The sequence below is a fragment of the Rossellomorea sp. QJM3NY_18 genome (assembly GCF_056173145.1).
In genome coordinates this window covers 3,373,052-3,430,722 of the sequence record NZ_CM149659.1, presented here as the reverse complement: position 1 = coordinate 3,430,722, position 57,671 = coordinate 3,373,052, and the positions used below count along the sequence as shown (strand labels likewise).

Here is a 57,671-nt window from a genome sequence, read left to right as displayed (position 1 = left end):
CTCGGAAGCTGAAGGCGGACGATTGGGCTTGAACATGCGTTATCCGGTGACGTTTGATATGGATAAAGGAAAGAGCATCATCGAGAACGTTAAGGGATATTCCATCGAGAATTTCACGGACAGCAAGCCACATCATGTTTCCAAGGATGATGAACTCGTACAGACCCTGAAAAAAGTATATGAAGATCAAACAGGCGAAAGAGGCGAGTTATTAAGTATTGGTGGAGGGACATATGCGAGAAGTCTGGAAGCCGGTGTAGCCTTCGGGGCATTATTCCCGGGCCGCGAAGATATTGCCCATCAGAAGGATGAATATATGTATATAGAGGATCTTCTTAAAGCGACGGCCATTTACGCCCAGGCGATTTATGAATTAGCGTGTGAAGCATAAGAGAGAGAGTGGGGGAGAGGCTAGGATGAACACAGTATTTGTAAACGGGGAACTGATCGATCGCGACAAGGCGAAGGTCGATATCGAGGACCGTGGTTATCAATTCGGTGACGGCATCTATGAAGTGATCCGGGTGTACGGTGGAAACACATTCACCATGAAAGAGCATATGGAAAGACTATATCAAAGCGCAGAAAAAATGAAGCTTTCCATCCCGTATGAAGAAGGGGATTTCACATCAAAACTCCTTCATTTGATTGACCTCAATGGGGTCGGGGACGGAATCGTATATGTACAAGTGACACGAGGTGTATCAGCACGTCAGCATCATTTTCCTCGAGAAGATGTAGTGGGAAGTGTCGTTGCGTATACGAAGGACTTCCCTGTTCCGGTCCTCCAGATGCAACAAGGGGTAACAGCCAAGCTCGTGGAAGATATCAGATGGCTGCGCTGTGACATAAAGAGCCTTAATCTGCTTGGAAACCTTCTGGCAAAAGAGGAGGCGGCGTCATTGGGCCACTTCGAAGCGATTTTGCATCGCGGCGACACGGTAACCGAAGGCTCCTCTTCCAATGCCTTTTTGGTGAAAAACGGGGTGATTTACACGCATCCCGTTACAAACCTGATCCTGAATGGAATCACAAGAAGAGTCATTGAAGATCTATGCAGAAAAAATGGGATTTCTTTTCAAGAAGAGACGTTTTCCGTTTCTGAATTGATGACATCGGATGAAGTATTCATTGCCAGTACCACTTCAGAAGTGATGCCTGTAGTCGAAATTGATGGACAGGAAATCGGAGAAGGAACACCAGGTGCTGTCACGAAAAGGCTTCAGGAGCTGTTCAATGAAAGAAAAGGAATGGAAGCCCGTTAAACAAGTTGGAGGCCATACATGTTGATTTGTTCACAACCATTTATGAAGACCGAACGAAGAATAGAAGACAACCAGCAATTCACGGTAGAGACGGAGGAGCATCTTTATTTGTACAGTGACCGGATCGTCACTCCGACAAAAAGCTTCACCATTAAGGATGTGATGGATGTGTCAAGTAAGCCCCTGTCCGCTTACTATACATTTTTGTATCTTCACACCATCGAAGGGGTCTGGACGTTCGTCGTAAAATCTTCTCCCGAACAATTCATCTCACATTATCATAGCGTTAAATGAACATAAGAAAGAGGCTGCCCCATTTTGGGCAGCCTCTTGGCATTTTATTAAAATCTGAATAAGTCACTTGATAGATAACGTTCTCCCGTATCGCAGGCGATGCAGACGACGACATCTTCAGGCGATAATTTTTTCGCCACTTCGATAGCGGCGTAACAAGCGGCCCCTGATGATGGTCCGACTAAAATTCCTTCTTCCCTTGCCATTCTGCGGGCGATGTCATAGGCCTGTTCGTCTTCGATTTTATGAATTTCATCATATACATCCGTATTCAGGATGTCGGGAACGAAGCCTGGACTTGTACCGACCAATTTATGCTTGCCTGGTTTCCCACCTGATAGGACGGGCGACCCCGCCGGCTCCACTACATGGACAGCGAGCTCGGGATAGTGCTCTTTCAACACTTCACCTGTTCCGGTGATCGTTCCCCCTGTACCCGCTGTAGCAACGAATGCCGATAATGGCTTGCCGATTTCCTTCATGGCTTCGACGATTTCAAGGGCCGTTGTCTTCCGGTGGGCATCCGGATTCGCATCGTTTTCAAACTGCATGGGCATGAAGCTGTTAGGGATTTTCTCCGTCAATTCTTTCGCTTTCTCGATGGCACCGGGCATTTTCTCATCCCCCGGTGTCAATACCACTTCAGCTCCATAGGCTTTCAAGAGGTTGATGCGCTCTTGAGTCATCGTATCCGGCATCACAAGGATGGCACGATAGCCCCGTGCCGCTGCATTCATGGCAAGGCCGATCCCCGTGTTTCCACTGGTAGGCTCGATGATGGTCGAACCTTCTTTCAAGAAGCCTTCCTTTTCCGCTTCCACGATCATTTGATAGGCGGCTCTGTCCTTGACGCTTTTACTCGGATTGTAGAATTCTAATTTCACATATACATCAGCGCCGTCAGCAGGGTTTAACCGATTTAATTTTACAAGGGGGGTGTCCCCGATTAATTCTGCGATATTTTGTACAACTTTCATATTCATCTTCCTTTCAGAAAACTTTCTTCTTCTATCGTACTAATTCAGACAAATCTTATCAAATAAATTAGCTTTGTATTTCATTTTTGTTGCATTTCCTTCTAGTCATTCTCTCTCATGACACATTTTGCTAAAATGAAAGTAATAACAGAAAGGACGGGTGATATGTTGAAACCTCACTATTTCTTTGCACTTTCCCTGCCTGAGGGAACGAAAGAATATATTAACGCGTGCATGGAGCCGATGAGGCTTGGGGGCTCGTTCAAGAAATGGGTCCACCCGGAGGATTATCACCTGACTCTGGCCTTTTTAGGGAGTGCGGATGAACTCGGGCCGGTCATGGATAAAGTGGGGAGGTTGAGGTATCCTTCTTTTCCGTTGACCTTGAGCGGGTTTGGTATGTTCGGTAAGAGTGATGCCCCGAGGATCCTGTGGATGGGGGTCGAACCTTCCGACATGCTGCACCGTCTCAGGGACCTTGTGTATGGTTCATGTGAAGAAGCGGGCTTTCAATTGGATCAGCGACCATTTTCACCGCATATCACAGTGGGGCGCAAATGGAATGAGGAATATCCCTTTACCCAAGAGTGGCTGAATGGATTCCAGCCTGCAGAGCGTCATACGTTTACAGCAACAGAATTGGCATTATATCAAACCCACACGGACCGGCTGCCTAAGTACGAAGCCATCCACACCATACCTTTACAGGCAAATTGACCTACACGAAAGGAGTGATTCCTATGGCACAGCTGATTAAACTTCAAGATTATGTTTCACGATACGAAACGGATTTATATAGATATCCTTCCCAATTTGTCCGATTAAAAAAGCAGCAATGGGAAAAAATGAAACAACATTGGGAGGATGGTGATCTGCCAAAGCCCTCACCACCAGTACAGGAATTGGCTGACGAAGAGAAGAACTCCATGAAAGACAAGCTCTTTTCCCTTTTTAAGAAGAAAGAGGATGAAGAAGAAGTAACGATTCCAGAGCCGAGTGATGAAGACCTTCATTTTGACATGGATGCAGGTCAGGATATCCATTCGGAAGAGGAATTGAAGGCGTCCTTCTTGAACCTTGTATTTGATTTTCAGCTGAGATGGGCGAGTTCCACGATCACGGAGAAATCCTATGTGGATAACAGTTACCATTATGACGAACGATTACGGTATCTTCTTCAACGCTTCCCGGATAATATTTTTGTCATGTACAACCCCGTCCTGAAAATTAAAAATGCACCTGTGGAACTGGAAACGGTCCTGATCACCCCTACAGGCATATGGTGTTTGACCTTTCTCGAGTTTGAAGAGGGAACAGCCTATATCGGTTCAGGGGAGCGTTTTTGGGTGAAAAAATGGGGGGATAGGGAGGAAAAAGTGTTAAATCCTCTCATCGGGTTGAAAAGGATGGAGAGAATCGTCCATCAGATCATCCGTTATGCCGGGGTGGAACTTCCCATTTATCAAGCCGTCATAAGTAGGAATGGTTACATAGATTATCCTCAATCCCCAGTCGGGATTCAGTTATTGGATAAACGGATCCACCATGAATGGTTCCAGCAGCAGCGTTCAAGTTCTTCACCAGTTAAGAGTGTCCAGCTGAAAGCGGCACAGGCCATTATGGAGTATTGTCAAACGACATCCTTCAAGAGGCTGCAGTGGGAAGAAACGGCGTCAGAGGAGTAGCCGTCGGTTTTGAGAAGACTCGTATAGGGTATATTCTTTCAAATAGCGGTTGATTGACTACTTCATAAAAAACAGGCATATATCTTAATAAAAGATTAAAGATAGAGATGGGAAATGAAACCGTGAGCAGCGGAGCAAATAGAATTGTAGTGAATAATATAAGGTAGCGGTCATTCTAACGAATACAATTCTTAAAGATGGCAGAGAGTCGGAAAATGTTAAACAAAAGTGGGTGGCAGAAGTGTTAGTCATTAGCAGGCATTATGACGCGTTTTTAGATACATTCAATGTAATTACCATGATCCTTCCATACGATTATCATGAAGGGAACTCGAATCACTTCACTCTGATCAAGGATGATGAAAAGATCTCTCTTCATATCGAAGAGAAGATTCCCCTGAATGATGCGATGAAATATGTGACGACCATTCAGAGTGAAAAGATCATTTTAGGTGACACGTATGAAATCGTCGACGAATATGGAACAAAGACAGACCTTCAGATCGGGGCGGTCATTCGGACCGAAGAATTTGATCAAAGGTACTATTACAATGGAAATGACCTCGGGGTAACGTATCAGGATGGATGCACCGTATTCAAGGTATGGGCCCCGACTGCGACAGAGGTTCGGTTGAAGCTCAAATCACCGGATGATGAAGAAATCCAATACCCGTATATGAGAATGGAAAACGGTGTATGGGAATGCCGGGTCGATACCGATATAGAAGGCTATTTCTATTCAATCCTCCCGTGCATCAATCTCGTTTGGGATGAGCTGATCGATCCTTATGCGAAAGCGGTCTCATTGAATAGTGAATGGGGCTGTGTCATCAATCCGGGGGAAAAGATTGCTCCCCTCGCACCATTGGCCTCTCCGACGGATAGCGTGATTTACGAATTGAATATCAGGGATTTCTCTGCCCAGAAAGAGAGCGGGATGAAGTATCGGGGGAAGTACAGCGCCTTTACGGAAAAAGGAACGAAGACACCGAAAGGATTCTCAAGCGGGATTGAGTACTTGAAGGAGCTCGGCGTCACACATGTGGAGCTGCTTCCCGTAAATGACTTCGACGGTGTGACGGATATCCCTTCAGACACCACCTATAATTGGGGATACAATCCCTTATTTTTCAATGCACCTGAAGGGAGTTACAGCTTAAAGCCTGAAGATCCATATGAGCGGATCAGAGAATTAAAAGCTGTGATCCGAAGCCTTCACGATGAGAATATCAGGGTCATTCAGGACGTGGTCTACAACCACGTGTTCATCCGTGAACATTCATCTTTTGAAAAACTCGTGCCCGGCTATTTTTTCCGACATGATGAAAATGGCTTACCGTCAAACGGGACGGGGGTAGGGAATGACTTCGCCTCAGAACGTCTCATGGCAAGAAAGTTCATTGTCGATTCGATTCTTTATTGGATAAATGAATACGGTGTGGACGGTTTCCGTTTTGATTTGATGGGGATCCTGGACGTCAAGACGATGACCGTGATCCGTGAAGAAGTGGATAAGGTGCTCCCCGGAGCGATTTTGATAGGAGAAGGCTGGGATCTGAATACGCCACTCCCACCCCACCAAAAAGCCAATCTTCGGAATGCTCATCATCTTCAGGGAATCGGACAATTCAATGATTGGTTCAGGGACACCATTAAAGGAAGTACATTTAATTTGTATGACAAAGGCTTTGCCCTCGGTCACGGACACCTCGAACAGAAGGTGGAGCTGGTCCTCACCGGCAGCATCGGGATGAAGAGCGGGGAACGGAGACTATTTAAAGAACCCGCTCAATCCGTCAACTATGTAGAGTCCCATGATAACCATACCTTGTGGGATAAAATGAAGGCATGCATGAATGAAGAGGAAGAAACTCTTAAGGCCAGGCACAAATTAGCGACCACGATGGTGCTCTTGTCTCAAGGGATCCCCTTTCTCCATGCAGGGCAGGAATTCTTCAGAACGAAAAAGGGAATCGAGAACAGCTATAACTCACCCGTAGAGATCAATCAGCTGGACTGGGTCCGAAGAGAAGAGTACGATGAAGTGGTCCAGTATGTGAAAGCCCTGATCCAGATACGGAAAAGTCACGGGGCCTTCCGGTTTCAAAAGGGTGATTTGATCCGGGAGCATGTAAAAGTGTCTCACAGCAAGGCGAATCTCGTGGATGTCACCTATCAGAATGTCCATCCATATGGTCCATGGGATGAGATCCTCATGGTCTTTCACTCGGATACAAAACCATGCGAATATACCCTGGCAGAAGGGAAACAATGGATCTGTTTGTCGGATGGCCACCAGGCAGGCGTAAGCGGCCTGTATGATGTGGAGGGGACTTCCATCACCCTCCGGCCGGTGTCTTCCTATGTATTTGTAAGGTGACCATTCATTCCTGTGCTTGACGAAAACGCAAGATGACGATAAAATCGTAAACAGATGGCTATTGATTTGTATTGCCCAATAGCTGTCTTTTTTATTTTATTAGACTTTTTCAATAAGTAATCAACATGATAAAAAAGAACCTATAAACGTGAACATATAAACATGACAAAGGACCAATAGAAGGTGAATATATTGGAACACTTATTTGACCAAGATTGGGAAATAGTCCCCGCAGGCGGTGCGACGGGAGAAGCGTTCTTTGCTCAGTATCAGGAGCAGAGGTTATTTCTGAAGCGTAATTCTTCCCCTTTTGTGGCAGTTTTATCAGCAGAAGGAATCGTACCCAAGCTTGTTTGGACAAAACGAATGGAAAACGGGGACGTCATCACGGCACAACACTGGTTAAATGGGAGAGAGTTAAAGCCCGAAGAGATGAAGGATGAACGGGTGGCGAGGCTGTTGAACAAGATCCACTCCTCGAAACCTCTTTCAACCATGCTCGAGCGGCTTGGTAAAGAACCGTTTCAACCGGAGCATATGCTGACGGAAGTGGAGACGGGACTCGAGTTCGATCTTCTTTCATTGCCTGTCATCAGAGAGGCGCTTTCATTTCTTCAAAAGGAGCTTATGGAAGTACAACAGGATGAATATGTGGTCTGTCACGGAGACGTCAACCATAACAACTGGCTGCTGTCAGATTACAACCAGTTGTATTTAATCGACTGGGACGGAGCGATGATCGCAGATCCGGCTTTTGATGTAGGCTTGCTGTTATACTGGTATATCCCTGAGGATCAGTGGGAAAGCTGGCTGACCCAGTATGGTGCGGAGCTTACGGATAATTTGAAGCTGCGCATGAAATGGTATGTGGTGGCTCAGACGATCCTATCCATCCAATGGCATAAGGGTAAGGCGCGTTTCCACGAAATGAATCACTGGATTCAATATTTACACAAGGTGATATGAATCAGGAATAGCTGTTCATATCCGTGACCCATTGGGACAGGTTTTGTTTATTAGTCGTAATATGGTTCGTTAAGTCAGATGATGAAATCCCGCTTTGACTGTACTGATAAATTTCCTGCAAAACGGGTTTGACGTTTTCATGAATATCGGCATTGACCATCAAGGACTTGACCAACCGTTCAACCTGCTCACATTCCGAAACCGAACCGCAGCAATCCGTCGAATGATTGCTTAATATATCTGATAATAACTGCATTTGATTCTGTGAATTTAAAGGCATCGAGTACACCCTTTCATTTTTCGTATGGTGGAATGAACCACGTACATTCTAAGGTCCCTTCAAATGAACAGACCCAAAAAGGAATTCACTACTAGTGTGTGAATTCCTTTTTCAATTATGCGCCCTTTTTTGAGGGACGGACCTCCACTCGGGCGCTCCATTCCATTTTTGGCTCTTGCATAGGACGGGGAGTCATGGTATGTTTTTTTCGATAATAAAAAATGAGGTGTCTACATGCGTTTACGTCATAAACCATGGGCTTCTGAGAAAATCAGTGATCATCCACAGTATGTTGTGGCAGAACCCCAGGAGAAAAAAGGTCAATGGAACAAAGAGTTTGAGAACGATAACCCGATCCATATCGAGGTAGGGACAGGAAAAGGTCAATTCGTCACGGAAATGGCAAGGGCCAATCCAGACGTTAATTATATAGGAATCGAGTTATATGAAAGTGTCATCGTGACGGCTCTTGATCGCCTGATCGAAGCGGAACTTCCGAACGTCAAGCTGTTGAGTGTCGATGCGAGGAATCTCACGGAATACTTCGAAGCGGGGGAAGTGGACAGAGTGTATCTGAACTTCTCTGATCCATGGCCGAAAAACCGCCATGAAAAACGCCGCCTGACATACAAGGACTTCTTATCCATGTATGAACAAATCCTGATCAAGGGCGGGGAAATCCACTTCAAGACAGATAATCAAGCATTATTCGAGTACTCCTTAAAAAGTTTCTCATGGTACGGACTTCATCTGAATTTCTTAAGCCTCGACCTTCATAACAGTGAATTCGAAGGCAATATCATGACAGAATACGAAGAAAAATTCTCAGCAAAAGGGCAAAGAATCTACCGCGTCGAAGCCCAGTTTCAAAATTAATCATAAGATAGAGGCCGCCCTGTGAATTCGCGAGGGCGGTTTTTGGTTGCCGAGGCATCCGCCTACAAGTTGTCCATGTATTCTGATAAAATGAAAGGGTATGAACAAAGGAGGAATCAGGATGGAAACGTTGAAGGTTGGAGATCTGACGATACACTGGCTTAATGGCGGCGTGACCCATATGGATGGGGGAGCGATGTTTGGTGTCGTACCAAAGCCTCTTTGGTCAAAGAAATACCCCGTAAATGAACTGAATCAGATTGAATTGCGAACGGACCCGCTATTCTTCCAGTGGGAAGGGAAAAATGTATTAATCGAATCAGGTATCGGCAAAGGGAAACTGAATGATAAACAAAAGCGCAATTACGGTGTGCATGAAGAATCGGATATTGAAGCATCCCTTGCATCCCTTGGCCTTACGCCAAACGATATTGATATGGTCTTGATGACGCACATGCACTTTGACCATGCATGCGGATTGACGAGGTTTGAGGGAGAGGAACTGGTTCCTGTCTTCCCGAATGCCGTCATCTACACCTCTCAGGTGGAGTGGGATGAGATGAGGAACCCGAATGTGCGCTCCCGCAATACATACTGGAAGGAAAATTGGGAAAGCATTCAATCCCAAGTGGAAACGTTCAAAGACGAGATGGAAGTCCTTCCAGGGATCAAGATGGTTCACACCGGCGGTCACAGTGACGGCCATTCGATCATTCTCATGGAGCATGGCGGAGATACATTCATTCATATGGCAGATATCATGCCGACCCACGCGCACAAGAATCCATTATGGGTACTCGCTTATGATGACTATCCGATGACGTCCATCGGGGCAAAAGAAAAATGGATAGGGAAAGCGATTGAAGGAGAGTACTGGTTCCTTTTCTATCATGATGCGGTATATAGAGGCATCAAGTGGAATAGAGACGGGGAAACGATTGATAAGGTAATGAGAGAAAAATAAGAAAAGGATGATCCCGGAGTGAATCGGGATCATCCCATTTTTTTACGCTAAAGGGTATACATCCACAACGGTGCCGGTATAAGCATCCGCTACGAACTCATACTGCTCGAGTTCGCCGTCAATTCGTCTTGATATACCGCCTTTATACACTTTGGTGCTGACGGAGTGCTTCTGATAGTCCTCGGGCTTCATCCCGATCCATGAACCATCGATGCCGCCCTCTTTTTTGAAAGAAAGCTTGACGTCCTTTAATACTTTTTCAGCAGAAATAAGGCGGGAATCATCAAGCTTTTCTTTAAGCATATAACCGCCAGCAGCTCCGATTCCGAGTCCAAATACGAAAGATTTCCAGTTCATCCTTTATTCCCTCCACAGGCTAATTTCACGTGCCGGAAGCCTGGAACCGTCTACCTTAGTCCCTGCAAGCCTTGCCGGCAATGATCGATAATTTGTCATCCTTAGGTACATTCTATCAAAGAAAACAGAAAAAAGAGAACTGCTTTTATTCTTTAATAGGTGGTAAGAGGTGCGAAAGTTCTGTAAAATAAGATTATACATACAGCAGATTTTATATAAAAGGGGCATAAGACATGAAACAAGATACGTTAGAGTTATTTAAGACATTGACTGAATTACAGGGAGCTCCCGGTAATGAGCATGCGGTCCGGGCATTTATGAAAGAACATTTATCACAATACTCTGATGAAATCGTGCAAGATCGATTAGGCGGAGTATTCGGTGTGAGAAAAGGCAGCGATGAGGATCCCGTTGTCATGGTTGCCGGGCATATGGATGAAGTGGGCTTCATGGTTACATCGATCACAGACAATGGAATGATCCGTTTTCAGACCCTCGGCGGCTGGTGGAGCCAGGTCCTGCTCGCTCAGCGGGTCCAGGTCATGACCGATAACGGACCGGTAACAGGTGTGATCGGAAGTATACCGCCTCACCTGTTAGGAGAAGAGCAGCGCCGCAAGCCGATGGACATCAAGAATATGCTCATCGATATCGGTGCGGATGACCGGGAAAATGCACGTGAAATCGGAATCAAACCAGGTCAGCAGATTGTACCGATCTGTCCGTTCACCCCGATGGCCAATGAGAAGAAAATCCTTGCCAAAGCCTGGGATAACCGCTATGGATGCGGGTTATCCATTGAACTCTTAAAAGAGCTTCAGGGCGTAACCCTGCCTAACACCCTATACTCCGGTGCGACGGTTCAGGAGGAAGTGGGACTACGCGGTGCCCAGACGGCAGCCAATATGATCAATCCGGATATTTTCTTTGCACTGGATGCGAGTCCTGCGAACGATATGTCAGGGGATAAGAATGAATTTGGTCAACTTGGAAAAGGGGCACTGCTCCGCATCCTCGACCGTTCCATGGTCACGCACAGAGGAATCAGGGAATTTGTTCTGGATACAGCGGAGTCAAACGACATTCCGTATCAGTACTTTGTCTCACAAGGCGGCACAGATGCCGGAAGGGTGCACATGTCCAATGAAGGCGTCCCGAGTGCTGTAGTGGGAATCTGTTCGAGATATATCCATACTCATGCGTCCATGATCCATGTAGATGATTATGCCGCAGCCAAAGAGTTGATCGTCAAGTTGGTGAAAGAATGTGACCGCTCGACCATCGAGACCATTAAATCCAATGGATGATCACCACTAGAAAAATTGGAAAGGGCTGTCTCAATCATATACGAGTTGAGACAGCCTTTTTATAGAGAGGAAAAAAGGCGTTTGTCAGACCTTTTTAGAAATGAGGTATGAATTTGTTAAAGATAGCAATCGGAACAACGAATCCTGCAAAGGTGCAAGCGATACAAAAGGCGTTCGGGGAGCAATACAAAGAGGTGCAATTTCAGTGCCTGAAAACCGAGTCCCATGTAAGTGAGCAGCCCCTGACCGATCAGGAGACGATCGAAGGGGCATTGAACCGCGCAAAAAATGTTCTCAAAAGCACAGATAGTGACGTAGGGATCGGCCTTGAAGGGGGAGTATCAGAATCCATGTACGGAATGCTCGTCTGTAACTGGGGTGCGCTTGTCGACCGGCAGGGGAACGAAATCATCGGCGGTGGTGCGAGGATCACCCTGCCTGCAGAGATCAGCCGGGAGTTAAAAGCAGGGAAAGAGCTCGGACCCTTAATGGATGAGTATACACGACGTACGGGAATCAGAAAGAAAGAAGGGGCCGTAGGGATATTCACCAATGGACTCGTCACAAGAGAAACAATGTTCATTCACGTCGTACGACTCCTGCTTGGTCAGTGGCAATACCGGACAAAATAATCTTACGTATAACTGTCCTTCAAAGGTACTTGGCCCATACCATATTCACCGTTCCTTCATAGGATGGAGTATATCAGACTTTCTTTTATCTGATAAATTCTTTCTAAGGAGGTTAGAATTTATGGGATGCAACTATTGCAATGACCGAGTTGGCGGACGCCGTGATGATCATCGTGATGATCGCCGGGACAATCGCTTCTGTTGCGACTGGGATAAATTCCTGTTTGGTGACAGAAGAAGATGCAACTTGTTTGGGGCGAATGAGGATCGCAGAAGATGCGGGTGCAAAAGAGACAATGTCAGAGGAGCAGAAGACCGGAACAGAGGCTGCAGAGGCAGAAGAGGCGAAGAAGACAACCGTCGGAAATGCGGATGCAAAAATAGGCACAGAAACTGCTTCTGTAATCTATTCTGGTAATAAGAATCGAACTCCGTTTCTAACGGGGTTCTTTTTGGGCAAAAAAAACCCCTCTGAAATCATTCAGAGGGGTTTATCAATTATTTTACACCTTTCATCGCCCGTTGAATCATAGGGGAGATCAGGAATAGGATAATAGCCAGTAAGATTGCCATTCCACCGATTGAACCAAAGTAAAGTGTTTCATTTTCAGGTGAATAGAAGCGGACAAGCTGTGCATTCAGAGCCTGTGCACCGGCAGAAGCCAGGAACCATAGACTCATCGTTTGAGCTGAGAACGCTTCAGGAGCAAGCTTCGTTGTAGCTGACAGACCGACCGGTGATAAGCACAATTCACCAAGAACAACGATGAAGTAACTTAGCACAAGCCATAATGGATTAACAAGTGAACCTTCTCCACCCATTTGTGCAGGTAACAGGATCACTAAGAAAGATAAACCGGCAAACAATAGACCGAATGAGAATTTCTTCGGAATGGATGGCTGACGGTCACCCAATTTCACCCACATCCATGCGAATACTGGTGCAAGCAGGATGATAAATAATGGGTTCAGTGACTGGAACCATGCAGGAGAGATGGAAATTCCCATGAAATCAAGCTGAGTACGCTTGTCTGCATATGCAGCAAGGATAGTAGATCCTTGTTCCTGGATCGACCAGAACATCACTGCTGAAATAAATAATGGAATATACGCAATGACTCTTGAACGTTCAGTTGCCGTGGTTTTTGGACTATAGTACATCACAATAAAGTAGATGGTTGGAACGACGATTCCGAAGATCCCAACGATATCGATGAATACGTCCAGTGTAAATAAACCTGCAGGAATCGTGATACCTAGAATGATGGCAAGGGCGATGACGACCGCACCTACGATTAATCCGTATTTCTTCTTCTCGCGCGTGTTAAGCGGGTTGGGAACATATGTACCCGCAAGGCCAAGATTCTTTTTCTTCGTTAACATGAATACAACAAGACCTAAGAACATACCGATTGCGGCAGCTGCGAATCCCCAGTGGAAACCTTTTGATTCCATCAGGCTACCTACGATCAGTGGAGCGATGAATGCACCTAAGTTGATACCCATGTAGAAAATACTGAATGCTGCATCACGGCGGGTATCATTTTCACTGTACATTTCACCTACGACAGTGGAAACATTCGGTTTTAATAACCCTGTTCCGATAACAATCAATACCATTGAAACAAAGAACAGAGATAAATTTCCTGGAAATGATAAAGCAATGTGACCAAACATGATGAATATTCCACCGTAGAAGACGGCTTTCGAAGTTCCGAATATCCTATCAGCCAACCAGCCCCCGATGACCCCGGACATATACACGAGTGAACCATAAATGGACATGATGGCTAAAGCTTTGCCTTCCTCTAGACCCAGTCCACCTTTTGACACCTCATAGTACATGTAGAATACGAGGATGGCTCGCATTCCATAATAGGAAAAGCGCTCCCAAAATTCCGTGAAGAATAAAGTGAATAATCCCTTCGGATGTCCAAAGAAACCTTTTTGAGGGACACTATCCACAATTTTCTGTTTATTCATTGATGACATGTAACTACCTCCCTTATTCTTTTACTATAATATTTTAATATTTTCTTAAAGTCAAAAAAAGTTTGCAAATGGTTAATTATAACATAAAAATTCTTTAGATTGCTAATATTTAATTATTTTTAAATAGTTAAAATAATTGGGTCTTTTGATTCTGCTATAATTCCGCATAAAAAAGCCTACAGGGTTGATCCTGCAGGCTTTTTTAACGAATAAGGTCATTCGGATTCGAAAACGTAAGAAAGAGTCCTTAGTGCCTGTTCGATGGACGTTACTGTGACATTCGCCTTATTTGTAAGCTCTTTCAATGGGTGATGAAGTTTTTCCGGGCGAATGAGGATCAGGGGCTTTTGTAGGGTAATGGCCGTGCTGGCGTCCATCGCCGTGTTCCATTGCTTATATTCTTCTCCGAATAAAGCAATCACCACATCGGATTTCTTCATGAGCAGTTCAGTCCGGAAATTATTGATGGCAGAAGCAGCTTCATCCCGGAAAATCTTGTTCGGCTGTTCACCGAGGATTTCTTCCCCGATGGAATCGGACCGGTCATGATTTTCCATGGGACCGACGAACTGTAGGGGGAGTCTGAGGGCTTTCGCTTTCTCTTTTAATTCGTCCCTCCAGGAGCTATGTATCTCTCCGGCTAAATACACGGTTAATTCCAAACTGATCACCTTCCTGTTTTTAGTCATCTTATCATAAATACCCTTTCGAAGGTAATTCAACCACTTTTCCCATGAAAAAGGCAGAATTCCTTATTGGAAGGGTTGAAAGGGGGACTTTGTGAGGGTATCATAAGCGTAGGTCCTAAGTATGAAAGGGAGGGAAAACGAGGATGAAAACCACAGCATCGATCATTTTCTTTATACTATTGCTTATTTTAGCAGGATGCAATACATCAATCGACCAGGAAAAAGAGGAGACGGCAAGCGTGGTGGAGGGAGCTTTGAACTCCAATGAGAAAGCCGGTGAAGACGCTGGGAACATCAGCTTTTATCTCCCGTTTGGTGCCGAGATAGAAAAAGAATCTCCTTATAATATCATTATTTCAAAGGATTCTGATACGTTTATACTTTTCACGAACCCTCAAGAAGATAAGGATAGTGAGCTTCTATATAAAATGGCCATTAATGACAAAGAGAGTCTCGTGAAGCATGGGACTTTTAAAGAAGACAACCGCTTAGGATATTATGTCATTAAGGAATTGCCGGATACAGAAGAGTACGAACTTACTGTAGGAGTGGGCGGAACGAAAGTAACAACTCAGTCAGAAATGAAAGACTTAGCGGATAACGCTGAAATGATGATGAAAATCGCAGCTTCAGTCAAACACAACTAGATAGATATAGACCGGTTTTTTCTGCGGAAGCAGGGAAGGGCCGGTCTTTTTTTATGGATTTAGAATAGATAAGTAATGGGAAAGGGAAAATATAACAAATTCGCACCTACTGTATGGTGAAAAATTATAGACAAATCAAACATGTGTCTTTACACTAGTAAAAGGAAAGGTATACAGAGGAGTGAGGGGCATGAGGGGATATTTGGAGAGGAAGGGCGTTACGCTGTCGGCGAAGACGTATTTTATAGATGCTTTAAGTTATATGGCACTGGGGTTGTTCAGTTCGTTGATCATTGGATTGATCATCAAGACGATCGGAGAGCAGCTTCCCCTTCCAGCAGGGTTAAGTGAATTCTTCATAGAGATGGGGACACTCGCCATCAGCTTGATGGGACCGGCGATCGGTGTGGCGATTGCCTTTGGTCTTGGGGCGCCGCCACTGGTCATATTTGCTGCCGTCGTGACAGGGGCTGCCGGAGCGACCCTTGGAGGACCGGCAGGAGCGTATGTAGCGGCAGTCCTATCAACAGAAATTGGAAAGCTTGTCAGTAAGACGACGAAAATAGATATTATCGTGACGCCATTTGTCACGATTTTTGCTGGATTCACGGTCGCTTACTTCATCGGTTCGGGAATCGCAGACTTTATGAGTATGTTTGGAAGCTGGATCAGCTGGGCGACGGAACAGAGGCCAATCATCATGGGAATCCTGGTTGCGGCCCTCATGGGACTTGCCCTGACCGCCCCGATTTCTAGTGCAGCGATTGCTTTGATGCTTGATTTGAACGGGGTCGCTGCCGGTGCCGCCACGATTGGCTGTGCCGCTCAAATGGTTGGATTTGCCGTCATCAGTTATCGGGAGAACCGGGTGGGAGGATTATTCGCCCAGGGGATAGGGACATCCATGTTACAAGTCCCGAATATCGTTCGAAATCCTCTTATCCTCATCCCTCCGACTGTTGCCGGTATGATTCTCGCTCCCATCGGTACGACCGTTTGGCTGATGGAAAACAATGCAGCCGGAGCCGGGATGGGGACGAGCGGATTGGTCGGACAGATCATGACGTTCAAAACGATGGGATTCAGCTGGGATGTCACAATGAAAATCCTGCTGTTGCATTTTGTTGGACCTGCATTCATAAGCCTGTTAATATCTGAATATATGCGTAAACTAGGTTGGATCAAACCTAACCAAATGACGATTGAAACAGGGGGCAAATAAAATGCGTAAACTTGAATCAGTGGAAGAATTCCACCAGTTGAAAGAAAGTGGGAAGCATGTATTCATGTTTTCAGCCGACTGGTGTCCGGATTGCCGAATCATCGAACCGATCCTTCCGGAAATCGAAAGTGAGTACGGAGAGTATACATTTTTATATGTAGATAGAGATCAATTCATCGATCTCTGCATCGAGCTTGATATCTTCGGAATCCCGAGCTTCATCGCATACGGAGACGGTCGTGAACTCGGACGCTTCGTAAGCAAAGACCGGAAATCAAAAGAACAAATCGAAGACTTCATGAACTCACTAGCTTCATAAATAACAGCAGAGGGATCTCCTTTAAAAAATGGGATCCCTTTTCTTTTTCCCTAAATCAAAAGGTTCCTTTTGTAATCTCGCCATTTTCATGTAAAATGTTATAAGTGAATCATCTAACCAGAAAGGGAAGAGGTCGATTACTTTCCATTAAAAGGACGGTCTTTTTGCTTTCAAAGATCTAGTACAAAAGAATAGTGAGTTTGGTTTTATTTAGATTGTATAATTCCTCTGCGAAGAAAGTTGATTGTAGCGGAAGGTGCTCAACTCACGCCCCGCGGAAAGCGAGCACCTGCAGCGGAAATCAACTACCACACTCTACTGTAAAATATATTTTAGAATAAAGTCTAAATATAAGAATAAAGGAGGATCAGATTTGGACATAAAAAAGCTAAAAAGTATACTCCAGGAACGATTAGAGAAACCAAATCGTACCTTTACATATGATCGGGACAAAGATTCACTACGAATTGAAAACACCACCACGAAAAAAGGCATCACCGTCGCCCTGCCGCCGATCGTATCGAAATGGAAAGAAAACAATAAATCCATCATCGATGAAGTCATCTATTACGTAGAAGAAGCCTTAAATGTGATGGGGACAGAAGCGGATCTTGGCAGTAAACAGAAGAAGGTCTTTCCTGTCATCCGTTCCACCTCTTTCGCAACCGAATCCAATGAAGGTGTGGCACTCGTGACGGACGAGCATACAGCTGAAACACGTATTTACTATGCCGTTGATTTAGGGAAAACCTACCGTCTGCTGGATGAAAACATGCTGAAGGCGGAAGGATGGACTCATGAGCAAATGAAGGAGACTGCCCTTTTCAACGTCAGAAGCCTGCCAACGGACATGAAAAAGGATGAAGTAGCAGGAAACCTATTCTATTTTCTCAATAACAATGACGGATACGATGCCAGCCGCATCTTGAATGACGCCTTCTTAAAACAAGTAAGCAAGAATGTGCAGGGGGAGATGACGGTATCGGTCCCCCATCAGGATGTATTAGTCATCGGGGATATCCGCAATGAAACGGGCTATGACGTCCTTGCCCAGATGACGATGAGTTTCTTTACGACAGGAAACGTACCCATTACAGCATTATCCTTTGTATATGAAGAAGGGGAATTGGAACCAATCTTCATTTTGGCAAAAAATCGCAAAAAGGAAAGGGAGAAAAAATGATGAACGTATTTTATAACTTGGAAGGCATTGGTGATACCCTGATCGTTACACTGGATCCGGGCTTCGAAGGAGAAGTACAACACGAAAGAAAAGAAGACGCAGCACGTTTATTCGATGAGAAAACGGGGAAAACACTCGGCTATAACCTATTCCAAGCATCCAAGTATATAAGTGTAAGTGAAGTGGGACCTGTCGAAATGAATGATGAGAAGCTCCAATTGATCAACGAAGCCATCAAGAACAACGGTTTTGATGAGGTATTGGAAGCAGACTTCTCTCCGAAATTCGTGGTAGGGTATGTGTCAGAAAAAGAAAAGCATCCTAATGCAGATAAACTGAACATCTGTACCGTCGATGTTGGGGATGAAACCCTGCAAATCGTGTGTGGTGCCCCTAACGTAGACAAAGGGCAAAAAGTCGTTGTCGCGAAAGTTGGCGCGGTCATGCCAAGCGGAATGGTCATCAAAGATGCAGAACTTCGAGGAGTCGCATCATCAGGCATGATCTGCTCTGCCAAAGAACTTGCCCTTCCCGATGCACCCCAAGAAAAAGGCATCCTCGTCCTTGAAGACACATACCAAATAGGTCAACCATTCACAGCTTAAAAACAAATACCTGGGTCCGGAGTGTGGGCTCAGGTATTTTTATTTATTGGAATATTTATTTTAAGTGTTGAGAATGATCGATAAAAAATTCAGAGGGATTTCTTATATGACGTATGAATTCTTCAAAAAGAGTCGATGAGCTCATTGGTGTGAAACGATCCTTTGTAAGTTGATTGGAGCGGAAGGTGCTCGACTCCGACGGGAATAGCGGGGAAGCCTGAAAAGCGGAGGTGGCTTGCTCAGCCCCGACAAGCATAAGATGAATGGGCTAAGAAGGCGTTCTTTTGCCTTCTTGGGCCATTTAGCTTATGACCTCGAGGGGCTAGCCACCGTAGCTGGATCTTGAGACCCCACAGGGCAAAGCCCGAGGAGGCTCAACTCCCGCCCCGCGGAAAGCGAGCACCTGCAGCGGAAATCAACCAAGCACTCACTTATGTGACAAATCTACGTATTACATTCTCTTTACGCCTATGTATATTTCGACACAATCCTTTAACAATTCTCTTATTCTATCGAAATGACTCGAATTTTTCTCTTTAACTGATAAAATAAAAAGTAAGTATGAAAGAAAGAGTGATATTTGTGAGCTGGATTAAAAAAATATTTGGTAAATTATCAGATAATGAAGAACAATTTGAAGAGTACTATGATGAAAACCACAACGATGTTCAGCAGCTCGAACCGACAAAGGCTGAACGTAAACATATAGCAGGGCCAAATCATTCACGAGATGTAGAAGCAAGGATGACCTATCAATACCCAAAAGGGAATTTCAGATTTCCCCTTATATCAGACGGGGAAAACAGAGAACGTCCGCGGAGAACACAAAGGAATCAAGAAAGAGAAAGAGAAAAGCCTAAAGAGCAGGAGCAGCGGCAGCCGAAGAATCGAAACCAATCTTCGAACAACCGGAAATGGAAAGAAGAGAATCAGTCCACACCCGTTAAGACAAAAAAAGTGACGAAGGTGGAAAAAGGAAATAGCCGGCCGTTTACGCCAACGGAGATTCCGTCGCCCATCTATGGTTTTAGAGGAAGACCGGTTAAGAAAGAAGAAAGTGTCGAATATGAGCTGAATAAGTTTTTACATAATGAAGAAGAGAGAAAAGAAGGAGTACTCGATCAAAAGGCTCTGTCAATAGTAGAGGAATCTCTTCCTTCCGTAGAAAAAGCGTCTGTCATTGCTACTGAGCCAGAGGTTAAATCCCCTGTACAGCCGCTTACTGAAGAAGCGGAAGAAAGCAGCCAACCAGTAGAACATCCGGTTCAACCTAAAGAGCTTCAAGCGAATCGGAATGATGAAACAGAACAAGGTGACGACGGAATAGTGGACATTCCGACTACATCAAGTGAGCGTATTTCACTTATAAACGAAACGGTAAACGAACCGGAGCAGGAACATGTTGAAAAAGAATCGGATATGTCAGTGCATCAAGATACCGTTCAAGAGGCAGGTCCGTCCCTTCCATTTGAAACAACGGAGTCAGCCGAACCCGTAGAAGAGATAACTGCTGACGCAACGGCTCATCCGCATCAAGAAACAGGACTCCGGGAATCGGCAGATGAAGAAGTTCCGGCTGTTTATGAGAAGCCTGTCAATGAAGAACAGCCGCTTGTTGAAGAAAGGCCCGTTGACGAAGAACCTGAAACGGGGGTACCTTCAGAACCGATCAAGAAAGAACCGGAAAGACGAAAGAGGTCACATCTTCCTTTTAACGTCTTAATGCTTAAACAAGATAAACGGCAGATGGATACCCGCAATTCGTCCGTACGTCCGGAAGGTTCCCCTTCAATGGAGAGACAAAGGACCACTGAACAAACAGCACCTCCCGTTCAAGAGGCACGTATTGAAGAACCTGCTGAAGACGTGCAGCGCCCAGAAGAAAAGCCGTCTCAACAGATGCAGGTACAAGGAGAAGAAGCGGTCAAGAGCTACAGTGAATTAAGCTCGTCATCGAAACGGACGAGAGACTATGTCTTCCCGAAAGTGGATTATTTGACGCCGCCCGTATCAAAGGAAATGAGCGAAGAGTGGCTGGATTCTCAAAGACTATTACTCGACGAGACCCTGCATAATTTCAACGTCAGGGCAAAAGTGGTGAATGTCACCCAGGGGCCGTCGGTCACACGTTTTGAAGTGCAACCTGAACCAGGGGTGAAAGTCAATAAGATTACGAATCTGACAGATGACATCAAGCTGAGCCTGGCAGCCAAGGATATCCGGATGGAAGCGCCGATTCCGGGTAAACACACTATCGGGATCGAGGTGCCGAACAGGGAGAGCCGTCCGGTATGCATCAGTGAAGTCATTGCAAGTCCTGCCTTCCAGGAGCCGTCTTCACCATTGACCGCGGCCCTCGGATTGGATATTTCCGGTCAGCCCATCGTGACGGATCTGAGCAAGATGCCCCATGGTCTCATCGCCGGAGCGACCGGTTCGGGTAAAAGTGTATGTATCAATTCGATTCTCGTCAGTCTTCTCTATAAGTCATCTCCGGATGAATTGAAGATGCTCCTCATTGATCCTAAGATGGTCGAGCTTGCACCGTATAACCGGATCCCTCACTTGGTGAGCCCGGTGATCACTGACGTCAAAGCAGCGACCGCCGCCCTTAAATGGGCTGTGGAGGAGATGGAAAGACGATACGAATTATTTGCCCACACAGGAGTAAGGGATATCAAGCGTTTCAATGAACTGGCCAAGCGGAATAAACAATACAGCGACATGCTTCCATACCTGGTGATTGTCATCGATGAGCTCGCGGATTTAATGATGATGTCTCCGGCAGATGTGGAAGAAGCCATTTGCCGTATTGCCCAGAAGGCACGTGCCTGCGGAATTCACTTGATCATTGCCACTCAGCGTCCTTCTGTGGATGTCATCACAGGCTTGATCAAGGCGAATGTTCCGACAAGGGTCGCATTTTCCGTTTCCTCAAGCGTCGACTCAAGGACGATCATCGATGGGAGCGGTGCAGAACGCCTGCTCGGTAAAGGAGATATGCTATTCCTTGAGAATGGTTCATCCAAACCGGTCCGGTTGCAGGGCACGTTCGTATCCGATGACGAGATCGATGACATCATCCGCCATGTAAGGGATCAGCGGGAACCTGATTACCTCTTCCAACAGGATGAATTGATCAAGAAAGCGCAGGTTACCGAGGAAGAGGACGACTTGTTTTTAGAGGCATGTGAGTTTGTCGTCGATCAGGGTGGGGCGTCGGCCTCAAGTCTGCAACGCCGATTCAGAATCGGTTACAACCGGGCCGCAAGATTGATGGAAATGATGGAGAGTAATGGAATCATTTCCGAGTCCAGAGGCAGTAAACCAAGGGATGTCCTCATTTCCGAAAGTGAATTGGAGACACTCGCATAGACTAGTACAAATATTTAATACATGGTATTCTGTTTATATCTGTCCAGTAAGGATATAAACAGAATACCTATTCTTTTTTTGTAGAAAGAGCCATAAGGAGCACTAGTGATGAAAGAAATCGAATTGAAACTTCAAGGGAAACTCAACAGGTTGACCAATCATACATTCAAGTTTGATGAAAGAATCAAGGATGGCTGGTTCTCAGCTGTCTATTTTTTAAAAACGAAGGAAATTGCCAAGAAACATAAACCGGATGCAGTCATCACCATGCAATTCTTTCAAAAGACACATGCCGTGATTTGTGGAACAGATGAAGTCATCGCCCTTCTGCATACATTCGCTGATAACCCGCAGAATCTTGAGATCCATTCCTTAAAGGATGGAGACCAGATCTCTCCGTTTGAAACCGTGCTGACCATCAAGGGCCGCTATCAGGACTTTGGTTATTTAGAAGGCATCATCGACGGAATCCTGGCGAGAAGGACGTCCGTTGCGACAAGCGTTTACAATGTGATGAAAGCAGCTTCCTTATCGGGTAAACAGAAGCCCGTCATCTTTATGGGAGACCGGGACGATCATTTTACCCAACAGGCGGGAGACGGGTATGCAGCCTTCATAGGAGGCTCTACCGCCCAGGCTACCCACGCCATGAATGAATGGTGGGGAAAAAAAGGGATGGGAACCATGCCTCATGCCCTCATTCAATTATTCAATGGGGATATCGTAGAGGCGACGAAAGCGTACAAGGAAACGTTCCCCGAAGACGAGCTCATCACCCTGGTCGATTACAATAATGATGTCATTACTGACTCATTGAAGGTCGCAAGAGAGTTTGGCCAGGAATTAAAAGGGGTAAGGGTAGATACATCAAGAATGATGATCGATAAATATTTCCTTCGTAATCAGCATGTGCTTGGAACCTTTGATCCGCGCGGGGTCAATATGCAGCTCATCAATGCATTGAGAGATGCTTTGGACGAAGAAGGGTACCACCACGTCAAGATTGTCGTGTCGGGCGGCTTTAATGAAGACCGCATACGCCAGTTTGAGGAAAATCAAGTTCCAGTCGATATGTACGGAGTCGGAAGCAGTCTTCTGAAGATCCATGTAGGATTTACAGGGGACAACGTCGTCATCGACGGTTCCCCGGAAGCCAAGGCAGGAAGGAAGCTTCGTCCGAACCCCCGTCTGGAAAAAGTAGAATTCGAATAGGTGAGAGCATGCAAGAGCAGGAAAGCACGTTAGATCTTGAACGGTTCAGGCAGAAAAAACAGAAAATCGCAGAAGATCATATTGAGGACCTCTACAGGAAAGCGTATGAGTACGCTTTGAAGGAAACGAATATAAGAGAAAAAGTACGGGCTAAAATGATGTTCTCCAAACGGTTTCTTCAACACGATGAGGCACGGCTAGAGGCTGGAGTGGAGGAATTGTTTCAAGAATGGTTTCTATTTGATTATAAGACGATCAAGGGTCAGACCTTATTCTTTCAATTCCTTCAGTCACATCCCCTTCAGGAATCAACCAAACTCCTTGGTGCCGTTATTTTGACGGCTGCCTGGGAACCCGTCATAGTCAAAGGGGCAGAAGGACGGACCGTACGTTGCCACACAATCGTTCAGGGAGAAGAAGTGATTGTTAAAATGAACCCTGATTGGATAGAAAAGGAAATGATTGAAGGACAGGTCTATTTCGTGAGGAAAGTCCCGCTGGTCGTTCATCAGTGGATCTTAGGTCCTGTTTTTCCCGTGAAATCAATGGACGTGATAGCAAATCTACAAACACATTATAGTCAAATGAATCAAGAAACTGGGGTATTATGGAGAACGTTCTTAAAAGAAGAAGCACCAAACTTCATCCTGCCCAGTCTTTCGTAGCTTCTACATGGTCAGGGATTTCAAAAAATGATATAATGTTTCAAGTTGATGAAAGTACGCTTTTTTCTAAACTCACATATCGAAAGCTAAAGACCGATGGCAAAGTAAATATACATTTCATATAATGCTTTTAGATAGACGATTGTTGGAGGTTCTATTATGACGATATATCATTTCGTAGGAATAAAGGGGTCGGGCATGAGTGCATTAGCCCAGATACTCCATGATATGGACTACGAGGTCCAAGGATCTGACGTAGATAAGTATTTCTTTACTCAGAAGGCTCTGGATGAATCAAATATTAAAATACTACCTTTCCAAAAAGAAAACATTGGAGGGGATATGCATGTGATCGCAGGGAATGCTTTCCCTGACACCCATGAAGAAATACAAGCAGCCGTTGAACAAGGACTGCCAGTGACCAGATATCATAAATTTCTTGGTGATTTCATGCAGAAATTCACAAGTGTGGCGGTAACGGGTGCTCACGGAAAAACGTCGACGACCGGTTTACTGGCGCATGTCATCAGTGGGGCAAAGCCGACTTCCTTCCTGATTGGGGATGGAACCGGTAAAGGCGAAGTGGATGCGAATTACTTTGTATTCGAAGCATGTGAGTACAGACGACACTTCCTTTCTTATTTCCCAGACTATGCCATCATGACGAACATTGACTTCGATCATCCCGACTACTTTGCCAATGTGGATGACGTCTTCTCTGCTTTCCAGGAGATGGCCATGCAGGTGAAAAAAGGAATCATCGCATGCGGGGATGATGAGCAGTTACAAAAAATCCAGGCACAGGTACCGGTGGTGTTTTACGGCTTTGCCGAGGAGAACGACTTCCAGGCGAGAAACGTATCACGGGACAGAACGGGGACATCATTTGATGTGTTTGTGCGCAATGAATTTTATGCCGCATTCAAAATCCCGACATTCGGTGACCATAACATCATGAACGCCTTATCCGTCATTGCCATTTGTCATTATGAAGAGCTTGATACAGCAATCGTTCAAGAACGATTAAGCACATTTAAAGGGGTCAAGCGCCGTTTCTCTGAAAAAGAAGTAGGCTCACAGATCCTGATCGATGACTACGCCCATCATCCGACTGAAATCAGGGCAACCGTTGACTCTGCAAGACAGAAATATCCGGAAAAAGAAATCATCGCTGTCTTCCAGCCTCACACATTTACACGTACGCAGACCTTCTTGACAGAGTTTGCCGAGACGCTGAGTCTTGCAGACAAAGTGTACTTATGTGAAATCTTCGGTTCCGCACGGGAAAACCACGGGAAACTTTCCATCCACGATCTTGAAAGTAAGATTGAAGGATGCGAAATTATAGACGAACAAGATACGACCGCTTTACTCAAACATGAAAACGCCGTACTGATTTTCATGGGGGCGGGAGACGTTCAAAAGTTCCAACAAGCTTATGAACAGAAGCTTGAGCAACAATTAAAAGAATAGTATTAATAGAAAAAACCGGTTCCTGTGGGAGCCGGTTTTTTATGTTTTGACAAAAGTAGCCACCGTCATAACCCTGACGGTGGCTTCAACTCTCTTACTTCAAATTCTCCGGATTCAACACTTCAAGCTCTTCAATGACAAACCTTCCATCTTTTCGAATCAATACATCATCGAAATAGATTTCGCCGCCGCCATATTCAGGACGCTGGATCATTACCATATCCCAGTGGATATTCGAGTGGTTTCCGTTATAGGCCTCTTCGTAGCATTCACCCGGTGTGAAGTGGAAGCTGCCGTCGATTTTTTCATCAAAGAGGATGTCCTGCATCGGATGCTGGATGAATGGATTCACGCCGATGGCGAATTCCCCTACATATCGTGCTCCTTCATCCGTATCAAAGATTTTGTTGATCCGGTCTGTATCGTTCGCAGTGGCTTCGACAATCTTTCCTTCTTTGAATGTCAATTTGACGTTTTCGAACGTAAATCCGTTATAGGGAGATGGCGTATTGTAGGAAATCACGCCGTTCACCGAATCTTTCACAGGTGCGCTGTACACCTCGCCATCAGGAATGTTCAGGCGTCCCGCACATTTCACAGCAGGAATGTCCTTTATGGAGAAAGTAAGGTCCGTCCCTTCTCCGACAAGGCGGACTTTATCTGTGTTGTTCATGAGTTCAACGAGGTTATCCATCGCTTTGTCCATTTTGCTGTAATCCAGGTTGCATACATCGAAGTAGAAGTCTTCGAAGCCTTCTGAGCTCATGTTGGCGAGTTGAGCCATGGATGCCGTCGGGTAGCGGAGCACGACCCACTTCTTCTTAGGAACGCGGATTTCCCTATGTACTTTCTTCCCGATCGTATTTCCATGAATCTTCATCTTTTCGTCCGGCACATCTGACTGTTCGCTGATGTTATCACCTGCACGTAAACCGATATACGCATCCATCTGCTCCATGACATTTGCTTCGAAGCTTGCGATCATATCATATTGCTCTTCCTGCGCGCCCATTAATAATGCGCGGTCGACTGCGTGATCTTTGATGGATACGAAAGGATGTCCTCCGGCTGCATACGCTTCTTTAACGAGTGCCGTCACCAGTTCACGCTGCAATCCGAAGTTTTCGATCAGCACTTTTTCTCCAGGCTGTAATTGCACAGAATATTGAATTAAATTTTTTGCCAGTTTATCAATGCGTGGATCTTTCATTTTTATTTCCCCCTTATATGTAGTCCTTATTATTGTACCCTAAAATGTGAAGGGATGAGATAACCAAAATGTGAAATGCTAAAACAAGAAAAAATTATTTTTTTATGCAGGAAAATGGTTTGGGGAGGAAGAAATACTAGTATAATGTTTATTTGTTCATCATAAGGGTAAAGAGTTCCTATACATGGAGGTGTGTCATATGGAAATCATTCTTTATCTAAGCGTAGCTGTCATAGCAGTTGCATTTTTCATTTTGGTAATGAGTTTAATGAAGACTTTGAAGTCCCTGGGCTCTACATTAGACAGCGTTTCAACGACAATGACCGGCCTTGAGAGCCAGCTTCAAGGAGTAACAAGAGAGTCTACAGAATTACTACATAAAACAAATTTATTGGCTGAGGATATCCAGAAGAAGTCTGAGGATCTGAACACAGTTGTTTATGCGGTAAGAGATGTAGGGCATTCCATCCAGAACCTTAATAACTCGGTGAAGAAGGTAAGTACTTCCATTTCAACTGAACTGGAGCGCAACCAAGGAAAGATTTCGCAGGTGGTGCAATGGGGAAATGCATTTATTGAGTTAAAGGACAAATGGAAACAAAAACAGGAAAAACAGCCAAAACAACATGATGTTGCTGTTCCAAACCAAACATCCAAAGAAGTTCGAACTCGAGAGAAATTAGTTAAAAGAGCAAGATCTTATAACAATTAGAGAGGGGAATTTTAACATGACTCAACAGTACAATCAGAACCAAAATCAGAACCAGACAAACGATAGCAGCAACATCAACTCAAAGGACTTCATGATCGGGACACTGATCGGGGGAATCGTGGGAGCTGCAGCAGCCCTTCTAATGGCCCCGAAATCCGGTAAAGACCTCCGCCATGATATCAATGAGAAAACTGTTGTCCTGAAGGAAAAGACAGGTCAGTGGAAAGACACAGCTGTAGAGAAGAGCAATGAGCTTGCAGCAGTGGCGAAAGAAAAATCTTCTACCCTAACAAAATCCGTACAAGAGCAGTCCAACAATGTGGTTGGGAAGCTGAAAACATACCGCTCTAATAACAATGAACTGGAAGAAACAAATGAAGAGGTTCCAGCAGTTTCAGTAGCGGGAACGACACCTGTTGATGAAACAGAAGATGTGAATCAGAAGCTCGAAGAAACGAAGAAAGCTTTTGACGAAACTGAAAAAACATACAATCAATAATCATTGATTCAAAGGGCGGTGAAGTGATATGATGACTTCACCGTTTTTTTGTTGAAAAGAAAAGGTCTATAAATCGCTTTGGCTACGGAACCAATACAATTGTGAAAGGAAGTATGGAATACATGAAAAAAATTGATACTGTTCAGGAATTTGAAACGCTTTCCGAGACAAACCCGCGTTTCTTCTTTATGAAACACAGCCTCACTTGCCCTGTAAGCTCGAATGCCTTTACCGAATACCAGGCATTTTTGAACAAGCATGAAGAGGAAGATGGCTACTATCTAGCCGTCCAAGAATCAAGGGAACTGTCACAGCATATCGCCGAAAAATACGGCATCCGCCACGAATCACCCCAAGCCTTCCTCTTCATAGAAGGAAAACCCGGCTGGAATGCCTCACACTGGAAAATCACCGAAAGCGAACTGGACAAACTATAAGGGAATGAGACTGGGATATAACTAATTCCATGGACTCTACTTGTTACACCGCTTTTGATTTCCGTGCAAGACTTCGCTTTCCTCGGGCGGAAGGCGAGCCTCCTCGTCACTGACGCTCCTGCGGGGTCTCACCTATTCCGCTTTTCCCGTAGGAGTCTTCGTCTTGCACTCCAATCAAAAGCTAGATACCGCTATATATACTGATTGTGCTTTAGCAATAACAATAAAAGGGTCATTCATCAAGGTTTGTGTTATTCGTAAACAGACTATAGTTTTCGAATATTCGATTATTTTGGTTCTGTCGAAGCAAAATGAGTCATTCGCATCAGGTTAGAAAGAGAATTTATATAATAAACGCATACGGTCACAGCAACTAATAGAATAAGAGTTGGGCAATGGTGAAGCAATCTCGACATCAATGTTATAGTGAAACACTTACGCTTCGAAAGTTGATTGGAGCGGAAGGTGCTCGACTCCTGCGGGAAACGCGGGAAAGTTGAGACCCCGCAGGGCAAAGCCCGAGGAGGCTCAACTCACGCCCCGCGGAAAGCGAGCACCTGCAGCGGAAATCAACCTCTACTTACTACATCCAAAAGTAACAATTACGTATACAGTCAAATAATCAATCCGAACAGTTTCGATTTTCAAAAAAGAATTTCGAATGATTGTTCGGATTTTCTTTTGTCTAAACACATTTGTCCCAGTCTCTTTTTTTATTTGAAAATATTTGGTAATTACTCCCTTTACGTTTATTTAGCTTCACACAGGGAAGGTAACTTATAAGAATAAAAAATAGATAAATGGAGGAACGATTTATGACACAGCCTGTACCTTATGAAACTGAGACTAGAAATAATGCGAAAGTGAATGGAAAAAGAAGCGGCAAGTTAGTTAAAGGAATGGTGATGGGAGCCGTAGTAGGTGGAGCTCTTGCCATGCTGGATAAAACAACGAGAAAAAATGTGACAACAAGAACATCTGACATGAAGGACTCTACAATGGGGATGGTTGCCAAGGTAAGAGAAAATCCTTCAGGAGTGGTGAATAACTGGCAGGACCGCCTGAAAACAGCGTCCAATGTGTTGAAAGAAGCCATCAACGACGCGCAGAACCTGTACGAAAAGGTGAATGACGATGTGGTGGATCAAGTCAATCAAATCAAAGATGATTCAACTGAAATGATTGCCTCGACAAAAGAAGCGGCAGAAGAATTAAAGGACATCGGCAGCAAAGTGAAAGAAGCGGGAGAAGAAGTGACTGGAGACTCCACTTCGTCACAGTCTGGGACAAGCTCTACTTCCACATCTGGAGATCAGGCAATTCATCCAACGAACCGTACAAGCAGTATTCCGGGTCAAGTTGGATCAAAATAACAAAAAAACTGGCGTAATTGCCAGTTTTTTTTGTTGTTTTAGATTTATTAACGGGAGGCTTGTGGCCAGATGATTTCCAGGTCGTCACCTTGCTCAATTTCTTCGTAAAATGTCGTTTCCACTCCATTTTTCAATAGGACAAAGCTTCCGCTTGAATGAGCGGGCATGTTGATTTCCACCGCATTAAATAAGTCCTGAAAGATAAATGAACCCGCATGCTGTTCTTCTATCAGGATGGAATCACCAGGGAATAAACGATCTTCCATTGTGAGCTTGATGCCATTCCGGGTGATGATGCTGCTTTCTTTCTGAAGATTCAATTCTTGGCCGTTAAACGTGATCGTGATTGCTTTTGCCACTGTTAACTGCTTCTTAATAAGAAGTTCATTTACCGTAGGGGAGACACCGGGTTTGTATGAGATCACATCTCCATTCTTGACTTTAGCTGAGTGTTTAACCTCCATCCCATTTATCAATAACTTTCCGGAATAGACCGGGAAGAAAGTATCCACTCCGTTGATGGAGATTCGATAAGGCTTAGTACCCCCCATCCATTCGTTGTAGCCAAAATGGGTCAGAAGGTCCTGGAGGGTATCGATCAATTCGATACGGATCGAATCACGGTCACAAATGATGTCTTCCAAACGTGCAACTTGATTATTCCTGTAGACGAGAGGGGAGAGAAGATACGGGTTCCCGTCTATGACAATCTGTTTTGATGAGGAAGGATCCACAAGGTCTCCGATCGTCACATGGGGGGATGATCCGTTTTTCCCTTTCTGAACCGAAATCCGGTCATGATTCTGAATCGTTCCGTCCAGTGCACACTGGTGGCCATTTTTTTCGATGAGGGGCGGCTCGCCGTGACCACCGGGTAACGTGATGTCCTGTCCGTTGACGGTAACAAAGAAACCATTTCCAGGTGTGCCATGCAACTTGGTTAACTTTAATCCTGCAGCAAGGAGACAGTCGCCTATTGTCAGATCTTTGACTTCGAATAAGCGGACAGGCTGGTCATTTACATACGCCGTGACATATTGGACCGGGGCCTGCTTCGCTGCAATGGCAATCCCGATCGGCGTGACAAGTTCAGGTCCCTTTGTCACTTCATCTGATACAGTCACGTTCTGAATCGCGTCCACGCCTCTTACCGCCACCCGATTGGGAGGCAACTCCAGGGAGGCAGCCAGTTGTACCGGGAGGCCGGGTGTCAGACTGCCGCCCCCTACAAGCATGACGGCCTGTGGCGGTTTTCCGTTGTTCAGGCGCAGGATTTCATTTGAAATCTCACCGGCCAGCCGATTCACAGAAGGGGAGATCTTCTCTACCACTTCATGTGAAGGGAAACTCGTTTCAAACCCGAGAATATCGGTCACCGTAATCTCTTCTGAAGACTGAAGATCCCGCTTCGCCTGTTCCGCCAAAGGGAAATCAAGCAATAATTCGTTACTGATCGCTTCAGTTATTTCGTCACCAGCTGTCGGCACCATCCCATAGGCAATGACCGTGCCCGTATTGGTGATGGCGATATCCGATGTTCCGGCCCCGATATCAACCAGCGCAACGTTCAGCCGGCGCATGGATTCAGGAATGAGAACGTTGATGGCAGCGATGGGCTCAAGTGTCAGGGCTTCCATCTCAAGTCCAGACCGTGTCAGTGCCGCAATCAGTGAGTCTACAACGACACGGGGCAGGAAGGTCGCGATGATTTCGACGCTTGCTTCATCCCCCTGTTGGTCGATCAGGCTGCCGATCTCCTCGCCATCCAGCCGGTAAAAAAGGACGGAGTACCCAACACAGTAATAATGATAGCCCTTCGAATTGTTCTCGTTTTCTGCAGCAACTGCCTGTGCCTGCTGAACGGCGCTCAGTTCCAGATGAAGGACATCGTTTTTCTGTAGAAGGGGTTTCCCCTTGATAGTTGACGTTGATAAAGCCGTTTCTGTTTTCAGTGCGCGTCCTGCAGCTGCGACACACACTTTGTAAAGGGGGCCGTGTTTCTTTTCCAATTGTTCTTTGATGGAGGAGATGACCTCCGAAACAGCGGGTACATCATGAATCTGTCCATCGAGCATGGCCCTTTTCTTATGTTCTTCTATTAATATATCTGAAACTTGAAATATTCCGTCTATTTCTTCCAAAATGATACCGACAACCGATCGGGTTCCAATATCCAATGCAAAGATTTTTTGCTTTTTTTTCAATTCGTGTTCACCCACTTTAGCCTAGTCTCATACAATACTAAAATACTTTAGTGCTTAAAAGCGTCTAATTAATAAAGAATATTATAGTGACATTTTCGATGTGTTCTATTATAATAAGTTTCAATATCAAAAATGTATCATACTTTCTTAAAACTATAACAGTTTTTACGTATGAACAGGATAAAAAAAGAGAGGGTGCTGTATTGTGAGTAATCAAGAGCTCGATCAATTACGTAAACAAGTAGACGAGATGAACTTAAAACTACTAGACACCATTAATGAACGTGCTAAACTAGTTCAGGAAATCGGTCGTGTCAAGGAGACTCAAGGAGTATACCGCTATGATCCTGTTCGTGAACGAGGAATGCTTAATCTGATTAAAGAAAATAATAATGGTCCATTCGAACATTCGACCATCGAACATATTTTTAAAGAAATCTTCAAGGCCGGTCTGGAACTTCAAAAAGATGATCACAGGAAAGCACTTCTGGTTTCCCGTAAAAAGAAACCAGAAGACACGATCGTCAATATCAATGGTGAAGCCATTGGAGATGGAAAGCCTCATTTCGTCTTCGGTCCATGTGCCGTTGAATCTTACGAGCAAGTGGCTGAAGTCGCAAAAGCCGTCAAAGCAAAAGGATTGAAAATGCTTCGTGGTGGAGCGTTTAAACCAAGAACGTCCCCTTATGACTTCCAGGGTCTTGGGATTGAAGGCTTGAAAATCCTTAAAAAAGTGGCGGATGAATATGATTTGGCTGTCGTTAGTGAAATCGTGAATCCAGCTGATATCGAACATGCACTGGAATACATTGATGTGATTCAAATCGGTGCAAGAAATATGCAAAACTTCGAACTATTAAAAGCAGCCGGAGCTGTTAAAAAGCCTGTATTGCTTAAACGCGGTTTAGCCGCGACGATCGATGAATTCATCAATGCTGCTGAATACATCATCTCTCAAGGGAACGGAGACATCATCCTTTGTGAGCGTGGAATCCGTACGTACGAGAAAGCAACAAGAAACACACTAGATATATCGGCTGTGCCAATCCTTAAGCAGGAGACACATCTACCGGTATTCGTGGATGTAACGCATTCCACAGGACGCAGAGATCTGCTGCTTCCGACTGCGAAAGCGGCACTTGCCATCGGCGCAGATGGAGTGATGGCAGAGGTTCATCCGGATCCTGCCGTTGCCTTATCCGACTCCGCTCAGCAAATGGATCTTGATCAATTCGATCATTTCTATAAAGAGCTTTTGAAAGGCAGAACGATAGAAGTATAAGAGATGAAGGGCTGAATCCTTTTTAAGAGGGATTCAGTCTTTTTTATTGATGGAGAGAAGTACTTATTATGGAGGCTGGTACGGTCTCACCACACAAAAAATAATCCAACTGCACTCACCCTCAATATGCTATAATAATCTTTTTGCATAAATAAAAAGGTGGACATTGCACGAATATCAAGACTATCGTATGATTATCTACATAATTGCAGATAAATAACCTATATAACGCTAATGTGAACATAAATATGTGCATTTTTTAACAAACTATTGTAATCGCTTTTTTCTTTAGGTTTATTTGGTGTAGAATAAGGTAAATGAGTAGAAGAGTAAAGGAGTGTAAACTATGAACGTGACAATATATGATGTAGCAAGAGAAGCCAATGTAAGTATGGCGACGGTTTCCCGAGTGGTTAACGGAAATCCGAATGTCAAACCGGCAACAAGGAAGAAGGTATTAGAGGTCATCGATCGACTCGGCTACCGTCCGAATGCTGTAGCAAGAGGGCTTGCCAGCAAGAAAACGACGACAGTCGGGGTCATCATCCCTGATATCTCAAATATTTTCTATGCAGAACTCGCACGTGGGATTGAAGATATCGCCACGATGTATAAATACAATATCATTTTAAGTAACTCGGATCAGAATATCGAGAAGGAACTTCATCTATTGAATACAATGCTTGGGAAGCAAGTGGATGGCATCCTGTTCCTGGGCGGCCATATTTCAGAAGAGCATGTGCAGGAATTCGAACGTTCTCCGGTTCCGATCGTATTGGCAGGTGCCGTTGAAGAAACGAATAAGGTTCCTTCCGTGAACATCGATTATAAAGCGGCGTCCTTTGACGCGGTTTCCAACCTCCTTGAGAAGGGACACAAGCGTATCGGTTTTGTAAGCGGTCCTTTCCACGATACGATCAACATGAAGTTCAAACTTGAAGGATACAGGGAGGCACTTGCCAAAGCAGGTGTCGAATACAGTGATGACCTGGTTGTAGAAGGTGAATACACGTATGATTCAGGGCTTGAAGCATGGCAGAAGTTCTCAGAGCTATCGGACAAGCCGACAGCCATCTTCGTCGGGAATGATGAAACGGCCCTTGGTGTCGTCCACGGTGCTCAGGATCAGAACGTTTCCATCCCTGAAGAAGTGGAAGTCATAAGCTTCGATAACACAAGACTTGCCCTGATGGTCAGACCTCAGCTGACGTCCGTTGTCCAGCCTTTATACGATATCGGAGCAGTAGCCATGCGGTTATTGACGAAATACATGAACAAGGAAACGGTTGAAGAATCTACGGTTGTTCTTCCCCATCGACTTGAACAGCGTAACTCAACAAAGTAAGAAGTTTGTCGATATAATGGATAAAGACAAACAGAACTTATTCTGTAGGGAGAGTCAAAATGAAAAAGCTTGATGTTCTTACACCAATCGGGGTTGTAGTAGGGTTTCTATTCGTTGCATTCGCGATCATTTCCAATGCGGGAGTGACCGGGTTCACTTCCTTCATCGATCTTCCGTCCATGCTCGTAGTCACCGGCGGATTGATTGCGGCCATGCTGGTCAGCTTCTCGATCAGGGAATTGAAACAGCTTGGGAAAGTGATGAGAGAATCCTTCCGTGATGTGGAATATGATCTTCATGATTTGATCCGGACGTTTGTGACCCTGTCAGAAAAAGCAAGACGTGAAGGCCTCCTCTCACTTGAGGCAGAGGTGGAAGCGGTCGAGGACCCCTTTATCCGAAAAGGTGTCCTGCTCGCAGTCGATGGAATCGAGCAGGATGTGATCGTCGATATCATGAATGCTGAAATCATTGCCTTAGAAGAGCGGCACCGTAAAAATAAGAGTTTATTGGATAAGGCAGGGGAATATGCCCCTGCCTGGGGGATGATCGGTACGCTGATCGGCCTCGTACTGATGTTAAAGAATTTAAATGATCCTGCTTCACTTGGTCCCAATATGGCGATCGCCTTACTGACGACATTGTATGGATCCCTGCTTGCGAATCTCGTATTCCTGCCAATGGCATCAAAGCTTGCGATGAAAACAGAGAAAGAAGTGTTTATGAAACAAATCGTGATCGAAGGTGTCGTCGGGGTACAATCGGGTCAGAATCCGAAAATATTGGAAGAAAAATTAAGAGTGTTCTTATCCAACGAAGAATTACAGATGTATTCAGACAGGAAACAAGAAGGGGCAGCACCAGATGAAGCGTAGAAGAAGACCGGCATCTCAGCCTCCGGGGGCTCCTAAATGGATGGTTACGTTTTCTGATCTTATTACTCTTATTCTCGTATTCTTTATTCTATTATTCTCGATGTCGCAGATTGATATTGTGAAATTCAGAACCATCGCTGATTCCTTTCAGCAGCGGCAGATCCTCGAATTCTATCCTTCTGTCATTCCCTTTGAGAACCCGTCGGCTGAACCCGATATGGAATCGGAGAAGTCAAAGCCGCAGGGAAATGAGGCAGAACAAGATCTGAACTCGTTACTTTCAACTATTCAGGGCTATTTGAAAGAAAACAAATTGAGTGACGTCGTGGTGGCGACCAGATCCGAACGGGGAGTTGTGCTCGTCCTTCAGGAACAAGCACTGTTTGCCTCAGGTGAAGCAACGGTCCTTCCGGATGCGTATCCGTTCTTGAATAAGGTCGGCGTGCTTTTATCCGAAATCCCGAACTTTGTAAAAGTGGAGGGACATACAGATAACCGCCCGATCAATACATATCGTTTCCCGTCGAACTGGGAGCTCTCATCGGCTAGGGCGAGCAGTGTGGTGCGTTACTTGATCACAACGGAAGATCTCGATCCAAAGCGGTTCATCGCCGTCGGATATGGAGACACGCGTCCGGTCGCTCCTAATGATAAAGTGGAGAACCTCCAGAAAAACAGGCGGGTCGAAGTGATCATCACCGATCCCGCTTATGAAGAACAATCGTAAATGCTTTCGGGAAAAATAGAAAACAGGCTGCCAACCTTAAAGGTCGGCAGCCTGTTTTTTTGTATTATTTCTTGTCATTTTTTATGTGGTTTTTACCGATCCCTCTTAAAATATAGATGATGATCGTAATGGTACGCTGAACTGCAGGGTCACCAAGGGCACGAAACAGTCCGAATATCCCGGTTCTTTTCGTAGATGGCCTTTCTTTTCCTATATTCAGATTCCGCGTATTCCGGACACTCAATGTTTCAATCCCTTCCAGATTCAAACTCCCGAGTAATTCAGTCATACGGGCTACGTTATTAAGGATGGCCGCGTTCTGATCTTTATTGGCTTCCTTGGAGAAGTTATACAGGATATCTTCCTGATGGTTTACCATGGCGCTGATTGTATCCAGATTTCGATTTTCATCCATGTGCTTAATGATCTCAATGACTTTTAAAAGGGAATCTTTATTATCAGCAACCGCTTCTATCAGTTCATTCAAGTTCTGCTCCTGAATCTTTTCTTTCGAAATCTCCAGTGGAATAATCTTATCAATGGATTTAGCCATTCGTATCAACCTCACTTCCCGGGAAGACGTAATCTTTTCGATCCCATTTTCTTTCTACTTCAGGGCCCATTTGCGGATTGCGTGTTGCCCAGCGGTGGTTGTTATGGGGGATGGGCGATTTCCCTTTTTTCTCGAGTACTTCCACTTTGGCAGGAACCTCTTTATAAGCAGGTGTATCCGTGTCTTTATCTACATTGCTGCTGGTCAAATAGTTCACCGCATTTTTACCGTCACTGTTTAAGGTGATGAACAATTCCTTGCCAAACACTTCCTTCGTCACATGGACCCTGCCGGTGCTCTCGCCGTTATCATTGGAAAGCTTGATGAGGGCACCTTCTTCAATTTCAAGTTCCTTAGCCATTTTCTCGGAAACTTCAAAGAATGGTTCAGGCATTTTGTTTCGAATCCCTTTCGTATGGGAAGTCATATTTCCTTCGTGGAAATGTTCAAGAACCCGCCCGTTATTTACATGATAATCATATCCTTTTTGTGCTGGATAGTTGTATTCATATTCAAGGGGATAAAATTGGGCTTTCCCGTCATCGAAATGGAATCCGTCCGTGTAAAGGAGAGGTGTATCCGTCCCATCCTCCTGCACGGGCCATTGGAGACTGTTGAACCCTTCCAGCCTGTCGTAGGAAACCCCGGCCATCAATGGTGTGAGTGAGGCGGCTTCATCCATAACTTCTGCCGGAGAAGGATAGCCCCAGTTGAATCCAAGTTTTTCAGCTATACCAGAATAAATTTCCCAGTCGGGTCTTGCTTCCCCCAAGGGCTCGAGGGCTTGATAAATACGCTGGATGCGACGCTCTGTATTCGTGAAGGTTCCTTCCTTTTCGACACTTGGTACGGCAGGAAGCACCACATCGGCATATTCGGCGGTCTTTGTAAGGAACAGATCCTGGACGACGAAGAACTCAAGCTTCTCAAATGCCCCTGTCACATAATTGATGTTAGAATCAACGATTCCCATATCCTCACCGGTGACATACAATCCTTTAAGATTTCCTTTGTGGATTTCCTCCACCATTTCGTGATTGTTCATACCGATATCTTTAGGAAGCTCTGCATCCCAGGCCTTTTCGAATTTTGCACGGATTTCTGCATCCTCCACACTCTGGTAGCCCGGGAATGTATTCGGCATGCTTCCGAAATCGCTTGCTCCCTGGACATTATTATGACCGCGGAGAGGGTATGCGCCTGCACCGGGTTTTCCATAGTTTCCTGTAACCAGCAGGAGGTTGGAGATGGCAGTGGATGTATCAGACCCGATTTGATGCTGGGTAACGCCCATCGCCCAGCAAATGGCTGTTGAACCTGCACGGTGGATATTCTCTGCGACGGTTTTAAGATGTTCTTGGGAGATACCCGTTTTTTCCTCAGCATATTCCATTGTGAAAGGAGCAAGGCTTTGGTAATATTCATTGAAATCATTCACCTTTTCATCGATGAACTCTTTATCGTGCCAATCCTGGTCAATGATGAATTTGGATAGGGCAGATAGCCATACGAGATCGGTCCCTGGATTTGGGTGTAGGAACAGATCGGCTCTCTGGGCCATTTCATGCTTTCTTAAGTCAGCCACAATCAATTTTTGGCCGAAGAGTTTGTGAGAACGTTTGATTTTAGAAGCGAGCACAGGATGGGCATCCGCTGTGTTAGTCCCGATCAGCATGACCAGGTCAGCATGTTCGATATCCTTCATGGAACCTGCATCGCCGCCGTATCCGACTGTCCTGAATAACCCTTTGGTTGCGGGAGACTGGCAATAGCGGGAACAATTATCCACGTTATTCGTTCCAATGACTTGTCTGGCCAACTTTTGCAGGAGATAGGATTCCTCATTGGTTGCTTTGGATGAGGCGATGAATCCGAGGGCATCCGGTCCATTCTTTTCTTTGATTTCCCTGAATTTCTCTGCTACATAGTGGAGGGCTTCTTCCCACTCGACTTCTTTGAAATGATCACCTTCCCGGATCAACGGACGGGTGAGGCGTTTATCGCTATTCACATGACCGTAGCCGAATTTCCCTTTTACACAGGAAGCGATCCCGTTTGCCGGGGCTTCTTCAGTAGGGGACATCTTTAACACTTCTCTTCCTTTTGTCCAGACATTGAAGCTGCAGCCCACGCCGCAATACGTACACACGGTTTTGGTTTTCTTGATTTGATCATCCCTCATCTGGGCTTCTGAATCGGACACGGCGAAAAGGGGACCGTAGCCTGTTTCCACATTTTTCGTAATATCAATCATCGAACGCAAAAGGCTCGTATTATAGCCGGTCATATAACCTGCTTTTCCGAGCATATCGTTTTCCATGAGGGCGTTGCAGGGACATACGGTCACACATTGGCCGCAGCTGACACAGGAGGACTGATCGATCGGGACATCATTGTCCCAAATGACACGGGGATTTTTACGCTCCCAGTCAATGGACAGTGTTTCGTTGACCTCGATATCCTGACATGCTTCCACGCATTTTCCGCAAAGGATGCATTGATCCGGATCATACCGGTAGAATTGGCCGGAGAAATCTTTTTCATATGGCTTCGGTTCAAACGGTTTCATCTGATGTTCGAGCCCCATCATGGCCACTGTATTATGAAGGGTACAGTCCCCATTGTTTTTCTCGCAGACCGTACAGTATAGTTCGTGGTTTTCGAGAATGGTGTCCATCGCTTTGAATCTGGCCTCTTTCACATGGGAAAGCTCTGTCTGGATATCCATTGCTTCTTGAAGCGGTGTCCCACAGGCTCTTCTCAGTTCCCCGTTAATGGAGACAATGCATGTATCACAAGTTTCGATGGCACCGAGACTCTCCTGATAACAAACTTGTGGAATTTCCACTTTCCTGAGATTAAGAAGTTCCAGTACAGACATACCGGGCTCTGCCTCATATTGAATGCCATTAATGAAAACGGTTAACTTTCCTTCCATTAAAAAATTCCTCCTCTTAAATCGATTTACGTGCTTTCCGAGATATGTAGGTCAGTACCGGTTATTCTTTTAGGGTGTGTATAGATATTCATCCTGTCACCCCTGACAAATCCAACGGCCGTAATCCCCAAGTCATCTGCGAGTTCCAATGCAAGATTGGTAGGGGCCGACTTGGATAGCAGGATGGCAATCCCCATCTTGGAAATCTTGAGAAGCACCTCAGAAGAGATCCTCCCGCTGAACGCAATGACCTTATCCTTGACTGAAATGTGATTCATGAGACAGTATCCATAGAGTTTATCCAGTGCGTTATGTCTTCCGATATCCTGATAGCATTGGATGATGCCTGTGGTGCTGCAAATCGCTGCATTGTGCATTCCACCGGTCCTGTGAAAGTCCCTGGAATGGTTCTGCAGCTCTTGCATGTGATGAATGGCCATGAGGGCGGTTAGTTCCATTTTGGACGTAACCGTTTTGGCTGTGAGCATATCGTTCGTGAAATAAAATTGTCTGCTTTTCCCACAGCAGGAACCGATAAATCGTTTCGAGGTATTCCTTGCCCGGTCTTCAGGCAGCTTATCGATTTGTACATAGGCGAACCCTTTATCCTGATCGATGGAGAGACGGGTGATTTCGTTGAAGCGCCGAATGATCCCCTCTGAAGCCAGAAAGCCAACAACCAATTCCTCCAGGTTGGAAGGGGAACAGACCATCGTCGCCCATTCTTCTCCATTTAAATGAACGGTAAGCGGGAATTCAGCAGCCACCTCGTCCACTTCCTCAAAAAAAGCACCATCTCCATATTTACGGACGGTACGGGTTAGAATACTTTTATCCTCCAACAGCTTATCCTCCCATTTATGAAACTATCATCATTTCGTGTTTTCCCTAATAAGTAAGAAAGGAAAACATGAAATCTTTAAAAAAATGAAAAAATTCTTCTTATTTTAATATAAACCCTATATACTGTGTTCTGTCGGGCATCTGAATGCGACGAAAAAGGCGCATAATGAGAGAATGATAGAAAGTTATGATTGCATACAGGAATATAAATGGATTCTTTAGGGTAAAAGATAATGTTTCTATAATTTTTGAGAATGCTCTGAAAATATAGTGTTCGAGAAAGGTAGTCCAAATCCTTCTCTTGAAACGAACAGAGGCTAAAAGGGGCGGAAGCAGGATGAGTGACAGATATTCCCGTCAAGTATTGTTTAAACCTATCGGAGAAGCCGGGCAGGGAAAAATAGCTGAGAAACATGTCGTCGTAATTGGGGCGGGGGCGTTGGGATCTGCCAATGCAGAATCTCTTGTCAGGGCGGGGATAGGTAGATTGACGATCATTGACCGTGATTATGTTGAGATGAGCAACCTTCATCGTCAGCAGCTATATTCAGAGAGCGATGCCATGGAGGGGTTACCTAAAGCCGTCGCTGCAAAAAAAAGATTGAATGAGATTAACTCAGGAGTACATATCACAGCCACCGTGGCAGAAGCTGACGTAGAATGGCTGTCGGAGGCCGCTAAGGATGCGGATCTGTTGTTGGATTGTACGGATAACTTTGATATCCGTTTTATCATAAATGACATCTCTCTTAAATATCACGTTCCGTGGATATATGGATCTTGTGTCGGGAGCACAGGGATGAGCTATACGATTCTTCCAGGAAAGACGCCGTGCTTGAATTGTCTCACGGGATCCGTCCCGATGTCAGGGGGGACTTGTGATTCTTCCGGTATCATAGCTCCTGCGGTCCAAATGGTAGCGGCCTATCAATCAACGGAAGCATTGAAGCTTTTAGTGGAAGATCACGACTCATTGAGAAGCGGGCTGATCACCTTCGATTTGTGGGGCAATCAATCCTTCACGATGAATGTATCAAAGGCCAAAAGGGATGGATGCCCTTCCTGTGGCAAAAATCCGGTTTACCCATATCTACAGTTTGAAAACCGTACCAAGACAACGGTCCTTTGTGGAAGGGATACAGTGCAGATCAGGTCGCCTCATCATCCACATTCATTAAATGAACTGGAACGAAACTTGGAAGGTCTGGGGGAAATGAAGCGGAATCCATATTTACTTTCATTTCATTATGAGCCATATAGGATCGTGTTCTTTCATGATGGCCGGACATTTATCCATGGTACGAATGATATGAACGAAGCTAAAAAGATTTATCATCGCTTAATCGGATAGGAGGGAGCAGATGTTGGAACGTCGAACGCCCATTAAGGTAGAAGAAGCCATAGAATGTCTTCTGAAGTACAAAAAGAAAGGCGCAGTCGAAACCGTGGAAATCGAAAAGGCATCCGGCAGATTCCTTGGGGAAAATCTTTTTGCCGATCATGATGTCCCGCTATTTGACCGCTCCCCATACGATGGGTTTGCGATAAGAGCCGAAGATACTACATATGCGTCGAAGGAAAACCCTGTTTCTATGGAAGTGGTTTCTGAAATAGGAGCGGGAAGTGTATACAATCAACCGATAAAAGAGAACCAGGCCGTACGGATCATGACAGGCGCACCGATTCCCGAGGGAGCGAGCGCGGTGGTCATGCTTGAATTAGTGAAGAACCATGAGGAAAACGGAAGAGCATATATCACCATAAACCGGTCATATAAGGAGGGGGACAATATTTCCTTCCGGGGAGAGGATACGAAAAAGGGGACGATCCTTGCTGAAAAAGGAACGTACATCAATCCTGGAATCGTTGCACTCCTGGCCACATTCGGCTATAAGGAAGTCCCCGTCAGCAGGAAACCGAAAGTAGGGGTCCTGGCGACTGGAAGTGAATTGCTTGAAATAGATGAACCCCTCGTACCCGGTAAAGTCAGGAATAGTAATTCCTATATGGTTCTCTCCCAGATTGAACGGGCAGGGGGCGAAGGGATATTCCTGGGACAATTGAGCGATGACTTTGACCTGTGCTTCGGGCACGTGGAAAATTCCCTTCAACAGGTGGATTTCCTGATCACGACAGGTGGTGTATCCGTAGGCGATTTTGATTACCTTCCGGATATTTATAGTAAGCTTGGGGCCAATGTGCTGTTCAATAAAGTGGGAATGCGGCCTGGAAGTGTCACAACGGTTGCTGAGAAGGATGGAAAGCTCCTATTCGGATTATCCGGAAATCCATCCGCCTGTTATGTAGGTTTTGAATTATTCGTCAGACCCGTCATTCGATTTTATTTACAGTGCCCCCATCTTTTTGTCAGAAGTGAAGAAGCTGTTCTCGGTAAAGATTTTCCTAAACCAAATCCCTTTACCCGGTTTGTCAGGGGGGAAATGACGTATTCAGGCGGAAGCGTGTATGCCGCGCCTACAGGTCTGGATAAATCAGGTGTCGTTTCCTCCCTGGCTTCTGCCAATGTCCTTATTGTCCTTCCGAGTGGGACAAGGGGGTATGAGGAGGGAATGAGGGTGCACGTATTACTGCTGGAAGACCAGCAGGGAAGCGACCTGACCGGGAATTATTTTCAGAAGAATGAATCAAGTGAAGAAAGGATGCAGCTCCGTGAATGATGATTTATTTGTGATAACAGATGCCCCTATTTCTACAGAAGAAGTTTCGGCGAAAGTGGAAAGCAGGGACGCCGGAGCCGTAACCATTTTTTGCGGCACCGTAAGAGAATGGACGAAAGGAAGAAGAACCCTTTATTTAGAGTATCAGGCCTATAAATCAATGGCTGTGAAGAAACTTGCAGAAATCGGGGTGCAGGTCCAAGAAAAGTGGCCGGCTGCCAAGGTAGCGATTACACACCGGGTGGGAAGGCTCGAAATATCCGACCTGGCAGTGGTCATTGCCGTATCATCCCCCCACCGGAAAGCGGCCTATGAGGCCAATGAATACGTAATCGAACAGATTAAAAAAATCGTCCCGATCTGGAAGAAAGAACACTGGGAAGATGGCGAACAGTGGATAGGAGATCAACTCCAGCAGGTAGAATATCGGGACGGGAAACCAATGAAAGGGAGTGGAGCGGATGATTAAGGTATTCTTTTTTGCCCATCTGCAGGAAAGGGCAGGTCGACATGAAGTGACGATAGATAAGGGGGAACTTACCGTGAGAGAGCTGAAGGAACGGCTGATGGACGAGTATCATCTTCCTTCTTTAGAAAGCGTCATGGTTGCCGTCAATGAACAATACTCCCTTGAAGATGAAGTGATTTCTCCAGGAGACGTTGTTGCCCTCATTCCTCCAGTCAGCGGGGGATGATAGGGGTACCCGCCAGACGATGAAGATATGAAAGGAGACGATCCATTGTTAGAGGAACATCGGAAGTCATCGGCTAAAATAGTGACATGTAAAGTGGTGACAGTAAGCGATACAAGAACAAAAGAAACAGATAAAAGCGGAAAGCTGCTTAAGGAGTTACTCCAACAATCAGGACATGCAGTCGCTGAATATGAGATCGTAAAAGATGATATCAGCACCATTACGGCTTCACTTGAAAAAGCGATACATAATCAAGAGATACAGGCGGTTTTATTGAATGGTGGAACCGGGATCAGCAAAAGGGATGTAACGATAGAAGCGGTAAAACCTTTATTGGATAAAGAATTGGTGGGCTTTGGTGAACTGTTCCGTTTCCTGAGTTACAGGGATGATATTGGCACAGCTGCCATCCTATCAAGGGCGATTGCAGGGGTATCGGGTGACACGATCATCTTTTCCATGCCGGGATCATCGGGAGCCGTGAAACTTGCGATGGAACAATTGATCATTCCCGAAATAGGTCATATGGCAAATGAAATGACAAAGGATTCGAGGTAGAAGGAAAACATGATGACTAAAAGGATATGGATCATCATCACCATTATACTCCTTATGACCGGCTGTTCTCCTAAAGACCGGGACAAGGTCACCCTGACCATATCGGCAGCGGCCAGTCTGAAAGATAGTATGATGGAAGTGAAAAAGGACTTCGAGAAACAGCATCCCGGCATTCAGATCGTCTTTAACTTTGGCGGAACCGGTGCGTTAAGAAAACAGGTGGAACAAGGGGCCCCGAGCGATGTGTTTCTTTCTGCATCCAAAAAAGATTACGAAAGATTGATAGACCGGGGATTGATTGACTCAACCCTGGGAGGGTCGTTCTTAACAAACCGATTAGTGATCATCGCCCCTGAATCGAGCAGTGACCCAAATCTTGATGCCCTTTCCCACTCCAAGGACAAGCTTGCCATAGGAAATCCGGCATTTGTTCCGGCGGGAAACTATGCGAAACAGGCATTGATGGGGATGAATAAGTGGGATGCGGTCAAGGATCAGCTCGTATTGGCCAAAGATGTAAGAGGGGTGCTTACGCTGGTGGAAAATCAGTCTGTTTCGTTGGGGATCGTCTATGCCAGTGATTTGACTGCAAGCAAAAAGGTGAAATCCATACAGTCGATCAGCCCTTCCCATCATTCGAAAATCGGTTACTATGCAGGAGTACTGCAAAACAGCAAGCATCCAAAAGATGCAGCCGTTTTTTACAAATTTGTCATTAGCGATAAAAGAAAAGAGACGTTTGAAAAATTTGGATTTACGAAAGGGTAATTTGTAAAGAAGTAGGTGGACATTCAAATGGAATCATTCTGGTTCCCTATCAAGCTTTCCCTTTTGGTCGCAGTGTCAGCAACCATTTTTACGTTCATTGTTTCTGTAGCACTTTCACACAGGTTCTCCCGGATCAACTTTCGGGGAAAGACCGTTTTGGAAACCCTGTTCATGCTGCCGCTCGTATTACCCCCGTCCGTCGTTGGGTTCATTCTTCTCATCATGTTTGGGATCAATAGTCCGATAGGGAGAGGAATAGAAAAACTAATGGGAGAAACGATTTTGTTTACACCATATGCCGCCATCGTTGCCGCTGTCGTGGTGGCGTTTCCATTGATGTATCAATCAGCCAAAGCAGGATTTCTCGGCATAGATGAAGATATTGAGGCAGCTTCCCGGGTGGATGGGGCTTCAGAGAGGAAGACACTTATATACGTTTCGATCCCGCTGGCAAGCAGATCCCTGCTGACCGGATCAGTACTCAGTTTCACGAGGGCATTGGGGGAATTCGGGGCCACGTTACTGTTTGCAGGGAACATCCCGGGAAAAACCCAGACCATCTCAACGGCCATTTACGTGGCCATTGAATCCGGGGAAGACGCCCTCGCGTGGAAGTATGTAGGGATAAGCATGGCGGTTTCCTTCATCTTCCTGCTGTTGGTCAATCGAATCAATGACCGGCCCTGAAAATCGAAGGCCGGTAGATTCATAGGGGTAGTGAATCAGAGAGGATCCCGGTGGAAATCACCATTTTTCCCGCCCGATTTATGCAATAAGTAGGTCTGTCCGATGATCATGCCTTTATCTACAGACTTACACATATCATACACACAAAGGGCTGTTGCCGTAGCGGCAGTCAAGGCTTCCATCTCCACCCCGGTGCTCCCCTTCGTTTTTACTTCTGCCGTTATAAGTAGCTCATAAGCGGCATCACTCATCTCTTTCCAGGTGAAAGAGATATTGACACTGCTGATGGGAATGGGATGGCACATCGGGATGATGGCAGATGTCTGTTTTGCCGCCATGATACCGGCAACCTGGGCCACTCCTAGGACATCGCCTTTTTTAAAATCATGATGGACGATTTTTTGATGAATTTCCTGATTGACTTGAATCGAAGAGTGAGCAATGGCATTCCGGACGGTTTCCTCTTTATCCGATATATCAACCATTTTCGCTCTGCCCTCTTCATTAAAATGAGTAAAGTTAGACATTATGTTCACCTCTGTTTTTAGTGTAATCGTAATTTGAAGGAAAGTAAAACATCCATTACCCACAGTGGAGCAGCTGATTCTCACCAATGAAGGTACCTAACTCTGAGTGTTATGGCTAATCTGAATTTGCAGAGTTTATTGCTTTTGATGAAGCGAGTGGTGGTTGATTTCCGCTGCAGGTGCTCGCTTTCCGCGGGGCGTGAGTTGAGCCTCCTCGGGCTAAAGCCCTGTGGGGTCTCAAGATCCAGCTACGGTGGCTAGCCCCTCGAGGTCATAAGCTAAATGCTCCAAGAAGGCAAAAGAACGCCTTCTTAGCCCATTCATCTTATGCTTGTCGGGGCTGAGCAAGCCACCTCCGCTTTTCAGGCTTTCCCGCTATTCCCGTCGGAGTCGAGCACCTTCCGCTACAATCAACTGACTATGAAGCTGTTTTTAATATTGTTAGAATATTACCCTTCAAAATTGATTATTGGTTTGAAGTCTATTAAATCATAATAGAAGAGAGGGGATTCGTGTGTTCAAGGGCATTCCGGTCATACAGGTCGTTGGATTTAAGAATAGCGGGAAGACTTCCCTGGTGTGCCGCATGATCCAACATGGGTTCAGGCATCTCTGAAAAAAGGAAGGGGGTGTTAGAGGATGCGTGATATCACATTAGCGGGCGTCATTGTGGCAGGGGGACAATCCAGGCGATTCGGAAGCGACAAAGCTTTCTCCCTTTATAAAGGAAAGCCGTTCTTTCAGCACTCGCTTCAGGCCGTTTCTTCATTTGCCGATGAGGTGATCATTGTAACAAGCCGGGCGTTATTCTCCCGATTCGATGCACTGCCCAATGTAAAGGTAGTAGAGGATGTAGAAGAATTCAAAGGCTGTGGACCTCTGGCTGGGATCTACACGGCCATGAGTGAATATCAAGCGGAATGGTACGCCGTACTTCCTGTCGATGTTCCGCTTGTGACGAGCAGCTTAGTGAACCGGCTGATAAGTAAAGTGGATGAAAGGTATGATGCGATTGTTCCGGTCATTGGTGGTAAGCTTCAACCTTTATTAGCCCTGTATCGGGAGTCTGTAAGGGAAAAGATCTATGACCAGCTCGTTAGTGAAGATTACAAAATGGGTAATATACTTAAAGGACTCTCTGTCCTATATTTGACAGAAGAGGAAGTAGGAGAAAGGAAAGCCTTTCATAATATCAATACGAAGCAAGATTACGATACTCATATTGAATGAAAATATGAAATATGTAATTGGAGGAACCCTGCATGGAACATATCATAGACAAGAGAACCCGAACCCTTCGTGATTTGAGGATTTCTGTAACGGATCGATGTAATTTCCGGTGCAGGTACTGCATGCCGAAAGAAGTTTTTGGTGCAGATTATCCATTTTTAGAAAGAGAAGAGATTCTTTCATTTGAGGAGATCACTCGTTTAGCCGGCATTTTTTCTGAATTCGGTGTGGAAAAAATCAGGCTCACGGGGGGAGAACCCCTGCTTAGAAGAAATCTGCCGGTCTTGATTGAAAGCTTATATAATGTGTCAGGTATAAAGGATATCGCCTTAACGACAAATGGAGTATTCCTGCCGAAGCATGCAAAGGCATTGAAACAAGCAGGCCTTACAAGAGTGAACGTAAGTCTGGATTCCTTGAATGATGAGGTATTTATGAAGATCAATGATGTGGGCAGGGGAGTGAAGCCCGTATTGGATGGAATTCGCGCTGCAAAAGGGGAAGGCCTTGAAGTGAAAGTGAATATGGTAGTGAAAAAAGGTCTTAGCGACAATGAAATCATGCCAATGGTTCACTATTTTAAACAAGAAGGGATCACTCTCAGGTTCATCGAGTTTATGGATGTCGGAACCACAAACGGCTGGAATTATAAAGATGTCATCAGCAAGAAGGAAATCCATGATGTCATAAACAGTCATTATCCATTGGAACCCGTCGAGCCCGGTTACCATGGAGAAGTGGCAAAAAGATATCGGTACAGCGGGACCAATACGGAGGTGGGATTCATTTCCTCCGTGACGGAAAGTTTTTGTACCAGCTGCAATCGGGCACGGATATCCACGGATGGAAAGCTGTTCACGTGTCTATTTGCCCAAAGCGGATTCGACTTGAAGGCTATGATACGGGGCAAAGCTTCTGATAAAGAACTGAAGGAAGCGATCAGGAGCGTATGGGAAAAACGGGATGATCGTTATTCTGAAATAAGGACGGAAGAAAGCCAGGCATCCCGGAAAATTGAGATGTCCTATATTGGAGGATAAATGAAAAAGCAAGGATTGCTCACCAAAGAGAAATCCTTGCTTTTTTGAACGGATTGACTCGATCACTGATAGTTGATGACTGCTGGACTTGGATCCATCTTAAGCACCTCTTCGGGTGTCAGGACAGGGAAATCCTTCTCATAGAAGACTTTGAAGGCGCCGTACTGAGTCGGTTCATCCCTGACGTATCGGCCATACAATGCCTTCTTGTCCGCAGCTGCTCCCCAGCCGTCGAAGTTGATGGCGACTTCAACGTTTTCAGTCGGCTTGATCGCATCCTTGTTCGTCAGCACGGGACCGGTGAATTGGTGGACGAGGACCAGTTTATCCGGCAGGTTATTTTTTTCCACAAGCGCTGATATATACTCGATGGCCTCCTGGATTTTGCGGCCATCGACTTCACCGAGATCCTCACCGGGCTTTTCCCCTTCGGCTACGTGGAATTCCGTATCGATCGCCAGGTGAACATTCGGACGCTTCAGCCACTTTTCAACCATTTTCACCTGATTCATCACCGTATCCGTTCCGAGTTGAATATCGAGCAATACGAGTGCATCATGCTTGTCGGCAAGCTTCACATACGTTTCGATATTTTCCTCAGAAGTCATCTGCACATAATCACCGTCTGGACCAGGGGCACTCTGGGCCATGGTGGTAATCAATTCAATCGTCGGGACCGCTGGACGATCCGGGTCGAGATTGGAATAGACCTGGGTTTGTTCTTTCAGTTTCTTTATGTATTCTTCTGGTTCGTATTTTCCGAGAATGCCCATATGTTTGGATGCTGGTGTTCCATAGTAGGTCACGAGACGATGGTTCTTCAATGGTCCGTCCGATGGGTCTTCCACACCGTTTGCAAGCGTCTCACCCAAAGGCACCGTTCGCTGAGGTTTCTCCTTCTGTCCCTCTTGATCAGTCTGAGTTTCTTCGGTCTCTGTTTCTTCAGCCAGTCTTTCCTTCAGGGACACTGCATCTTCAGCCGGTTCCAGCGGTTTGAAAGGTGGCTTACTTTCTTCCTTGCTTTCTGCGACCTTGTCTTCTTTCGGTTTCTTTTCTGCCTTATCTTGTTCCGAAGCGGCTTCTTTCTTTTCCTGTTCTTTTGTTGCAGTGGGGGAGGAACAGGCTCCCAGTGCAAGTGTTACGGTTAACATTAGCGGCAAATATTTATTCATTGCCTCACACATCCTTTTTCTTAGAAGATTATGGAGGAGTTTAACACATTTTCCTCTACAAGAAAGCTATGTAAACAAATTGATAGAAAGATTTAATCAAAAAAAGCGCCAAACCCTGGCTTATGCTTTGGGGCTTGGCACTTATTCTATCATTCTATGATCTCTACTGTATATTTGTAAGTTTTGCATTACATCGATGGCTTGTGTTTCAGTTGCTGCCGAATGGAATAAAGGGCTTTTTCAACGGTTTGTTTGTTCTTTTCCGTGATTTCCCCTTTTCTCGGTATCGGCTTATAGATATCGGGTGCATCCGTCCATTCTGTCGGTAACGTGACGCCTGCTTTTCCTTTCCAGCGTTCGACCCATTTGGAGGGAAAAGATGATGCGAGGTCCATCTGCCCTGTCATTTCCATCCAGATCATGCCCCAGGCACGTGGGACGACCCTCCAAATGTCATAGCCACCGCCGCCGACGGCAATCCATTTCCCATCGCAATACTCATGGGCAAGCTCATGGGCGATGCGGGGGATTTCCCGGTAGATGTTCATGGTTGCTGATAGATGGGTGAGTGGATCATAGTAATGGGCATCCGCCCCGTTTTGGGTCAAGATTACGTCCGGTTTGAAGAACTCAATGACTTCCCGGAAGGACGTCTCGTAGGCCTCGATCCATGATTCATCTTCCGTGAAGGCATCGAGGGGGATATTGAATGAATATCCATATCCTTTACCGTGACCGCGCTCATTGATATTGCCCGTTCCCGGGAAGAGATACCGGCCTGTTTCGTGAATCGACAGGGTGCACACGTCGGGATCATCGTAAAATGACCACTGGACCCCATCCCCATGATGGGCATCCGTATCCACGTACAAAACCCTTGCCCCGTATTTTTCCTGTAAATAGCGGATCGCCACGGAGCTGTCGTTATAAATACAGAACCCGGAAGCCTTACCCTTGAACCCGTGATGTAATCCGCCCCCCAAGTGGATAGCATGCTTCGCTTTACCCGTCATGACGCAGTCAACGGCCGTCAGCGTGCCGCCCACTAAATACGCACTTGCTTCATGCATACCTTGAAACATGGGGGTATCTTCCGTGCCGATCCCGAACCCTTCTGCCTGATTTTGAGAAAGCTGGCCATTACTCGCTTGTCTGACAGCGTTTACATAGTTGGGATCATGATTAAGGAACAACTCTTCATCAGTAGCCATCCGCGGAGGGACGATGTCATCCGGTTGAAGAGCCTTCACTTCCTTTAAGAGGTCCATCGTCAGGGTGATCCGGGTCTGATTGAAGGGATGCTCATCAGAGAACCGGTACCCCAGCAGTTCATCTGAATAAATGAAGACAGCATCCTTTGTCATGATGAGATTCCCGGCATGTTTGGCCATAACACGTCATATCCTTCTTTTTTAAGATCACTGATCACGTTCATCGGGTTCATCGTCCGTACCCGGAATACAAGGATTTTAAAGGATTCGTCTTTTTTATCCGGATAGACAAGGACACTTTGGATATTGGAATTATGACGTCTGATGATGCCGGCCACTTCATAGAGGATGCCGGCTTTATGAGGGACCTTCACTTCAATCTGTGATCCAGGCTGATGGGCACCGGTCAATTGAATGAGGGTATAAAGCAAATCGGTTTCCGTAATGATCCCCACAAGCTTCTTTTCCTTCAGTACCGGAAGGCAGCTGATATGATGCTCATAAAAGAGGGCAGCGACTTCTTCCACGAAATCCAGTGGATGCCCCGTGATCACGTCGGTCTTCATGATGAATTTAAGAGGCTTCTGCAGCTCGGAAGTAACGGACCCATCATGGAAGATGGAAGGTGTACCATCCTTCACGTCCCGGTCACTTACGATGCCGACGACTTCCATCTCGTCATTCGTGATCGGGATATGCTTGATTTTCTTTTCCCTCATTAAGTTTATGGCCGATTCAATCGTATCGTCTGCTTTCAATGTTTCGATTTTCGTTTTCATTATCTCTTCTACAATCACGCTCTCCACCCCTTTTAGAAACAGTCACGTTAATACATAAAGCGATTCATAAATCGAAGCTGATCAAATTGCTGAACAGAATCTGAATCCACTCGTTTTCCGATTCTCGCCATTAAGCAGTTGGCCGGATGGGAACTGATTTCAGGGTCATCCGTTGCGTAATATTCAAGTCCGCCGGCGTTCATCATCTTTTCCATCACTTTCCGGTATTCCCATACGTTCAGGCCTGTTCCTTTGAGGTCCCAGTGCCAATAGTATTCTGTCGTAATGACGATGTAATCTTCCATATGATCATCCATCATGGATACTTTCAATAGATTCTTCCCGACGGCCGCCCCGCGGAATTTCGGGATGACCTCGATGGCCCCGAGCTCGATCAGGTTCTCCATCTTTCCCTGAGACCACCGTTCGAGGGGATCGGGATATAAGTATGTAACGTACCCGACAATGGTATGATTGTCCCTTGCAATCAAGATGCGCCCTTCCGGTAAATCGGCAATCTCGACAAGGGCTTTGTGCTGCTGGGCCGGGGGTCTGAAAGCGACCAGGCCCTCATGGAAATCAAGGCGGGATAACTCCTCTGCCGAAATCGGACCTTCAATAATGATATTTCCTTTTGTTGTCTTTAACTCTGTTGCATTATAGGTTTTTTTCAATTTCATCTGGACACCACCTAAAGATATTCCTCCCTTCCATTATACATGAAATTAAAAACGAGAGAGCGCTTTCACAAAAAATTCAGACCTTCAGATTAGGATTGTTATTCTGAAATATCTATTAGTGACAGGGTTTTGAGGGGATATTGCATCAGAATCCAGTGGACATACTCGGTGGCAGATTTTTTAAAAAATTGAGAAAATATCTGTTTTATACTATAATAAGATTGTAATTTCTTACATAAGGGGGATACGGTATATGAAAGTGGAAGCGCTACCAGTGACTAAGGGAAACTATAATCTTGAAAACTATGAAAATACGTATGATTCATTCGATTGGAAAGAGGTCGAGAAGGAATTTTCATGGGCGGAAACAGGTCGCGTCAATCTTGCGCACGAAGCGATTGACCGGCATGCAGTGTCTTTCAGGAAGAATAAGGTCGCTCTTTATTACCGAGATGCAGAACGTGATGAAAAATATACGTACTCTGATATGAAGAAGATGTCGAACAAAGCAGGAAATGTATTGAAGAGGTTTGGGGATGTTGAAAAAGGTGACCGTGTCTTCATCTTCATGCCAAGATCACCGGAATTGTATTTCTCCGTCCTGGGTGCGATTAAGCTAGGAGCCATCGTGGGGCCATTGTTTGAAGCATTCATGGAGGGAGCAGTCCGGGATCGCCTGGAAGATAGCGAAGCTAAGGTTCTCATCACCACTCCCGAACTATTGAAAAGGGTTCCTGTAAGTGAACTGCCGAATCTGAAACATGTCTTCCTTGTTGGGGAAGATGTGGAGGAAGATGATGTGCATGTGGACTTTATGGCTAAATTCGCTGAAGCGAGCGATAAGCTTGAAGTAGAATGGGTGGACCGGAACGATGGTCTGATCCTTCACTACACGTCAGGTTCCACCGGGAAACCTAAAGGGGTCCTTCACGTCCATAACGCCATGATCCAGCACTATCAAACGTCTAAATGGGTACTGGACCTTCAAGAAGAGGATGTGTATTGGTGCACAGCGGATCCAGGCTGGGTCACAGGTACTTCATATGGAATCTTCGGTCCGTGGCTGACGGGCGCCTCCAACGTCATTGTCGGGGGACGTTTCAAGCCGGAGAACTGGTATAAAACGATTGAAGACTATGGTGTGACGGTCTGGTACAGTGCACCGACTGCCTTCCGGATGCTGATGGGTGCAGGGGATGAAGTCGTGAAGCAATTCGACCTGAGCTCCCTTCGCCATATCCTTAGCGTCGGGGAGCCGTTGAATCCCGAGGTTGTCCGTTGGGGAATGAAAGTGTTCAATCTGCGCATCCATGATACGTGGTGGATGACGGAAACAGGTGCTCAGCTGATCTGTAACTATCCAAGCCTTGAGATCAAACCGGGCTCCATGGGAAAACCATTCCCTGGTGTCAAAGCCGCGATCGTCGATGATCAAGGAAATGAAGTGCCACCTTACCGGATGGGGAACCTGGCCATCAAAAAAGGCTGGCCATCGATGATGAATCAGATCTGGAATAACCCACAGAAGTATGAATCATATTTCATGCCTGGCGATTGGTACGTTTCAGGGGATTCCGCTTACATGGATGAAGACGGATATTTCTGGTTCCAGGGACGGATCGATGATGTCATCATGACTTCAGGAGAAAGGGTAGGTCCTTTCGAGGTGGAAAGTAAGCTCGTTGAACATCCGGCTGTCGCAGAAGCTGGTGTCATCGGGAAGCCCGATCCCGTCCGTGGTGAAGTCATCAAAGCATTTATCGCCCTTCGTGACGGATACGAAGTGACAGACGAGTTGAAGGAAGAGATTCGCCAATTCGTGAAAAAAGGACTCGCTGCCCATGCGGCACCGAGGGAAATCGAATTCCGCGACAAGCTGCCGAAGACGCGAAGCGGAAAAATCATGCGCCGCGTATTGAAGGCATGGGAATTGGATTTGCCGACAGGTGATTTGAGTACGATGGAAGATTGATGGATAAGTTAGATGGACCCCTGCTCTTTGTGAGTGGGGGCTTACTTGTGAGGTGCGAATGATCGCAGACAAATTCAAAAGCATAATACACAGTTTAAATTCCAATCAAAAAGCCTTAGATATGCAAATATCTCTAAGGCTTTTTTCGAATCTTTTTCCATGTTCATTAAGGGAAGGTGATAAAGCCAGTTTGGTAAATAAGCGGAGGAATTCCGCTTATATATTAAATAGAACTGAAATTACCTTAAATAGACGGAAAGATGAGACTGTCGATTAATTAAAATGTGAAACTTTTACTTGACCTCACTGAATCTCAACTGCTATTTTAATGCACTAGAGAGTCACGATCGTTTACAAAAATCCCCTTGAGACGCATTTAAATCGATTTTCAGACAGTTAAGGCTAAAAAAGGGGTCAAGATACTCTGGGTAATACTAAATTGATCATTGAAACCTAACGAAATTTTAAATTTTTATTTGTCTAAAATATGGAGCATTTATTAAAAGTAGTTAATCGACGGTCTCAAGATTCCGGCTATTTACTCAAAAAACGTGAAAATGGTTAGTTTTTCTTTGCTTAGTCGGAATACCTCCGCTTATTCTAACTATCAGTGGTTACTCAATTAAGGATAAAACACCATTAAACAAAAAGAGGGAGACGTCGTCACAACGACGTTTCCCTCTTTACAATCAATCACTAGTTCTGGGCTGGTGGTGGATCCGGTTCTGTAGGTGGTTCGGTTCCGCCGTCGTCCCCACCGCCGTCTCCGCCTCCATTGCCGCCACCGTCATCTGCAGGCGGTGGTGGCTCCGGCTTGTCCGGTTTATCCGGTTTTGGCGGTGGATCGGCTGGTTTATCACCAGGTGGCTTCGGATCTGTACCCGGCTTTTCAGGTTTAGGATCCGGTTTTGGTGCAGGCTTTCCAATCTGTACCGTATTGGAATGTCCAGACTCTTTGCCGGCTACATCGACGGCAACCACATAGAAATCACCGTTTCCAACTGATACTGCTAAACTTGAACCGGATTTGACACTTCCGACTTTTCCACCGGATGTGCGGTATACCCTATATCCGACGACGTCGCCGCTTGCGGATGGCGTCCACGTGATTTTGTTCCCGTTTCCGCTCGCATTGACGGTTCCAGGAGCTGAGCCGTCATCGGAAATCTTGTTCTCCGCGATGAGGACATTTTTAAATCGTTCGTCCCCATCCGGGATCAGTTTGTCCGGATCTCCAGGCACTGCACCGAAGATGTTTTTCACAAAGTCAGGGTTCAGGATGACACCAGGCTGTGAAAATTCCGCCGGTGTATTCGGCAATGCCAGGTATTTCTTTCCGTTCACCATGACGTAACGGCTCATAAGTAAGCTGTCATCGGTTTTGGTAGGAACGTATTTTGCATTGAATAAATCACTTTTAACAAGTCCCGCCTGGCTGCATGCTTCAGATGGAAGTAGTCCGGATATGGAACAGAAGGACCTCCGGACGATCCCTTCCGGCTGTTGGAACGATGCATCAGGATCGATCAGATCGGGAGCCAGGTCCCTGACATCATTCAACAGATAAGACCATAAGCGGATGTTACGCAATCCGTAATGTCCGTACCTGGCACGGGAACCGGGAGTGTTCAGTGACGAAGGCGTGTCGTAACCGAACCAGGTTCCGAAGGTGATGCTCGGATTCGTTGCCACAAACCAGTGATCTTTGTAATCCTGACTCGTTCCGGATTTCCCGGCCCAGTCTGAATCAAAGTTCAGGAAGATCTTCGCGTAGCGCCCGGTACCGAGGTTATGATCCAGGGTATCTCTCATCATATCGATTGTTAAATAAGCTGTTTGCGGACTGAACACATCCACTGGGTCTGACTTATGTTCAAAGACGACCGTTCCATCCTTGTCGACGATCTTGTCAATCATGAAGGCATCGATGAATTTTCCTCCATTGGCAAAGGTGGTGTAGGCATTTACGTTCTCTTCGACCGTGACACCCGTCGTCGTCGCTCCCAGAGTAAGGGACAGGTTATTGTCATATCTGCTAGAAAGGGAGTCGAAGCCCATTTTCAACAGAAACTCTTTAAATGGATTCCGGTTGTAAATATTCGCATACGTTCTGACTGCTGGGAGATTCAATGATTCTGCCAGGGCGAACCTTGCAGGGAAAAGTCCGCGCTCCCTGAACGAATAGTTTTCAGGTTTCCAGCCATTGATGTTGACGCCCACATCAGGAATCGGTGATCCAGGTGAGATGTACCCGTATTCAAGAGCTGGTCCGTAGGCGAGCAAAGGCTTCATGGTGGATCCGTTTGATCTGTGTGATTGAGTGGCATGGTTGATTTGTTCCAATTTGAAATCCCGGCCGCCGATGAAGCTGATGATGCGGCCCGTTTTGTTCTCGATCATCACGGCGCCGACCTGAACCGGCTCTTCGATTTCTACTTCTTTCCCTGTGTCAGGGTCTTTTACCGTTCTGGTTTTGGTAGGACCGTACATCTCATACGCATCTTTTGTTTTTTGCATCTGATCATAGATCTTCTTATTGATGGTTGAATGAATTTCATACCCGCTTTGACGGACATTGCGGTCGGCAAGCGTCTGGTACTTATCTTCAAGTTCATCATTGTTTTCGAGATCCTCTTCAGAATATCCATCTTTCTTGGCAAGCACATTTTTCATGATTTCCACTGCCCTGCTTTCAAGTTCGGCAGTGAGCCATGGATATTGCTCTCGAGGTGATTGCTTTGGTTTCACGAAATCCTTTGAGAGGTCATAGGCAACGGCATCGTCGTATTGCTTTTTCGTGATGTATCCTTCCCGGTGCATTCGGTAGAGGACCGTGTTTTTTCGGCTCATCCCGGCTTCGAGATTCTCTTTGATTTCCCCATTATTCTTGAATGGCGTGTAAGAGAAGGGAGCCTGCGGAAGTCCTGCGATGAAAGCGGACTGTGGCAGGGACAAATCCTTTGCGTCCACTCCGAAAATTCCTTTGGCAGCCGATTGGACACCCGCGATGTTTTGACCGGAAGAATTCCGTCCAAGAGTCGCTACATTCAGATAGGCTTCCAGTATTTCATCTTTATCAAAAAATCTTTCCAGGCGAAGAGCGAGAAGGATTTCTTTCGCTTTTCTTTCAAATGAAACTTCATTCGTGAGGATCTGATTTTTGATCAGCTGTTGAGTGAGTGTACTCCCGCCCGATTGGGTAGCTGAATTCGTGAATTCCTGTAGGACGGCGCGCATGATCGCTTTCGGCACGACACCGTTATGTTCGTTGAAGTACTCATCTTCCGTGGCAATGACGGCATGCTGCAGAT

55 protein-coding genes (2 of these 55 running past the window's edge) are annotated in these 57,671 nt (G+C 45.6%); 38 read left to right on the top strand and 17 right to left on the bottom strand.

Annotated features, from left to right (window positions below):
• The 3 genes in view from pepV to AC0VXY_RS17710 are tightly spaced (at most 25 nt apart) and all read left to right on the top strand, a layout consistent with a single transcriptional unit that may run on beyond the window.
• Nucleotides 1–391: the 3' end of a dipeptidase PepV gene (pepV, locus tag AC0VXY_RS17720; protein ID WP_475526061.1), read on the top strand. It extends 1,016 nt beyond the left edge of the window; only the last 391 of its 1,407 coding nucleotides appear in the window; its start codon lies off the left edge, out of view; the stop codon is at nucleotides 389–391.
• A gap of 25 nt (nucleotides 392–416) precedes the next feature.
• Complete coding sequence (gene dat / locus AC0VXY_RS17715) at nucleotides 417–1,265, top strand: D-amino-acid transaminase (protein WP_475526060.1); 849 nt, start codon at nucleotides 417–419, stop codon at nucleotides 1,263–1,265.
• A gap of 18 nt (nucleotides 1,266–1,283) precedes the next feature.
• The gene (locus tag AC0VXY_RS17710) at nucleotides 1,284–1,559 is read left to right on the top strand and encodes a hypothetical protein (protein WP_060672935.1); all 276 of its coding nucleotides are present in this window, start codon (nucleotides 1,284–1,286) and stop codon (nucleotides 1,557–1,559) included.
• A 47-nt stretch (nucleotides 1,560–1,606) separates the two neighbouring features.
• Here AC0VXY_RS17710 and cysK read toward each other — a convergent pair whose 3' ends face one another.
• Nucleotides 1,607–2,536 (bottom strand): cysteine synthase A, encoded by a 930-nt coding sequence (cysK, locus tag AC0VXY_RS17705; protein WP_475526059.1) that lies wholly within the window; start codon nucleotides 2,534–2,536, stop codon nucleotides 1,607–1,609.
• 165 nt (nucleotides 2,537–2,701) lie between these two features.
• On the opposite strand from cysK, the gene thpR reads away from it, so the two are divergent.
• From thpR to AC0VXY_RS17685, 4 genes are all read left to right on the top strand, one after another.
• Nucleotides 2,702–3,253 (top strand): RNA 2',3'-cyclic phosphodiesterase, encoded by a 552-nt coding sequence (thpR, locus tag AC0VXY_RS17700; RefSeq protein WP_475526058.1) that lies wholly within the window; start codon nucleotides 2,702–2,704, stop codon nucleotides 3,251–3,253.
• A gap of 23 nt (nucleotides 3,254–3,276) precedes the next feature.
• On the top strand, nucleotides 3,277–4,221 hold the full coding sequence (locus AC0VXY_RS17695) for a nuclease-related domain-containing protein (protein ID WP_435989594.1): 945 nt from the start codon (nucleotides 3,277–3,279) through the stop codon (nucleotides 4,219–4,221).
• Nucleotides 4,222–4,453: 232 nt separating this feature from the next.
• Entirely contained in the window at nucleotides 4,454–6,601 is a 2,148-nt protein-coding gene (gene pulA / locus AC0VXY_RS17690) for a type I pullulanase (protein WP_475526057.1), read from the top strand.
• A 192-nt stretch (nucleotides 6,602–6,793) separates the two neighbouring features.
• Complete coding sequence (locus tag AC0VXY_RS17685; protein ID WP_034765627.1) at nucleotides 6,794–7,567, top strand: phosphotransferase family protein; 774 nt, start codon at nucleotides 6,794–6,796, stop codon at nucleotides 7,565–7,567.
• Between the two features lies 1 nt (nucleotide 7,568).
• On the opposite strand, the gene AC0VXY_RS17680 is transcribed toward AC0VXY_RS17685, so the two are convergent.
• A complete protein-coding gene (locus AC0VXY_RS17680) occupies nucleotides 7,569–7,847 on the bottom strand; it encodes a YtzH-like family protein (protein ID WP_034765629.1) in 279 nt (92 codons plus the stop codon).
• A gap of 234 nt (nucleotides 7,848–8,081) precedes the next feature.
• On the opposite strand from AC0VXY_RS17680, the gene trmB reads away from it, so the two are divergent.
• A complete protein-coding gene (trmB, locus tag AC0VXY_RS17675) occupies nucleotides 8,082–8,723 on the top strand; it encodes a tRNA (guanosine(46)-N7)-methyltransferase TrmB (protein ID WP_435989596.1) in 642 nt (213 codons plus the stop codon).
• 121 nt (nucleotides 8,724–8,844) lie between these two features.
• Nucleotides 8,845–9,687 carry a YtnP family quorum-quenching lactonase gene (locus AC0VXY_RS17670; RefSeq protein WP_475526055.1) on the top strand — a complete coding sequence of 281 codons (843 nt, stop codon included), beginning with the start codon at nucleotides 8,845–8,847 and terminating at the stop codon, nucleotides 9,685–9,687.
• Between the two features lie 42 nt (nucleotides 9,688–9,729).
• Here the strand turns inward: AC0VXY_RS17670 and AC0VXY_RS17665 are convergent, their stop codons facing one another.
• Nucleotides 9,730–10,044 carry a PepSY domain-containing protein gene (locus AC0VXY_RS17665; protein ID WP_475526054.1) on the bottom strand — a complete coding sequence of 105 codons (315 nt, stop codon included), beginning with the start codon at nucleotides 10,042–10,044 and terminating at the stop codon, nucleotides 9,730–9,732.
• Nucleotides 10,045–10,277: 233 nt separating this feature from the next.
• On the opposite strand from AC0VXY_RS17665, the gene AC0VXY_RS17660 reads away from it, so the two are divergent.
• Both AC0VXY_RS17660 and AC0VXY_RS17655 read left to right on the top strand, forming a co-directional pair.
• On the top strand, nucleotides 10,278–11,351 hold the full coding sequence (locus AC0VXY_RS17660) for a M42 family metallopeptidase (protein ID WP_475526053.1): 1,074 nt from the start codon (nucleotides 10,278–10,280) through the stop codon (nucleotides 11,349–11,351).
• Between the two features lie 107 nt (nucleotides 11,352–11,458).
• Complete coding sequence (locus tag AC0VXY_RS17655) at nucleotides 11,459–11,983, top strand: DUF84 family protein (protein WP_435989600.1); 525 nt, start codon at nucleotides 11,459–11,461, stop codon at nucleotides 11,981–11,983.
• Nucleotides 11,984–12,095: 112 nt separating this feature from the next.
• Here the strand turns inward: AC0VXY_RS17655 and AC0VXY_RS17650 are convergent, their stop codons facing one another.
• From AC0VXY_RS17650 to AC0VXY_RS17640, 3 genes are all read right to left on the bottom strand, one after another.
• Complete coding sequence (locus AC0VXY_RS17650) at nucleotides 12,096–12,371, bottom strand: hypothetical protein (protein WP_475526052.1); 276 nt, start codon at nucleotides 12,369–12,371, stop codon at nucleotides 12,096–12,098.
• A 110-nt stretch (nucleotides 12,372–12,481) separates the two neighbouring features.
• A complete protein-coding gene (locus AC0VXY_RS17645) occupies nucleotides 12,482–13,975 on the bottom strand; it encodes a peptide MFS transporter (RefSeq protein ID WP_435989602.1) in 1,494 nt (497 codons plus the stop codon).
• 215 nt (nucleotides 13,976–14,190) lie between these two features.
• A complete protein-coding gene (locus AC0VXY_RS17640; protein ID WP_435989603.1) occupies nucleotides 14,191–14,637 on the bottom strand; it encodes a YtoQ family protein in 447 nt (148 codons plus the stop codon).
• A 170-nt stretch (nucleotides 14,638–14,807) separates the two neighbouring features.
• On the opposite strand from AC0VXY_RS17640, the gene AC0VXY_RS17635 reads away from it, so the two are divergent.
• From AC0VXY_RS17635 to murC, 9 genes are all read left to right on the top strand, one after another.
• A complete protein-coding gene (locus tag AC0VXY_RS17635) occupies nucleotides 14,808–15,311 on the top strand; it encodes a hypothetical protein (RefSeq protein WP_475526051.1) in 504 nt (167 codons plus the stop codon).
• A 190-nt stretch (nucleotides 15,312–15,501) separates the two neighbouring features.
• Nucleotides 15,502–16,533 (top strand): PTS sugar transporter subunit IIC, encoded by a 1,032-nt coding sequence (locus AC0VXY_RS17630; protein ID WP_475526050.1) that lies wholly within the window; start codon nucleotides 15,502–15,504, stop codon nucleotides 16,531–16,533.
• Nucleotide 16,534: 1 nt separating this feature from the next.
• Complete coding sequence (locus tag AC0VXY_RS17625) at nucleotides 16,535–16,852, top strand: thioredoxin family protein (RefSeq protein ID WP_435989606.1); 318 nt, start codon at nucleotides 16,535–16,537, stop codon at nucleotides 16,850–16,852.
• A 373-nt stretch (nucleotides 16,853–17,225) separates the two neighbouring features.
• The gene (locus tag AC0VXY_RS17620; protein ID WP_475526049.1) at nucleotides 17,226–18,035 is read left to right on the top strand and encodes a DUF1444 domain-containing protein; all 810 of its coding nucleotides are present in this window, start codon (nucleotides 17,226–17,228) and stop codon (nucleotides 18,033–18,035) included.
• Entirely contained in the window at nucleotides 18,035–18,640 is a 606-nt protein-coding gene (ytpR, locus tag AC0VXY_RS17615) for a YtpR family tRNA-binding protein (RefSeq protein ID WP_435994399.1), read from the top strand. The genes AC0VXY_RS17620 and ytpR overlap by 1 nt, the downstream gene beginning before the upstream one ends.
• A 582-nt stretch (nucleotides 18,641–19,222) precedes the next feature.
• Nucleotides 19,223–22,015, top strand: a complete 2,793-nt coding sequence (locus tag AC0VXY_RS17610; RefSeq protein WP_475526048.1) for a DNA translocase FtsK — start codon at nucleotides 19,223–19,225, stop codon at nucleotides 22,013–22,015.
• A 108-nt stretch (nucleotides 22,016–22,123) separates the two neighbouring features.
• Nucleotides 22,124–23,227, top strand: a complete 1,104-nt coding sequence (locus AC0VXY_RS17605) for a nicotinate phosphoribosyltransferase (RefSeq protein WP_079532871.1) — start codon at nucleotides 22,124–22,126, stop codon at nucleotides 23,225–23,227.
• Between the two features lie 8 nt (nucleotides 23,228–23,235).
• Nucleotides 23,236–23,892: a hypothetical protein gene (locus tag AC0VXY_RS17600; RefSeq protein ID WP_475526047.1), complete on the top strand. Its 657-nt coding sequence runs from the start codon at nucleotides 23,236–23,238 to the stop codon at nucleotides 23,890–23,892.
• 159 nt (nucleotides 23,893–24,051) lie between these two features.
• A complete protein-coding gene (murC, locus tag AC0VXY_RS17595) occupies nucleotides 24,052–25,365 on the top strand; it encodes a UDP-N-acetylmuramate--L-alanine ligase (protein WP_435989610.1) in 1,314 nt (437 codons plus the stop codon).
• 94 nt (nucleotides 25,366–25,459) lie between these two features.
• Here the strand turns inward: murC and AC0VXY_RS17590 are convergent, their stop codons facing one another.
• Complete coding sequence (locus tag AC0VXY_RS17590) at nucleotides 25,460–26,575, bottom strand: aminopeptidase (protein WP_435989611.1); 1,116 nt, start codon at nucleotides 26,573–26,575, stop codon at nucleotides 25,460–25,462.
• A 199-nt stretch (nucleotides 26,576–26,774) separates the two neighbouring features.
• Here AC0VXY_RS17590 and AC0VXY_RS17585 point away from each other — a divergent pair, with 199 nt between their 5' ends.
• From AC0VXY_RS17585 to AC0VXY_RS17570, 4 genes are all read left to right on the top strand, one after another.
• Nucleotides 26,775–27,287, top strand: coding sequence for a DUF948 domain-containing protein (locus AC0VXY_RS17585; RefSeq protein WP_435989612.1), 513 nt, complete (start codon nucleotides 26,775–26,777; stop codon nucleotides 27,285–27,287).
• A gap of 16 nt (nucleotides 27,288–27,303) precedes the next feature.
• Nucleotides 27,304–27,786, top strand: a complete 483-nt coding sequence (locus AC0VXY_RS17580; protein ID WP_435989613.1) for a YtxH domain-containing protein — start codon at nucleotides 27,304–27,306, stop codon at nucleotides 27,784–27,786.
• 122 nt (nucleotides 27,787–27,908) lie between these two features.
• A complete protein-coding gene (gene ytxJ / locus AC0VXY_RS17575) occupies nucleotides 27,909–28,223 on the top strand; it encodes a bacillithiol system redox-active protein YtxJ (RefSeq protein ID WP_435989614.1) in 315 nt (104 codons plus the stop codon).
• A gap of 815 nt (nucleotides 28,224–29,038) precedes the next feature.
• On the top strand, nucleotides 29,039–29,596 hold the full coding sequence (locus tag AC0VXY_RS17570) for a YtxH domain-containing protein (protein ID WP_435989615.1): 558 nt from the start codon (nucleotides 29,039–29,041) through the stop codon (nucleotides 29,594–29,596).
• 47 nt (nucleotides 29,597–29,643) lie between these two features.
• On the opposite strand, the gene AC0VXY_RS17565 is transcribed toward AC0VXY_RS17570, so the two are convergent.
• Nucleotides 29,644–31,800: a cell division FtsA domain-containing protein gene (locus AC0VXY_RS17565; RefSeq protein ID WP_475526046.1), complete on the bottom strand. Its 2,157-nt coding sequence runs from the start codon at nucleotides 31,798–31,800 to the stop codon at nucleotides 29,644–29,646.
• 205 nt (nucleotides 31,801–32,005) lie between these two features.
• Between AC0VXY_RS17565 and AC0VXY_RS17560 the strand changes: the two genes are divergently transcribed.
• The 4 genes from AC0VXY_RS17560 to motS all read left to right on the top strand — a co-directional run bounded on the left by AC0VXY_RS17560 (nucleotide 32,006) and on the right by motS (nucleotide 36,029).
• Nucleotides 32,006–33,082 (top strand): bifunctional 3-deoxy-7-phosphoheptulonate synthase/chorismate mutase, encoded by a 1,077-nt coding sequence (locus AC0VXY_RS17560; RefSeq protein WP_435989617.1) that lies wholly within the window; start codon nucleotides 32,006–32,008, stop codon nucleotides 33,080–33,082.
• A 346-nt stretch (nucleotides 33,083–33,428) separates the two neighbouring features.
• A complete protein-coding gene (gene ccpA / locus AC0VXY_RS17555; protein ID WP_475526045.1) occupies nucleotides 33,429–34,427 on the top strand; it encodes a catabolite control protein A in 999 nt (332 codons plus the stop codon).
• Between the two features lie 59 nt (nucleotides 34,428–34,486).
• Nucleotides 34,487–35,302 (top strand): flagellar motor protein MotP, encoded by an 816-nt coding sequence (gene motP / locus AC0VXY_RS17550; protein ID WP_475526044.1) that lies wholly within the window; start codon nucleotides 34,487–34,489, stop codon nucleotides 35,300–35,302.
• Nucleotides 35,292–36,029 (top strand): flagellar motor protein MotS, encoded by a 738-nt coding sequence (motS, locus tag AC0VXY_RS17545; RefSeq protein ID WP_475526043.1) that lies wholly within the window; start codon nucleotides 35,292–35,294, stop codon nucleotides 36,027–36,029. The genes motP and motS overlap by 11 nt, the downstream gene beginning before the upstream one ends.
• Nucleotides 36,030–36,093: 64 nt before the next feature.
• On the opposite strand, the gene AC0VXY_RS17540 is transcribed toward motS, so the two are convergent.
• From AC0VXY_RS17540 to fdhD, 3 genes are read right to left on the bottom strand one after another with little or no spacing between them, the layout of a single operon-like run.
• Complete coding sequence (locus AC0VXY_RS17540) at nucleotides 36,094–36,582, bottom strand: helical membrane plugin domain-containing protein (protein WP_475526042.1); 489 nt, start codon at nucleotides 36,580–36,582, stop codon at nucleotides 36,094–36,096.
• The gene (gene fdhF / locus AC0VXY_RS17535) at nucleotides 36,575–39,520 is read right to left on the bottom strand and encodes a formate dehydrogenase subunit alpha (protein WP_435989622.1); all 2,946 of its coding nucleotides are present in this window, start codon (nucleotides 39,518–39,520) and stop codon (nucleotides 36,575–36,577) included. Before fdhF ends, AC0VXY_RS17540 begins: the two co-directional genes overlap by 8 nt.
• A 26-nt stretch (nucleotides 39,521–39,546) precedes the next feature.
• Nucleotides 39,547–40,362 carry a formate dehydrogenase accessory sulfurtransferase FdhD gene (fdhD, locus tag AC0VXY_RS17530; RefSeq protein ID WP_475526041.1) on the bottom strand — a complete coding sequence of 272 codons (816 nt, stop codon included), beginning with the start codon at nucleotides 40,360–40,362 and terminating at the stop codon, nucleotides 39,547–39,549.
• Between the two features lie 338 nt (nucleotides 40,363–40,700).
• On the opposite strand from fdhD, the gene AC0VXY_RS17525 reads away from it, so the two are divergent.
• The 7 genes from AC0VXY_RS17525 to modB are packed head-to-tail and all read left to right on the top strand — an operon-like array spanning nucleotide 40,701 to nucleotide 45,749.
• Nucleotides 40,701–41,714: a MoeB/ThiF family adenylyltransferase gene (locus tag AC0VXY_RS17525; protein WP_475526040.1), complete on the top strand. Its 1,014-nt coding sequence runs from the start codon at nucleotides 40,701–40,703 to the stop codon at nucleotides 41,712–41,714.
• Between the two features lie 13 nt (nucleotides 41,715–41,727).
• Nucleotides 41,728–43,041, top strand: a complete 1,314-nt coding sequence (locus tag AC0VXY_RS17520) for a molybdopterin molybdotransferase MoeA (RefSeq protein ID WP_475527894.1) — start codon at nucleotides 41,728–41,730, stop codon at nucleotides 43,039–43,041.
• Nucleotides 43,034–43,510: a molybdenum cofactor biosynthesis protein MoaE gene (locus tag AC0VXY_RS17515; RefSeq protein WP_475526039.1), complete on the top strand. Its 477-nt coding sequence runs from the start codon at nucleotides 43,034–43,036 to the stop codon at nucleotides 43,508–43,510. The genes AC0VXY_RS17520 and AC0VXY_RS17515 overlap by 8 nt, the downstream gene beginning before the upstream one ends.
• Nucleotides 43,503–43,736, top strand: a complete 234-nt coding sequence (gene moaD, locus AC0VXY_RS17510; protein ID WP_475526038.1) for a molybdopterin converting factor subunit 1 — start codon at nucleotides 43,503–43,505, stop codon at nucleotides 43,734–43,736. The genes AC0VXY_RS17515 and moaD overlap by 8 nt, the downstream gene beginning before the upstream one ends.
• A gap of 27 nt (nucleotides 43,737–43,763) precedes the next feature.
• Nucleotides 43,764–44,294: a MogA/MoaB family molybdenum cofactor biosynthesis protein gene (locus AC0VXY_RS17505; protein WP_475526037.1), complete on the top strand. Its 531-nt coding sequence runs from the start codon at nucleotides 43,764–43,766 to the stop codon at nucleotides 44,292–44,294.
• 9 nt (nucleotides 44,295–44,303) lie between these two features.
• Entirely contained in the window at nucleotides 44,304–45,062 is a 759-nt protein-coding gene (modA, locus tag AC0VXY_RS17500) for a molybdate ABC transporter substrate-binding protein (protein WP_475526036.1), read from the top strand.
• 27 nt (nucleotides 45,063–45,089) lie between these two features.
• Nucleotides 45,090–45,749, top strand: coding sequence for a molybdate ABC transporter permease subunit (gene modB / locus AC0VXY_RS17495; protein WP_475526035.1), 660 nt, complete (start codon nucleotides 45,090–45,092; stop codon nucleotides 45,747–45,749).
• A 35-nt stretch (nucleotides 45,750–45,784) separates the two neighbouring features.
• Here modB and moaC read toward each other — a convergent pair whose 3' ends face one another.
• On the bottom strand, nucleotides 45,785–46,276 hold the full coding sequence (gene moaC / locus AC0VXY_RS17490; RefSeq protein ID WP_435989630.1) for a cyclic pyranopterin monophosphate synthase MoaC: 492 nt from the start codon (nucleotides 46,274–46,276) through the stop codon (nucleotides 45,785–45,787).
• 639 nt (nucleotides 46,277–46,915) lie between these two features.
• Between moaC and AC0VXY_RS17485 the strand changes: the two genes are divergently transcribed.
• Complete coding sequence (locus AC0VXY_RS17485) at nucleotides 46,916–47,506, top strand: molybdenum cofactor guanylyltransferase (protein ID WP_435989631.1); 591 nt, start codon at nucleotides 46,916–46,918, stop codon at nucleotides 47,504–47,506.
• Nucleotides 47,507–47,538: 32 nt separating this feature from the next.
• Nucleotides 47,539–48,546, top strand: coding sequence for a GTP 3',8-cyclase MoaA (gene moaA, locus AC0VXY_RS17480; protein WP_435989632.1), 1,008 nt, complete (start codon nucleotides 47,539–47,541; stop codon nucleotides 48,544–48,546).
• A gap of 62 nt (nucleotides 48,547–48,608) precedes the next feature.
• Here moaA and AC0VXY_RS17475 read toward each other — a convergent pair whose 3' ends face one another.
• From AC0VXY_RS17475 to AC0VXY_RS17460, 4 genes are all read right to left on the bottom strand, one after another.
• The gene (locus AC0VXY_RS17475) at nucleotides 48,609–49,718 is read right to left on the bottom strand and encodes a hypothetical protein (RefSeq protein ID WP_435989633.1); all 1,110 of its coding nucleotides are present in this window, start codon (nucleotides 49,716–49,718) and stop codon (nucleotides 48,609–48,611) included.
• 188 nt (nucleotides 49,719–49,906) lie between these two features.
• Nucleotides 49,907–51,082 (bottom strand): acetoin utilization protein AcuC, encoded by a 1,176-nt coding sequence (locus AC0VXY_RS17470; RefSeq protein ID WP_435994403.1) that lies wholly within the window; start codon nucleotides 51,080–51,082, stop codon nucleotides 49,907–49,909.
• Nucleotides 51,079–51,726, bottom strand: coding sequence for an acetoin utilization AcuB family protein (locus AC0VXY_RS17465; protein ID WP_435989634.1), 648 nt, complete (start codon nucleotides 51,724–51,726; stop codon nucleotides 51,079–51,081). Before AC0VXY_RS17465 ends, AC0VXY_RS17470 begins: the two co-directional genes overlap by 4 nt.
• 29 nt (nucleotides 51,727–51,755) lie before the next feature.
• Nucleotides 51,756–52,388 (bottom strand): GNAT family N-acetyltransferase, encoded by a 633-nt coding sequence (locus AC0VXY_RS17460; protein ID WP_475526034.1) that lies wholly within the window; start codon nucleotides 52,386–52,388, stop codon nucleotides 51,756–51,758.
• Nucleotides 52,389–52,641: 253 nt separating this feature from the next.
• Between AC0VXY_RS17460 and acsA the strand changes: the two genes are divergently transcribed.
• Entirely contained in the window at nucleotides 52,642–54,360 is a 1,719-nt protein-coding gene (gene acsA, locus AC0VXY_RS17455; RefSeq protein WP_435989636.1) for an acetate--CoA ligase, read from the top strand.
• A 696-nt stretch (nucleotides 54,361–55,056) separates the two neighbouring features.
• On the opposite strand, the gene AC0VXY_RS17450 is transcribed toward acsA, so the two are convergent.
• A protein-coding gene (locus AC0VXY_RS17450; protein ID WP_475526033.1) for a transglycosylase domain-containing protein crosses the window boundary here: on the bottom strand, nucleotides 55,057–57,671 show its 3' portion. The gene runs 349 nt beyond the window's last position; the window shows 2,615 of its 2,964 coding nt (coding positions 350–2,964); its start codon lies off the right edge, out of view — the gene reads right to left on this strand; it ends in the stop codon at nucleotides 55,057–55,059.

Coding starts and splice junctions, on each gene's coding strand:
- dat (WP_475526060.1), top strand. CDS start 417: ATGAACACAGTATTTGTAAACGGGGAACTGATCGATCGCGACAAGGCG.
- AC0VXY_RS17710 (WP_060672935.1), top strand. CDS start 1,284: ATGTTGATTTGTTCACAACCATTTATGAAGACCGAACGAAGAATAGAA.
- cysK (WP_475526059.1), bottom strand. CDS start 2,536: ATGAAAGTTGTACAAAATATCGCAGAATTAATCGGGGACACCCCCCTT.
- thpR (WP_475526058.1), top strand. CDS start 2,702: ATGTTGAAACCTCACTATTTCTTTGCACTTTCCCTGCCTGAGGGAACG.
- AC0VXY_RS17695 (WP_435989594.1), top strand. CDS start 3,277: ATGGCACAGCTGATTAAACTTCAAGATTATGTTTCACGATACGAAACG.
- AC0VXY_RS17680 (WP_034765629.1), bottom strand. CDS start 7,847: ATGCCTTTAAATTCACAGAATCAAATGCAGTTATTATCAGATATATTA.
- trmB (WP_435989596.1), top strand. CDS start 8,082: ATGCGTTTACGTCATAAACCATGGGCTTCTGAGAAAATCAGTGATCAT.
- AC0VXY_RS17670 (WP_475526055.1), top strand. CDS start 8,845: ATGGAAACGTTGAAGGTTGGAGATCTGACGATACACTGGCTTAATGGC.
- AC0VXY_RS17665 (WP_475526054.1), bottom strand. CDS start 10,044: ATGAACTGGAAATCTTTCGTATTTGGACTCGGAATCGGAGCTGCTGGC.
- AC0VXY_RS17660 (WP_475526053.1), top strand. CDS start 10,278: ATGAAACAAGATACGTTAGAGTTATTTAAGACATTGACTGAATTACAG.
- AC0VXY_RS17655 (WP_435989600.1), top strand. CDS start 11,459: ATGAATTTGTTAAAGATAGCAATCGGAACAACGAATCCTGCAAAGGTG.
- AC0VXY_RS17645 (WP_435989602.1), bottom strand. CDS start 13,975: ATGTCATCAATGAATAAACAGAAAATTGTGGATAGTGTCCCTCAAAAA.
- AC0VXY_RS17635 (WP_475526051.1), top strand. CDS start 14,808: ATGAAAACCACAGCATCGATCATTTTCTTTATACTATTGCTTATTTTA.
- AC0VXY_RS17630 (WP_475526050.1), top strand. CDS start 15,502: ATGAGGGGATATTTGGAGAGGAAGGGCGTTACGCTGTCGGCGAAGACG.
- AC0VXY_RS17625 (WP_435989606.1), top strand. CDS start 16,535: ATGCGTAAACTTGAATCAGTGGAAGAATTCCACCAGTTGAAAGAAAGT.
- ytpR (WP_435994399.1), top strand. CDS start 18,035: ATGAACGTATTTTATAACTTGGAAGGCATTGGTGATACCCTGATCGTT.
- AC0VXY_RS17605 (WP_079532871.1), top strand. CDS start 22,124: ATGAAAGAAATCGAATTGAAACTTCAAGGGAAACTCAACAGGTTGACC.
- AC0VXY_RS17600 (WP_475526047.1), top strand. CDS start 23,236: ATGCAAGAGCAGGAAAGCACGTTAGATCTTGAACGGTTCAGGCAGAAA.
- murC (WP_435989610.1), top strand. CDS start 24,052: ATGACGATATATCATTTCGTAGGAATAAAGGGGTCGGGCATGAGTGCA.
- AC0VXY_RS17590 (WP_435989611.1), bottom strand. CDS start 26,575: ATGAAAGATCCACGCATTGATAAACTGGCAAAAAATTTAATTCAATAT.
- AC0VXY_RS17585 (WP_435989612.1), top strand. CDS start 26,775: ATGGAAATCATTCTTTATCTAAGCGTAGCTGTCATAGCAGTTGCATTT.
- AC0VXY_RS17580 (WP_435989613.1), top strand. CDS start 27,304: ATGACTCAACAGTACAATCAGAACCAAAATCAGAACCAGACAAACGAT.
- ytxJ (WP_435989614.1), top strand. CDS start 27,909: ATGAAAAAAATTGATACTGTTCAGGAATTTGAAACGCTTTCCGAGACA.
- AC0VXY_RS17570 (WP_435989615.1), top strand. CDS start 29,039: ATGACACAGCCTGTACCTTATGAAACTGAGACTAGAAATAATGCGAAA.
- ccpA (WP_475526045.1), top strand. CDS start 33,429: ATGAACGTGACAATATATGATGTAGCAAGAGAAGCCAATGTAAGTATG.
- motP (WP_475526044.1), top strand. CDS start 34,487: ATGAAAAAGCTTGATGTTCTTACACCAATCGGGGTTGTAGTAGGGTTT.
- motS (WP_475526043.1), top strand. CDS start 35,292: ATGAAGCGTAGAAGAAGACCGGCATCTCAGCCTCCGGGGGCTCCTAAA.
- AC0VXY_RS17540 (WP_475526042.1), bottom strand. CDS start 36,582: ATGGCTAAATCCATTGATAAGATTATTCCACTGGAGATTTCGAAAGAA.
- fdhF (WP_435989622.1), bottom strand. CDS start 39,520: ATGGAAGGAAAGTTAACCGTTTTCATTAATGGCATTCAATATGAGGCA.
- AC0VXY_RS17525 (WP_475526040.1), top strand. CDS start 40,701: ATGAGTGACAGATATTCCCGTCAAGTATTGTTTAAACCTATCGGAGAA.
- moaD (WP_475526038.1), top strand. CDS start 43,503: ATGATTAAGGTATTCTTTTTTGCCCATCTGCAGGAAAGGGCAGGTCGA.
- AC0VXY_RS17505 (WP_475526037.1), top strand. CDS start 43,764: ATGAAAGGAGACGATCCATTGTTAGAGGAACATCGGAAGTCATCGGCT.
- modA (WP_475526036.1), top strand. CDS start 44,304: ATGATGACTAAAAGGATATGGATCATCATCACCATTATACTCCTTATG.
- modB (WP_475526035.1), top strand. CDS start 45,090: ATGGAATCATTCTGGTTCCCTATCAAGCTTTCCCTTTTGGTCGCAGTG.
- moaC (WP_435989630.1), bottom strand. CDS start 46,276: ATGTCTAACTTTACTCATTTTAATGAAGAGGGCAGAGCGAAAATGGTT.
- AC0VXY_RS17485 (WP_435989631.1), top strand. CDS start 46,916: ATGCGTGATATCACATTAGCGGGCGTCATTGTGGCAGGGGGACAATCC.
- moaA (WP_435989632.1), top strand. CDS start 47,539: ATGGAACATATCATAGACAAGAGAACCCGAACCCTTCGTGATTTGAGG.
- AC0VXY_RS17475 (WP_435989633.1), bottom strand. CDS start 49,718: ATGAATAAATATTTGCCGCTAATGTTAACCGTAACACTTGCACTGGGA.
- AC0VXY_RS17470 (WP_435994403.1), bottom strand. CDS start 51,082: ATGACAAAGGATGCTGTCTTCATTTATTCAGATGAACTGCTGGGGTAC.
- AC0VXY_RS17460 (WP_475526034.1), bottom strand. CDS start 52,388: ATGAAATTGAAAAAAACCTATAATGCAACAGAGTTAAAGACAACAAAA.
- acsA (WP_435989636.1), top strand. CDS start 52,642: ATGAAAGTGGAAGCGCTACCAGTGACTAAGGGAAACTATAATCTTGAA.